At 67.2% G+C, this 46,656-nt stretch carries 43 protein-coding genes, 1 other RNA gene and 1 pseudogene (1 of these 45 running past the window's edge); 22 read left to right on the forward strand and 23 right to left on the reverse strand.

The window, feature by feature from the left end:
* Nucleotides 1-150, forward strand: the final stretch of a protein-coding gene (locus ACT54L_RS23380; RefSeq protein ID WP_476088061.1) for a DUF1236 domain-containing protein. Its footprint begins 210 nt before the window's first position; the window shows 150 of its 360 coding nt (coding positions 211-360); the start codon falls outside the window, past its left edge; the stop codon is at nt 148-150.
* 44 nt (nt 151-194) lie between these two features.
* Here the strand turns inward: ACT54L_RS23380 and pncA are convergent, their stop codons facing one another.
* The gene (gene pncA / locus ACT54L_RS23385; RefSeq protein ID WP_476088062.1) at nt 195-836 is read right to left on the reverse strand and encodes a bifunctional nicotinamidase/pyrazinamidase; all 642 of its coding nucleotides are present in this window, start codon (nt 834-836) and stop codon (nt 195-197) included.
* A gap of 173 nt (nt 837-1,009) precedes the next feature.
* On the opposite strand from pncA, the gene dnaK reads away from it, so the two are divergent.
* From dnaK to ACT54L_RS23405, 4 genes are all read left to right on the forward strand, one after another.
* Nucleotides 1,010-2,947 (forward strand): molecular chaperone DnaK, encoded by a 1,938-nt coding sequence (gene dnaK / locus ACT54L_RS23390; protein WP_476088108.1) that lies wholly within the window; start codon nt 1,010-1,012, stop codon nt 2,945-2,947.
* 199 nt (nt 2,948-3,146) lie between these two features.
* A complete protein-coding gene (dnaJ, locus tag ACT54L_RS23395) occupies nt 3,147-4,301 on the forward strand; it encodes a molecular chaperone DnaJ (RefSeq protein WP_476088063.1) in 1,155 nt (384 codons plus the stop codon).
* A 100-nt stretch (nt 4,302-4,401) separates the two neighbouring features.
* Nucleotides 4,402-5,043: a DUF1007 family protein gene (locus ACT54L_RS23400; protein ID WP_476088064.1), complete on the forward strand. Its 642-nt coding sequence runs from the start codon at nt 4,402-4,404 to the stop codon at nt 5,041-5,043.
* Nucleotides 5,040-6,047 carry a nickel/cobalt transporter gene (locus ACT54L_RS23405; protein WP_476088065.1) on the forward strand — a complete coding sequence of 336 codons (1,008 nt, stop codon included), beginning with the start codon at nt 5,040-5,042 and terminating at the stop codon, nt 6,045-6,047. The genes ACT54L_RS23400 and ACT54L_RS23405 overlap by 4 nt, the downstream gene beginning before the upstream one ends.
* A gap of 117 nt (nt 6,048-6,164) precedes the next feature.
* Here the strand turns inward: ACT54L_RS23405 and ACT54L_RS23410 are convergent, their stop codons facing one another.
* Nucleotides 6,165-6,431 carry a hypothetical protein gene (locus ACT54L_RS23410; RefSeq protein ID WP_476088066.1) on the reverse strand — a complete coding sequence of 89 codons (267 nt, stop codon included), beginning with the start codon at nt 6,429-6,431 and terminating at the stop codon, nt 6,165-6,167.
* A 239-nt stretch (nt 6,432-6,670) separates the two neighbouring features.
* On the opposite strand from ACT54L_RS23410, the gene ACT54L_RS23415 reads away from it, so the two are divergent.
* A complete protein-coding gene (locus ACT54L_RS23415; protein WP_476088067.1) occupies nt 6,671-7,591 on the forward strand; it encodes a M24 family metallopeptidase in 921 nt (306 codons plus the stop codon).
* A 166-nt stretch (nt 7,592-7,757) separates the two neighbouring features.
* Here ACT54L_RS23415 and ACT54L_RS23420 read toward each other — a convergent pair whose 3' ends face one another.
* Nucleotides 7,758-8,081 (reverse strand): hypothetical protein, encoded by a 324-nt coding sequence (locus tag ACT54L_RS23420; RefSeq protein ID WP_476088068.1) that lies wholly within the window; start codon nt 8,079-8,081, stop codon nt 7,758-7,760.
* Nucleotides 8,082-8,560: 479 nt separating this feature from the next.
* Between ACT54L_RS23420 and ACT54L_RS23425 the strand changes: the two genes are divergently transcribed.
* The gene (locus ACT54L_RS23425; RefSeq protein ID WP_476088069.1) at nt 8,561-12,043 is read left to right on the forward strand and encodes an indolepyruvate ferredoxin oxidoreductase family protein; all 3,483 of its coding nucleotides are present in this window, start codon (nt 8,561-8,563) and stop codon (nt 12,041-12,043) included.
* Nucleotides 12,044-12,136: 93 nt separating this feature from the next.
* Here the strand turns inward: ACT54L_RS23425 and ACT54L_RS23430 are convergent, their stop codons facing one another.
* The 6 genes from ACT54L_RS23430 to argB form a co-directional block, all read right to left on the reverse strand.
* Complete coding sequence (locus tag ACT54L_RS23430; RefSeq protein ID WP_476088070.1) at nt 12,137-12,559, reverse strand: DUF2852 domain-containing protein; 423 nt, start codon at nt 12,557-12,559, stop codon at nt 12,137-12,139.
* A gap of 105 nt (nt 12,560-12,664) precedes the next feature.
* Complete coding sequence (locus ACT54L_RS23435; protein ID WP_476088071.1) at nt 12,665-13,300, reverse strand: TetR/AcrR family transcriptional regulator; 636 nt, start codon at nt 13,298-13,300, stop codon at nt 12,665-12,667.
* Between the two features lie 57 nt (nt 13,301-13,357).
* Nucleotides 13,358-14,209 (reverse strand): GNAT family N-acetyltransferase, encoded by an 852-nt coding sequence (locus tag ACT54L_RS23440; RefSeq protein ID WP_476088072.1) that lies wholly within the window; start codon nt 14,207-14,209, stop codon nt 13,358-13,360.
* Nucleotides 14,210-14,240: 31 nt separating this feature from the next.
* Nucleotides 14,241-15,431 (reverse strand): GGDEF domain-containing protein, encoded by a 1,191-nt coding sequence (locus ACT54L_RS23445; protein WP_476088073.1) that lies wholly within the window; start codon nt 15,429-15,431, stop codon nt 14,241-14,243.
* A 203-nt stretch (nt 15,432-15,634) separates the two neighbouring features.
* Nucleotides 15,635-16,330, reverse strand: a complete 696-nt coding sequence (locus ACT54L_RS23450; protein WP_476088074.1) for a pyrimidine 5'-nucleotidase — start codon at nt 16,328-16,330, stop codon at nt 15,635-15,637.
* Between the two features lie 158 nt (nt 16,331-16,488).
* Nucleotides 16,489-17,394, reverse strand: coding sequence for an acetylglutamate kinase (gene argB, locus ACT54L_RS23455; RefSeq protein ID WP_476088075.1), 906 nt, complete (start codon nt 17,392-17,394; stop codon nt 16,489-16,491).
* A 208-nt stretch (nt 17,395-17,602) separates the two neighbouring features.
* Between argB and ACT54L_RS23460 the strand changes: the two genes are divergently transcribed.
* From ACT54L_RS23460 to ACT54L_RS23475, 4 genes are all read left to right on the forward strand, one after another.
* Nucleotides 17,603-19,159: a hypothetical protein gene (locus tag ACT54L_RS23460; RefSeq protein ID WP_476088076.1), complete on the forward strand. Its 1,557-nt coding sequence runs from the start codon at nt 17,603-17,605 to the stop codon at nt 19,157-19,159.
* Nucleotides 19,160-19,254: 95 nt separating this feature from the next.
* On the forward strand, nt 19,255-20,388 hold the full coding sequence (locus ACT54L_RS23465; protein WP_476088077.1) for an alpha-D-ribose 1-methylphosphonate 5-triphosphate diphosphatase: 1,134 nt from the start codon (nt 19,255-19,257) through the stop codon (nt 20,386-20,388).
* Nucleotides 20,389-20,492: 104 nt separating this feature from the next.
* A complete protein-coding gene (locus ACT54L_RS23470) occupies nt 20,493-21,191 on the forward strand; it encodes a DUF1045 domain-containing protein (protein ID WP_476088078.1) in 699 nt (232 codons plus the stop codon).
* Nucleotides 21,192-21,200: 9 nt separating this feature from the next.
* Nucleotides 21,201-21,815: an LbetaH domain-containing protein gene (locus ACT54L_RS23475; protein ID WP_476088079.1), complete on the forward strand. Its 615-nt coding sequence runs from the start codon at nt 21,201-21,203 to the stop codon at nt 21,813-21,815.
* A gap of 32 nt (nt 21,816-21,847) precedes the next feature.
* Here the strand turns inward: ACT54L_RS23475 and ACT54L_RS23480 are convergent, their stop codons facing one another.
* The 5 genes from ACT54L_RS23480 to ACT54L_RS23500 form a co-directional block, all read right to left on the reverse strand.
* Complete coding sequence (locus tag ACT54L_RS23480; protein ID WP_476088080.1) at nt 21,848-22,663, reverse strand: FkbM family methyltransferase; 816 nt, start codon at nt 22,661-22,663, stop codon at nt 21,848-21,850.
* Nucleotides 22,664-22,774: 111 nt separating this feature from the next.
* Nucleotides 22,775-23,674 (reverse strand): methyltransferase domain-containing protein, encoded by a 900-nt coding sequence (locus tag ACT54L_RS23485; RefSeq protein ID WP_476088081.1) that lies wholly within the window; start codon nt 23,672-23,674, stop codon nt 22,775-22,777.
* 97 nt (nt 23,675-23,771) lie between these two features.
* Nucleotides 23,772-24,779, reverse strand: coding sequence for a Bug family tripartite tricarboxylate transporter substrate binding protein (locus ACT54L_RS23490; protein ID WP_476088082.1), 1,008 nt, complete (start codon nt 24,777-24,779; stop codon nt 23,772-23,774).
* Between the two features lie 17 nt (nt 24,780-24,796).
* Entirely contained in the window at nt 24,797-25,186 is a 390-nt protein-coding gene (locus ACT54L_RS23495) for an AtuA-related protein (RefSeq protein WP_476088083.1), read from the reverse strand.
* A complete protein-coding gene (locus tag ACT54L_RS23500) occupies nt 25,183-26,556 on the reverse strand; it encodes an acyclic terpene utilization AtuA family protein (protein ID WP_476088084.1) in 1,374 nt (457 codons plus the stop codon). The genes ACT54L_RS23495 and ACT54L_RS23500 overlap by 4 nt, the downstream gene beginning before the upstream one ends.
* Before the next feature lie 136 nt (nt 26,557-26,692).
* Between ACT54L_RS23500 and ACT54L_RS23505 the strand changes: the two genes are divergently transcribed.
* The 3 genes from ACT54L_RS23505 to ACT54L_RS23515 all read left to right on the forward strand — a co-directional run bounded on the left by ACT54L_RS23505 (nt 26,693) and on the right by ACT54L_RS23515 (nt 29,960).
* Nucleotides 26,693-27,601 carry a LysR substrate-binding domain-containing protein gene (locus tag ACT54L_RS23505; protein ID WP_476088085.1) on the forward strand — a complete coding sequence of 303 codons (909 nt, stop codon included), beginning with the start codon at nt 26,693-26,695 and terminating at the stop codon, nt 27,599-27,601.
* Nucleotides 27,602-27,752: 151 nt separating this feature from the next.
* Nucleotides 27,753-29,030 (forward strand): glycerate kinase type-2 family protein, encoded by a 1,278-nt coding sequence (locus ACT54L_RS23510; protein ID WP_476088086.1) that lies wholly within the window; start codon nt 27,753-27,755, stop codon nt 29,028-29,030.
* 324 nt (nt 29,031-29,354) lie between these two features.
* A complete protein-coding gene (locus tag ACT54L_RS23515; protein ID WP_476088087.1) occupies nt 29,355-29,960 on the forward strand; it encodes a GNAT family N-acetyltransferase in 606 nt (201 codons plus the stop codon).
* Between the two features lie 103 nt (nt 29,961-30,063).
* On the opposite strand, the gene ACT54L_RS23520 is transcribed toward ACT54L_RS23515, so the two are convergent.
* Nucleotides 30,064-32,298: a tetratricopeptide repeat protein gene (locus ACT54L_RS23520; RefSeq protein ID WP_476088088.1), complete on the reverse strand. Its 2,235-nt coding sequence runs from the start codon at nt 32,296-32,298 to the stop codon at nt 30,064-30,066.
* 354 nt (nt 32,299-32,652) lie between these two features.
* Here ACT54L_RS23520 and ACT54L_RS23525 point away from each other — a divergent pair, with 354 nt between their 5' ends.
* Entirely contained in the window at nt 32,653-33,081 is a 429-nt protein-coding gene (locus ACT54L_RS23525) for a MerR family transcriptional regulator (RefSeq protein ID WP_476088089.1), read from the forward strand.
* 201 nt (nt 33,082-33,282) lie between these two features.
* On the opposite strand, the gene ACT54L_RS23530 is transcribed toward ACT54L_RS23525, so the two are convergent.
* The 6 genes from ACT54L_RS23530 to ACT54L_RS23555 all read right to left on the reverse strand — a co-directional run bounded on the left by ACT54L_RS23530 (nt 33,283) and on the right by ACT54L_RS23555 (nt 36,639).
* A complete protein-coding gene (locus ACT54L_RS23530) occupies nt 33,283-34,029 on the reverse strand; it encodes a YebC/PmpR family DNA-binding transcriptional regulator (protein WP_476088090.1) in 747 nt (248 codons plus the stop codon).
* 213 nt (nt 34,030-34,242) lie between these two features.
* The gene (locus tag ACT54L_RS23535; protein WP_476088091.1) at nt 34,243-35,067 is read right to left on the reverse strand and encodes a TIGR00282 family metallophosphoesterase; all 825 of its coding nucleotides are present in this window, start codon (nt 35,065-35,067) and stop codon (nt 34,243-34,245) included.
* A 1-nt stretch (nt 35,068) separates the two neighbouring features.
* A complete protein-coding gene (locus tag ACT54L_RS23540) occupies nt 35,069-35,665 on the reverse strand; it encodes a 5-formyltetrahydrofolate cyclo-ligase (RefSeq protein ID WP_476088092.1) in 597 nt (198 codons plus the stop codon).
* Between the two features lie 43 nt (nt 35,666-35,708).
* Nucleotides 35,709-35,864: non-coding RNA, 6S RNA (gene ssrS, locus ACT54L_RS23545), on the reverse strand.
* Nucleotides 35,865-35,950: 86 nt separating this feature from the next.
* Nucleotides 35,951-36,334: a cell division protein ZapA gene (locus ACT54L_RS23550; protein WP_476088093.1), complete on the reverse strand. Its 384-nt coding sequence runs from the start codon at nt 36,332-36,334 to the stop codon at nt 35,951-35,953.
* A gap of 2 nt (nt 36,335-36,336) precedes the next feature.
* Nucleotides 36,337-36,639 (reverse strand): DUF4164 family protein, encoded by a 303-nt coding sequence (locus ACT54L_RS23555; RefSeq protein ID WP_476088094.1) that lies wholly within the window; start codon nt 36,637-36,639, stop codon nt 36,337-36,339.
* Between the two features lie 265 nt (nt 36,640-36,904).
* Here ACT54L_RS23555 and ACT54L_RS23560 point away from each other — a divergent pair, with 265 nt between their 5' ends.
* The 7 genes from ACT54L_RS23560 to ACT54L_RS23590 all read left to right on the forward strand — a co-directional run bounded on the left by ACT54L_RS23560 (nt 36,905) and on the right by ACT54L_RS23590 (nt 45,019).
* Nucleotides 36,905-37,357: a YqhG/Tai3 family protein gene (locus ACT54L_RS23560; RefSeq protein WP_476088095.1), complete on the forward strand. Its 453-nt coding sequence runs from the start codon at nt 36,905-36,907 to the stop codon at nt 37,355-37,357.
* A 207-nt stretch (nt 37,358-37,564) separates the two neighbouring features.
* Nucleotides 37,565-39,556 carry a transketolase gene (gene tkt / locus ACT54L_RS23565; RefSeq protein WP_476088096.1) on the forward strand — a complete coding sequence of 664 codons (1,992 nt, stop codon included), beginning with the start codon at nt 37,565-37,567 and terminating at the stop codon, nt 39,554-39,556.
* A 124-nt stretch (nt 39,557-39,680) separates the two neighbouring features.
* Complete coding sequence (gap, locus tag ACT54L_RS23570) at nt 39,681-40,688, forward strand: type I glyceraldehyde-3-phosphate dehydrogenase (RefSeq protein ID WP_476088097.1); 1,008 nt, start codon at nt 39,681-39,683, stop codon at nt 40,686-40,688.
* Nucleotides 40,689-40,709: 21 nt separating this feature from the next.
* On the forward strand, nt 40,710-41,900 hold the full coding sequence (locus tag ACT54L_RS23575) for a phosphoglycerate kinase (RefSeq protein WP_476088098.1): 1,191 nt from the start codon (nt 40,710-40,712) through the stop codon (nt 41,898-41,900).
* Between the two features lie 75 nt (nt 41,901-41,975).
* Complete coding sequence (locus ACT54L_RS23580) at nt 41,976-43,001, forward strand: class I fructose-bisphosphate aldolase (RefSeq protein WP_476088099.1); 1,026 nt, start codon at nt 41,976-41,978, stop codon at nt 42,999-43,001.
* A 252-nt stretch (nt 43,002-43,253) separates the two neighbouring features.
* Nucleotides 43,254-43,892, forward strand: a complete 639-nt coding sequence (locus ACT54L_RS23585) for a thiamine phosphate synthase (protein WP_476088100.1) — start codon at nt 43,254-43,256, stop codon at nt 43,890-43,892.
* A complete protein-coding gene (locus tag ACT54L_RS23590; protein WP_476088101.1) occupies nt 43,889-45,019 on the forward strand; it encodes a tetratricopeptide repeat protein in 1,131 nt (376 codons plus the stop codon). Before ACT54L_RS23585 ends, ACT54L_RS23590 begins: the two co-directional genes overlap by 4 nt.
* A 117-nt stretch (nt 45,020-45,136) precedes the next feature.
* Here the strand turns inward: ACT54L_RS23590 and ACT54L_RS23595 are convergent, their stop codons facing one another.
* The gene (locus tag ACT54L_RS23595; RefSeq protein ID WP_476088102.1) at nt 45,137-45,730 is read right to left on the reverse strand and encodes a nucleoside 2-deoxyribosyltransferase; all 594 of its coding nucleotides are present in this window, start codon (nt 45,728-45,730) and stop codon (nt 45,137-45,139) included.
* Nucleotides 45,731-45,854: 124 nt separating this feature from the next.
* Nucleotides 45,855-46,351 (reverse strand): annotated as a pseudogene (locus ACT54L_RS23600) (peptide deformylase).
* Between the last annotated feature and the right edge of the window lie 305 nt (nt 46,352-46,656).

Genomic DNA, 46,656 nt, shown 5'->3' on the forward strand with positions numbered 1-46,656 from the left:
CTGCCGGAAACCGTGCAACTGCAGACGTTTGACACCACCCATGACTATGGCGGCTTCAATGCCTCCGCCTATCGCTATGTGGTGCTGCAGGATCAGGGGACCGTGCTGGTGGAGCCGGAGACCCGGCGGATCATCCAGGTGATCCGCTAGCAGGTGATCCGCTAATCCTCTTCAAGCACCGCGCGTCCGGCCGGTCACAGGCCGGCGACGCCGACCATCTTCACCCCAGCGGCCGCCATGTCGGCCAGTGACCGGGAGAGCGAGCCGTCCGCATCGATCGCCCGGCAGCCCTCCAGGATCACATGGGTGGCAAAGCCGTGCCGGACGGCATCCAAGGCCGACCAGGCGACGCAGAAGTCCGTCGCCAAGCCCATCAGATACACGCGATCAATCCCGCGATCCCTCAGCGCCCCGGTCAAGCCGGTGGGGGTCGTGCGGTCCGCCTCGTAGAAGGTGGAATAGCTGTCGATGCCTGGGTGCACACCTTTTCGGACGATCATCTGGGCGTGGGGGACGTGGAGGCCCGGGGCGAAGGCCGCCCCGGGGTTGTCCTGCACGCAATGGTCGGGCCACAGCACCTGCGGCCCGGAGGGCAAGGTGATGACCTCGAACGGGACCCGCCCGGCATGCGACGAGGCGAAGGACACGTGACCGGCCGGGTGCCAGTCCTGAGTCAGGATGACGTTACGGAAAGTTGAGGCAATGCGGTTGGCGAGGGGCACAACTTCGTCGCCGCCGGCGACCGCAAGGCTTCCCCCCGGCAGAAAGTCCACCTGGAGGTCCACGAGCAGCAAAGCGGCACGCGGATTCTCGCCGATGGAAGACGGGCCGGGCATGAGCAACCTCGCGGATTCTTGAAAAAGCTAAGGCGCGCCATCTTGCACGCCTTGCGGCCGTCCGGCACCCCTCCTATATCGGCCTCGAACGCCACGGAAACGTGACGTACCCCAATTCAACGGGGACCGGCGGACAGCCGCGGGAGGGGCCCGCGGGCATCCTTTTGTGGGCGCTGCATAGGCCCGGCCGGTCTGCCGACAAGGAGAAGTACATGTCCAAGATTATCGGCATCGACCTCGGAACGACCAATTCCTGCGTGGCGGTGATGGAGGGGGCCTCCCCGAAGGTCATCGAGAACGCCGAAGGCGCGCGCACCACGCCGTCTATCGTCGCCTTCACTGAGGATGGCGAGCGCCTGGTTGGCCAGCCCGCCAAGCGGCAGGGCGTCACCAATCCCGAGCGCACCTTTTTCGCCGTGAAGCGCCTCATCGGTCGTCGCTTTGACGATCCGACGGTGGCCAAGGACAAGGGCCTCGTTCCCTATAAGATCGTGCGCGCCGACAATGGCGACGCCTGGGTCGAGTCCGACGGCACCAAATATTCGCCCTCGCAGATCTCCGCCTTCATTCTCCAGAAGATGAAGGAGACGGCCGAGTCGTTCCTGGGCGAGAAGGTCGAGAAGGCGGTCATCACCGTCCCGGCCTACTTCAACGACGCCCAGCGCCAGGCCACCAAGGACGCCGGCAAGATCGCCGGTCTTGAGGTGCTGCGCATCATCAACGAGCCGACCGCGGCCGCGCTCGCCTATGGCCTCGACAAGAAGTCGGCCGGCACCATCGCGGTCTATGACCTCGGCGGCGGCACGTTCGACGTGTCGATCCTGGAGATCGGCGACGGCGTGTTCGAGGTGAAGTCCACGAATGGCGACACGTTCCTGGGCGGCGAAGACTTCGACATGCGGCTCGTCAACTATCTGGCTGACGAGTTCAAGAAGGAGCAGGGCATCGACCTGCGCAGCGACAAGCTTGCCCTCCAGCGGCTGAAGGAAGCCGCCGAGAAGGCCAAGATCGAACTGTCGTCGGCGACCCAGACCGAGATCAACCTGCCCTTCATCACGGCCGATGCGTCTGGTCCCAAGCACCTGACCATGAAGCTGACCCGCGCCAAGTTCGAGGCGCTGGTGGAAGACCTCATCCAGCGCACGGTCGAGCCCTGCCGGCTCGCCCTCAAGGATGCGGGCCTCACCGCCGGCCAGATCGACGAAGTGGTGCTGGTGGGCGGCATGACCCGCATGCCCAAGGTCCAGGAAGTGGTGAAGCAGTTCTTCGGCAAGGAGCCCCACAAGGGCGTCAACCCGGATGAGGTGGTCGCCATCGGCGCCGCCATCCAGGCGGGCGTGCTCCAGGGCGACGTGAAGGACGTGCTGCTGCTCGACGTGACCCCGCTCTCGCTGGGCATTGAGACGCTCGGCGGCGTGTTCACCCGCCTGATCGACCGCAACACCACCATCCCCACCAAGAAGAGCCAGGTGTTCTCCACGGCTGAGGATGGCCAGACGGCGGTGACCATCCGGGTGTTCCAGGGCGAGCGCGAAATGGCGGCGGACAACAAGATCCTCGGCCAGTTCGACCTGGTGGGCATCCCGCCGGCGCCGCGCGGCGTGCCGCAGGTGGAAGTGACCTTCGACATCGACGCCAACGGCATCGTGCAGGTGTCCGCCAAGGACAAGGGCACCGGCAAGGAGCAGCAGATCCGCATCCAGGCGTCCGGCGGCCTCAGCGACAACGACATCGACAAGATGGTCAAGGACGCCGAGGCGCATGCCGCCGAGGACAAGAAGCGCAAGGCCTTGGCTGAAGCCAAGAACCATGCCGAGGCCCTGATCCACTCCACGGAAAAGGCCATGTCCGAGCACGGTGACAAGGTGGGCGCCTCAGAGAAGGCGGCCATCGAGCAGGCCATCACGGATCTCAAGGGCGTGGTGACCGGCGAGGACGCCGACGCCATCCAGGCCAAGACCCAGGTCCTGGCCCAGGCCTCCCTCAAGCTGGGCGAGGCCATGTATGCGGCCCAGCAGGGCGGCGGCGCCGAGGCCGGTGCGGCCAAGAAGGATGACGTGGTGGACGCCGAGTTCACCGAGGTGGACGACGACAAGAAGAAGTCGGCCTGATCCTTGCTTCCTTATCCCGCAAGGGATGGGAGCCTGAAATACCGATCCCCCGGGGCTTGCCCCGGGGGTCTTGTATCGGGGCACCTGCTGCCCGCCCCTCGGACCATCTGCTCGCGGCTCGCCGGGGCGAAAGGGGCGTGGTGCCGCATATGACGCTTCAGGGCCCCCTACCGGACCGGGGCGGCGGATGTAACGAGCCATGTCGAAGCGCGATTATTACGAAGTTCTGGGATGTGACCGCGGCGCCGACGAAACGGTGCTGAAGGCCTCCTACCGCAAGCTCGCCATGAAGTGGCACCCCGATCGCAACCAGGGCGACGGCGAGGCCGAGATCCGCTTCAAGGAAGTCAACGAGGCCTATGAGGTCTTGAAGGACCCGCAGAAGCGCGCGGCCTATGACCGCTTCGGCCATGCCGCCTTCGAGAATGGCATGGGCGGCGGCGGCCCGGGCGGACCAGGATTTGGCGCTGACTTCGCCTCCACCTTCGCCGATATCTTCGACGATTTGTTCGGCGGCCAGATGGCCGGCGGGCGCGGCCGGCAGGGCAATGGTGGGCGCGGGCGCGGGGCGGACCTGCGCTACAATATGGACATCACGCTGGAGGAAGCCTTCGCCGGCAAGGACGCCCAGATCAAGATCCCCACCTCCATCGTGTGCGAGTCCTGCTCGGGCTCTGGCGCCAAGGCGGGCACCCAGCCCAAGACCTGCCGCACCTGCGGCGGCGCGGGCAAGATCCGCCATGCCCAGGGCTTCTTCACCCTGGAGCGCACCTGCCCCGCCTGTCAGGGCCGCGGCAGCATGATCGAGGATCCCTGCCCCAATTGCGGCGGCGCCGGCCGGGTGACCCGCGAGCGCACGCTTACCGTGCACATTCCGGCCGGGGTCGAGGACGGCACCCGCATTCGCCTGGGCGGCGAGGGCGAGGCCGGCACGCGCGGTGGCCCGGCGGGCGATCTCTATATCTTCCTGTCCATCGAGCCCCATCCCTTCTTCCAGCGGGAGGGCGCCGACCTTTATTGCCGCGCGCCGATCTCCATGGTGACGGCAGCGCTGGGCGGCACGGTGGAGGTGCCCACCATCGGCGGCGAGAAGTCGAAGGTGAAGATCCCGGAGGGCACCCAGTCCGGCAAGCGCCTGCGCCTGTCGGGCAAGGGCATGCCGGTGATGCGCACCCGCAATCATGGCGACATGTATGTGCAGGTGGTGGTCGAGACGCCGCAGAACCTCACCAAGCGCCAGAAGGAGCTGCTGTCGGAATTCGACCGCGAGTGCTCCAACGAGACCCACCCGGAATCCAATGGCTTCTTCGCCAAGATGAAGGATTTCTTCCAGGGCGCGGCCGACCCCGATTGAGGCGAGGCGGCGCCCCAGGGGCGCGCGCCATGGGCTGGCGGCTCCGCCATCCTTCCGCCGAACTGCCAAGCGAGGAGTTCGGCGTCTGAAAGGTGTGGCCATGATTCCGCGTTCCCTTCGCCTCCTCGCCTGCGCCATGCTGGCCGTGTTCGGCTCGGTGGGGAGTGCGCTTGCCCATCCCCATGTCTGGGTGACCATGCAGACGCAGGTCATGTACGGCCCGGACGGCATGGTCACCGGGCTGAAGCAGGACTGGACCTTCGACGAGGCCTTCACCGCCTTTGCCCTCCAGGGCCTGGAGCGCAACAAGGATGGCTCCTATCCCGACAAGGTTCTGAAGCCATTGGCCGAGGTAAACGTCACCTCGCTCAAGGAATACGGTTATTTCGTCAAGGCCAAGAACGCGACGGCGAAGCTCGCCTTCAAGGATCCCGTCGACTATTATCTAACGTATGAGAATGAAATGCTGACCTTGCACTTCATCCTCCCATTGACGAAGCCGGCTCCTGCCAAGGGCATCATGAGCTTCGACATTTACGACCCCACTTATTTCGTCTCCTTCACCTTCGCCGATAAGGATCCGGTGGCCCTGGCGGGCGCGCCGGCCGGCTGCACGTCGCAGGTGGTGGTGCCCAACCAGCCCCAGACCATGCAATTGTCCGAGAGCTTCTTCACCGACTTGACGGCGTCCAGCACCTATGGCGCGCAGTTTGCCAACAAGGTCACGGTGAAGTGCCCGTGAGGGCCCCCCGCGCCATGGCCCTGCGGGGCACCCTTCTCGTCGCTTTCCTCATCGCCGTGCTTCTTGCCCTGGATGCCCATGCGGGATCCGTTGCGGCACAAGGCTTCGGCCAGGCCGGACCGAAAGCGTCCCCCTTCGGCCTCGGTGCTCCGTCGGCGGCGCCGTCCGGCTTCACCGGTTTCATCCTCGCCAAGCAGTCTGAATTCTACCGCGCCCTCATCCAGGCGGTGCGCGCGGCCAAGGCCGATGGCAATGCGGTGAAGCTGCTGGCGGGGCTGTCCTTCCTCTACGGCATCTTCCATGCCGCCGGCCCCGGCCACGGCAAGGCGGTGATTTCCTCTTATCTCCTCGCGGATGGCGGCACGCTGCGCCGAGGCATCGGCCTGGCCTTCGCGTCCGCCCTCGTCCAGGCCTGTGCGGCCATTCTGTTCGTCGGCGTGCTGGCGGTCCTGTTCGGCGCCACCGCCGTCTCCATGGCCAATGCCATGAACATGGTGGAGATCGCGGCCTATGGCGGCATCGCCGTGTTCGGCGCATGGCTGGCCATCACCAAGGGACGCAGCCTGCTGCGACTTGTGCGGGGTGATCCGGGCGACCATGTGCATGGCCCGGATTGCGGCTGCGTGGACAAGCATGCCCCCGATCCGCATCTGCTGGATGGTCGTGGGGGCTGGCGGCGCGCCGCGATCGCAGTGGTGTCGGCAGGTGCCCGGCCCTGCTCGGGGGCGATCCTCGTGCTCACCTTCGCGCTTGCCCAGAGCGTCCCGTGGAGCGGGGTGATCTCGGTCTTCGCCATGGGCATGGGCACCGCCATCACCGTCTCGGCCATCGCCGCGCTGGCGGTCTATGGCAAAAGGGCAGCGGTGGGGATTGCCAGCTTCGGCGGTCCCCGTGCGGCCATGATGACTCTGGCGGTGGAGCTTCTGGCCGCCCTCCTGGTGATGGGCTTTGGCCTGGCGCTGTTGACCGGGTACCTCGCCAGCGAACGCCTGCTGCCAGGCTAGACTGGAGGCGTTCGGCGCCTGGTGGATCGCGGGGCGAAGCAATCTTCACGGTCCGCTCGCCTCGGTTCCAAGACAGAGGGACCGATCGGGCGCTTCGGCGCACCCGATCGGTCAGGCTCACTTGCGGGACATCATCAGGTCGACGAAACCCTGATAGTTCACACCGTCGAAAATGCCGGCGCCGGGCACGCCCTCCATCTGGCCGTCGTCCAGGGGGCGGGCTCCGAGCACATCCTGCGGCGCGAAGGCATGGGCCGTGCCTTGCGACAGAGCGGACAGCCGTGCGGCGAGAGTGGTGGCAGCCTCCGCGAAGATGGCTTCCACCTGGCCGGCAAGCTCCGGTTGCGCCTTGGCGGATTCGAGAAACTGGGACACCTTGCTCATCATGTCCTCCATCAAGGCGGAGATGGGCCGGCCCGATTGGGCGAGGCCAAGCCCCCCATGGCACCACGCCTGTGGCGATCAAACCGGCCCCAATAAGCCGCGTCCCGCTGGGAAAGTCGAGGAAAAGCCACTGCTCCCGCGGACAGCTGGGGAGGAACGCCCGGTCGGCGGCAAAGCTTCATCTTTGCATAATGCGCCGCGCCCATAAGGCAGCTCCTCACTGCTGCATAGGTGCCCCGATGAGTAATGTGAACATGCGGTACGGCGTTCCGTTTATGTCGAAAGAGAAAATGGCGGATATCCAGAAGCTCTTCGATGGTCCGCAGTGGCAACAGATCAGCGAAAAGTCTTCCGAAGAAATCGAGAAGATGAAGGCGGCGGGCGCAATCGGTGCCCATGTGCTGGAGCGGATCTCGCCCCACATCATGTCCGGCGCCAGGCTGTCCGAGATCGATCGCTTGATGCACGAGTTGATTACCGAACGCTATGGCGCGGAAATCGTGCGGTTGGCGGTGAAGACAGAGGGGAGCGGGCTGGCACACACCGATCTCATCGCGGCCAGCTACGCATTGAACGACATCGTCGCCAATGCGCCCGCAGATGACCGCACACTGCAGACCGGTGATCTGTTCGGCATCGATGTCAGCGCCCGAAAAGACGGGTGGTCGTGCGACACCGCGCGCCGTTGGATCGTGGGGGACGATGCATCGCCCCTCATCACCAGCCTTTATGCCGCAAGCCTTCAGGTCATGTGGCTGGTGATCGGCATGATCCGGCCCGGCGTGGCGGTCAATGATCTGGCCGCTGCCGCCAATGCTTATGCCGAACAGCATGGTTTTCGGATCATCCACACCTTCCCCGCGGTAGGCCACAGCATCGGCCGGGAACACAATGATGGCTGGTTCATCCCGTGGAAGGTCGGCGGCCTCAATGACGGGCGCATCCTGAAGAAGGGGATGACGTTCAGCGTGGAGATCTATCTGACCTCCGGTACTGGCGAGATCGGGTTCCTGGATAATGAGGTGACCAGCCTGGTGACCCTTGATGGGGCACCGGCCGCCTATTGGGAGCACATCGTCGCGGTGACGGACGATGGATGCGAGGTTCTGGACCTGCGGCAGGGCGAGGACCTGTCCTGGATGAAGGCAACTGTGGTCTGAAAAGAGCATTCTGAAGAGAAGGGACCGGATCCGCAGATCCGGTCCCGCTCGGGCGATCTCGGAAAAGTGGGCGGTACGAGGTTATGGCCCGCCCTCGCCCGCTTCTGCCCGGCGCGAGCGTGCATCGCCCCGCGGTTTTCTTAGCGCGGTGCGCCAAAGGGTGTCGTCAGCGGAACTTGAAATTGTTGATCGCGCCGAAAATGTCGAAAGGGCCGCCCGGCGCAGTCTTGGGGCCGGAGCCTGTATATTCATAGTGATAATCGACTTTGCTGACCCCGGCCCCGCCGCTGACACCGTCCAGCTGGTCGTCCGACAGGCCGCCGTGGTTGAGAATCTCTTCCGGGCCGAAGGCAAAGGGGGTGTCCTGCGACAGTTCCGACAAGCGAGCCGCCACGGTGGCCGCGGCATCGCCATAGATGGCCTGAATTTTATTGGCCAAATCCGGCTGAGCCCTCGCAGCGGCGAGGAACGCCGTCACTTTATCGTTCATGATGTGCTCCGTCACTTGATTGGTTGGGCCAAGGAAATATCCCATGCCCGTGCCATCTTTTCAGAGTGCCGCGCGTCCAAATGTTTAATATATAGTTTCTGTTCTAATGTTGAAAAAATTGAAATTTTGGGTGAGGGGCGCCATAATAATTGTATTTTACTTTCTTTCATTGCATCGAAATTGGAGATAGATTTCGTAACGAAGCGAAGAGTGGATTTTTTTATATCATCTCTACTTCTTGGCGTCCCCTGGCCAAGGAGGGATGCTGTGCGACGTGAGCTGGCAATGCCTGCGCCTGCCGTGTTGCAATGCACCAAAGTGCGTCACGCCTTCTTTTTTGGCAATTTCATTTCACAACCCTTCCAAACAACGAAATTGCGAGGTGCGGCACTCCGTGTCAGCCTTGAGGCAGATCAAACCGGCGCGGCACCTCGCCCAAGCCGGGAGGCGCGGGCATGGCGCCGCGTCGGGAGGCCCTGATGGCATTGAAGCCTGTCTCGCTCGACGACAAATATGACCTCGCAAAAGAAGAGGTTTTCGTTTCCGGCACCCAAGCGCTGGTGCGCCTTGCCCTGATGCAGAAGGAGCGGGACCGGCGGGCGGGCCTCAACACGGCCGGCTATGTGAGCGGCTATCGGGGCTCGCCGCTGGGCGGCCTCGACCAGCAGTTCCTGCGCGCCGAAAAGGTGCTGAAAGCCAATGACATCCTGTTCCACAGCGGGCTGAACGAGGATCTGGCCGCCACCGCCTTGTGGGGCTCCCAGCAGGCGGAGTTGCGGGGCGAAGGCAAGTATGACGGCGTCTTCGGCCTCTGGTACGGCAAGGGCCCGGGCGTCGACCGCTCCGGCGATGTGTTCCGCCACGCCAACAATGCGGGCACTTCGCCCCATGGCGGCGTGCTCGCCCTCATGGGCGATGACCATACCTGCGAAAGCTCCACCACCGCCCACCAGAGCGAATTCCATTTCGTCGACGTGATGATCCCCGTCCTCAATCCGGCGGGCGTCCAAGAAATCCTCGATTACGGCCTTTACGGCTGGGCGCTCTCCCGCTTCTCCGGTGCGTGGGTCGGCCTGAAGGCGGTTAAGGACACCATCGAATCCACCGGCATTGTGGATGGGCGCCTCGATCGGGTGGCGCTCGCCGACCTCGCGGGCTTCACACTTCCTCCCGGCGGCCTGAACATCCGCCTCGGCGACACCGCGCTGGCGCAGGAGGAGCGCCTCCAGGAATACAAGCGCGACGCCATCATCCACTTCCTGCGTGCCAACCGGCTCAACCGTTTCATCACCTCCGGCGGCGCCCGCCCGCGCATCGGCATCGCCACCGTGGGCAAGAGCTACCTGGATGTGCGCTTGGCTCTTGATGAGCTGGGCATCGACGAGGTGCGCGCCAATGATCTTGGCATCCGCATCTGGAAGGTGGCCTGCCCCTGGCCGCTGGAGACGCAGGGCCTTCAGGATTTCGCCCGTGGCCTCGACCTCATCATGGTGGTGGAGGAGAAGCGCTCCCTCATCGAGGTGCAGGTGCGCGAGGAATTGTACGGCACCGCCAACCAGCCAGTCTGCATTGGCAAGAAGGACGAGCAGGGCCGCTGGCTGTTCCCGGTGAAGGGCGCGCTCGATCCCAATGACATCGCCATCGCGCTCGGCAAGCGGCTGCTCGCCTATGGCGACATTCCCGATATCGCCGCCCGCGTGGCGGAGCTGGAGGAAGCCCAGCGGGTGCTCGCCGCCACCGGCGACGTGGCCACCCGCATTCCCTATTTCTGTTCCGGCTGCCCGCACAACACTTCCACCAAGGTGCCCGAGGGCATGCGTGCCTATGCGGGCATTGGCTGCCACTACATGGTGCAGTGGATGGATCGCCAGACCACGGGCTTCACCCAGATGGGCGGGGAAGGCGCCAACTGGATTGGCGAGGCGCCCTTTTCCAAGCGCGGGCATGTGTTCCAAAACCTGGGCGATGGCACCTACAACCATTCCGGCTATCTGGCGGTGCGCGCCTCCGTGGCCGCCAAGGTGAACGTCACCTACAAGATCCTGTTCAATGATGCGGTGGCCATGACCGGCGGCCAGCGCCATGACGGCAACCTGAACGTGCCCATGATCGCCCAGCAGGTGGCGGCCGAAGGCGTGCAGAAGGTGGTGGTGGTGACGGACGAGCCGGAAAAGTATCCGGCCGGCATCAAATGGCCGGACGGGCTGACCATCCATCACCGGGATGAGCTGGACAAGGTGCAGCGGGAGCTGGCCACCGTCCCCGGCGTGACCGCCCTCATCTATGACCAGACCTGCGCCTCCGAGAAGCGCCGCCGCCGCAAGCGCGGTCAGTTTCCGGACCCAGACAAGCGCGTCATCATCAATGAGCGGGTGTGCGAGGGCTGCGGCGATTGCGGCGTGAAGTCCAATTGCGTGTCCGTGCAGCCGCTGGAGACCGAGTGGGGCCGCAAGCGCGAGATCGACCAGTCCTCCTGCAACAAGGATTTTTCGTGCGTTAACGGCTTCTGCCCGTCCTTCGTGACGGTGCACGGCGCCAAGCCCCGCAAGAGCGCGGGCGCGGCGGCGGGCGCTGGGGATTGGCCTGAGCTCCCGGAGCCCAACTTGCCCGCCATTGAAGGCACCTATGGCGTCATCGCCACAGGGGTCGGTGGCACGGGTGTGGTGACCATTGGCGCCATCCTGGGCATGGCCGCGCACCTGGAAGGCAAGGCCTGCGGCATGATCGACATGGCCGGCCTCGCCCAGAAGGGCGGAGCGGTCTACAGCCATATCCGCCTCGCCAATACGCCAGAGGAGATCACCGCCATCCGCATTCCCGCGCGGGGGGCGGACTTCATCCTGGGCGGCGACCTGGTGGTGGCGGGCACCAAGAAGGTGCTGGCGGCGGTGAAGCCCGGCAAGACCCTGGTGGTGGTGAACACCCACGAGGTGCTGCCCGGCGACTTCACCCGCAATGCCGACTATTCCCTCCCCAGCGCCCGCATCAAACGCACCATCGCGGCGGCGGCGGGCGAGGAGAACACCCATCTGATCGAGGCCAGCCGCCTCGCCACCGGCCTGTTCGGCAATTCGCTGGCGCAGAACATTTTCATGGTGGGCTATGCCTATCAGTTCGGCGGCCTGCCCGTGTCGGCCGAGGCCATCCTCAAGGCCATCGAGCTGAATGGCGAGGCGGTGGCCATGAACCAGGCCGCCTTCCTGTGGGGCCGGCGCGCCGCCCATGATTCGGCCCGCGTGGAAGCTGCCATCGGAACCTCCGCGCCCACCTCCGATGCGCGCGTGCTCTCAACCTCCCTGGAGGAGATGATCACACGTCGCGTGGCCGACCTCACGGCCTACCAGAGCGCCCGCTACGCGGCCCGCTTCAAGGCGCTGGTGGACAAGGTGCGGGCCGCCGAGGCGGCCCGCGCCCCCGGCCGGTCCGGGCTGACAGAGGCGGTGGTGCGCAATCTCTACAAGCTCATGGCCTATAAGGACGAGTATGAGGTGGCCCGGCTCTTTTCCGATGGCGCCTTCCAGCGTCAGGTGGAAGCGGCCTTCGGGGGCGACCTCTCCTACGAGTTCCACCTTGCCCCGCCGATCTTCGCCAAGCCTGATCCGGTCACCGGCGAGCCGCGCAAGATGCGGTTCGGGCCGCGCATGATGAAGGGCTTCTCCTGGCTCGCGCGCTTCAAGGCGCTGCGCGGCACGCCGCTCGACATCTTCGGGTGGAGCGAGGAGCGCCGGACGGAGCGGGCGCTGATTAAGGATTACGAGAAGCTGGTGGCGGAGCTGATGGGAGCGCTGACCCCTGACAACCACGCTTATGCCGTGGCGCTGGCCTCCATCCCCGCTAAGATCCGCGGCTACGGCCATGTAAAGGTCCGTCACTTGACCGCCGCCAAGGCGGAGGAAGCCGACCTCCTGGCCCGCTTCCGCGCCCCGCCCGCGGCCCGGCCGGAGGCGCAGGCGGCGGAGTGAGGCGCGGCCGGACGGCGCGCGAGCAAGGCTCAACCAAGAAAGAAACCGCCGGCCCCAAGGCCGGCGGTCTTTTCCGTTCAGGAGGCCGGAGCCTCAGTCCTGGGGCTGGGGTGCCTCGGGCTGGTCGCTGGCGCGGCCGGTGCGGCGGCGTTCGGCCATGAACTGGTCGAACTCGGCCTTGTCCTTGGCCATCCGCAGTCGCTCCAGGAAGTCCTTGAACTCCTTCTGCTCCTCCTCGAGGCGCCGCAGCGTCTCGGAGCGATATTCGTCAAAGGCCCGGTTGCCCGACGAGGGGGGGCTCCAGAAGCCGCCGGGGCCCGGCCCACGGCCACCTCCGCACATGCGATCCATTTTCTCCTGCCAGCGGGCCATGCGATGGCCGCAGCCGACGCGCCCCGAGAACAGGGTGAAGGCGAGGACCGCGAGACCTGCGGGCCACCAGAACACGAAGCCGAGAACCGCCAGCGCGATCCACGCCCCGGAGCCGAGGCCATCCAGTTTCGATACGAGTGTCACGGCGAACCCTTTCGGCGTGAATGTGAATAACATTTACATAAATGGTCCCAGGTCCGCGTCCTGTCAAGGGCGTCTCCCAGTGTCGGGCGTCGGCTTTTGAAAATTTCAGCGGCGGGGGTCGGCGCCGAGGCCTTGCAGATAGACGAGCACGCCAGCTTCCAAGAGGTCCTCCGCCGACATGGGCAGGCTTCGCCGCGCCTTGTCGCCGCGCCCGAACAGGTCGGCGATGCCATGGGCCAGGGACCAAATGTGCAGTGCCAGCATCATGGCCGGGGGGCGGGAGGGCAAGGTGGTGACGACCGCCTCCGCGGCGCTGCGCAGGGCGCCAAAGGCGCGATCGCCTTCCGCCCGAACTTCCGGCGTGGCGTCCGCCGGCACATTGGCCTCGAACATGGCCGCATAGAAGGCGGGCTGGGTGCGCGCGAAGGCCAGATAGGCCCGCCCCAGCCGCTCAAGCGCCGTGCGCGGATCAGGCCGTCCCCGGTCCCACGCGGCCTCCAGGGCATCGGCAAAGGCGGCAAAGCCGCGCCGGGCCACTTCGGCCATGAGATCGTCGCGATCCCGGAAATGGCGATAGGGCGCGGCGGGGCTCACCCCGGCCGCGCGGGCGGCCTCCGCGAAGGTGAAGCCGCCAGGACCCTTTTCGCCGATGAGGTCCAGCGCGGCCCGCACCAGGGCTTCCTTCAGGTTGCCGTGGTGGTAGCCGCGCGTGCCCTCTCGGTCCGATTTCGACCAGCTCATGTTCGGGTCCCGGTTATGTAAGCTGGGTTTACATAAGGTCCGGCGTCCCGTCGAGGCTCATCCGAGCTCGAAGCTGGTGATCCCGAAGATGCGCGCCAGGGGCAAGGCCGGTGCGGCGCCACGATACATGCGCGCGGTCTCGAAGACGGGCGAAAGACCGGCGTCCTCGGCCAGGGCGCAGCCGGCCGCATTGGGCTCGGGCACGTCGAGAAAGATCGGCTCAAGGGGGGCGACCGCTCCTGCATGGCTGCAGGCCGCTTCATAAAGGGCAAAGGCCGTGGCCGCGTCCGGTGCAAAGAGGGGGCCGATCTTGTGCCCGCTGACGCAGCGCCGGACGACGCAATAGCCGGAGATCTCTCCGCCGACATGGGCCACGAAGGCGCCCCCTTCGACCGGCCGGAGCCAGTGGGAGAGGAAGCAGGGTCGGTCGAACAGGAAATGGCGACGGTCAAACGCCATGAGCGCAGGAACGTGCCGCGCCTCCGCCCGCGCGATACCGGGCGCCATTGCTCCGGCCGCCAGTGGGAGGCCGCCAAAGCGAATGTTGCGGTGGGCGAGGATGAAGCCGGAGCGGGCATAATTGCCGGTCTGAGCCAGAACGCCGTCCAGCCCCGCGACGCGATCGCCCAGCCGATCCATGGCCGCATTCCAGACCGCAAGGCCCAGCCCGTGTCCGCGCAGGTCCGGGCGGCAGATGTAAAAGCCCACAAAGCCGAAGGCCGGCCCATAGGTCACAGCCGAGATGACGCTGGCGAGGACTTCGCCCTCGAACAGGCCGAGGAAGCCCTGCGGGTCCTGGGCGAGGAAAGCGCCGGCATCTCCAGCCCCGGGATTCCATCCCTCTTGCGCGGCCCAGGCAACGGCGGTTTCCACCTCGGCGGCGGTGAGGGGGCGGATGTGGTGTGTCATGAGCATGCCGGCAGAAAGGTGGGCGGGGCGGTCAGGCGGATTCGGTGCCGTCGGCGACGACCACCATGTTTCGGCCCCGCGCCTTGGCGAGATAAAGGGCCCTGTCGGCCCGCTCGATGACCGTTTCGAGGGTGGCATCGTTGGCGGTCAGGCCGGCGACGCCGAAGCTGGCGCGCACCTCAAGGGGCGAGGCGGGCGTTTCCACCGGCGAGGCGGCGATGGCACGGGCGAGGCGATGGGCTACGCGCTCCGCTCCCTCCAGGTCCGCTCCGGCGATGAGAATGGCGAATTCCTCGCCGCCGAGGCGGGCGAACACGTCATGGGGGCGCAGCTCCGCCCGGCAGCGCGACGCCACTTCCCGCAGCACGGCATCGCCGGCTGCATGGCCGTGGCGGTCATTGATCCACTTGAAGCGGTCCATGTCGAAGATCAGCACCGAAAGCGGTGTCCCCGCCAGCAAGGCGTGGTGGAAGGCCGCTTCGCTGCGCTCCATGAACATGCGGCGGTTGCCGAGGCCCGTGAGGGCGTCGGTGCCGGCGAGCCGGCGCAGCTCCTCCTCCATGCGCCGGCGCGCGGTGATGTCCCAATAGGCCATCACATAGAGTTCGTCGATGAAGCCGAACCGGAACTGGATGGTGCGGGTGGAGCCGTCACGGCAGCGCACGTCCCAATCCGCCTGGGCGAACTGGTTGGGAGGGCGGAACTGGAGGGTGCGGCTCGCACCGTCGCGGTAGCGCACATCCCAATCCGTTTGGGAGAAGGTGCTGGCCTGGAGACGGGGCGGCGAGAGGCGATGGCGCCATTCGGCAATGGCGCGGCGGCGCGCATCCTCGTCGGGAAAGGCCTGGCTCCACCAATCCTCCAGATGCAGGCGGGACCCGGGAGGCGGCGGGGCGAACATGTCGTCGGAGACGGCGTTGGAAAACACCTGATTGAAGTCGAGGTCGAAGATCTTCAGGCCCACGGGCAAGCCGGCGAGCACGTCCTGTGCCAGCTCACCCCAGCCGCGCGCATCCCCTTCCACATGCCCCGCGGCCGCTTCCAGGGTCAGAAGGTGGCCTTCTATGGGCGCGGGGAGGGGAGCATGGCGCAGCGCCAGGACGGTGGGTGCCCCCTGGCCCTCGATCGGCAGCAGGAGCCGATGTCCGGGGGCTCGCGTCTGCACATGGGCGGACAGGCGCACCACCGCCCAGGGCCCCAGGACCGTTTCGAGCGAAGGCAACGCAGTTCCGCCCGCTGGCGGTAGGTTCAGAAGGGCGCGTGCAGCACCGTTCGCAGCAAGGATGCTGCGTGCCTGTGGGTCAATGGCCAGGAGCGGGTGGTGGACCAGCTCCATCCAGGCACCGCAAGGCGCCTCCTTGGCGATCGACAGGGGCTGTCCGGTCGCGGACGCCTCAGGCGTAATGGCCAATCGAACCCCACTCCTTATGCGCCCACTTGCTCGAGGAATCCGGCAAGGTCCTCCGTGATGTAATCCACATAGGCATCCTCCCTGCCCTCGAACTCCCAGGCCTCCCGCGTCTCCAGCCGTTCTCCGGGTGGAACCACCAGGATGGTCACCATGCCCAACCGGTGGGGAACCTCCAAGTTGCGCGCCAGATCCTCGAACATGGCGGCGCGGGTGGGGTCCACCCCGTAGGCATCAAGAAACCTCCCATAGGCCTCTGGCGTGGGTTTGGGGTGGAATTCCGCCGCAACTATGTCATGCACCGCCACGAAGTGCTGATCCATGCCCAGCTTGGACAGGACATTGCGGGCGTGGCGCTCGGAGCCGTTGGTGTAGACGAGCTTCTTGCCGGGCAGGGCCTCGATGGCGGCGGCAAGCCGCGGCGAAGGATCAAGACGGGACAGGTCCACGTCGTGCACATGGTCGAGGAAGGCGTCGGGCTCGATGCCGTGCTCGATCATCAGACCTCGCAGGGACGTGCCATAGCGCCGATAATAATCCTTCTGGAGCTTGAAGGCCTCGTCGAGGCTGAGGCCCAACAGGCCGGCGATGTAATCGCGCATGCGCGCATCGATCTGGCTCCAAAGGTCATGGCGGGCCGGATAGAGCGTGTTGTCGAGGTCGAACACCCAGGTGTCGACCTCGCGAAAAGCGGCAGAAGGGGTTTCGGTCATAAGGACATCCACGCGAGGGGCGGGCGGATGTAGCATCAAAGCGTCGCAGCGTCATACCGGGCCGGGCCGGAGGTTTTGCCGCACGCGGTCAAAGAAAACGCGCCGCAGGGACTGCGGCGCGTCATGCTTTAGAGCCCACGCTAAGCGCGCAGGTCGAATCAGCGGGTGATCAGCGTCCCCGCTCCCCCGTCGGTCAGGAGCTCCAGCAGCACCGCGTGGGGCACCTTGCCGTCGAGAATGACGACGCCTTCCACACCCTGCTCCAGGGCATAGATGCAGGTTTCCACCTTCGGGATCATGCCTCCCGAAATGGTGCCGTCGGCGATCAGGCGCTCCGCCTCGGTGATGGTCAGGCTGGGAATGAGGTTCTTGTTCTTGTCGAGCACGCCCGGCACGTCGGTGAGCATGAGCAGGCGCTTGGCACCGAGGGCGCCGGCAATGGCACCGGCAAAGGTGTCGGCATTCACGTTATACGTGCCGCCATCCTCGGCCGCCGCCACCGGGGCGAGCACGGGAATGAGCTCGCGGCCCAGGATCTGGTCGAGCACGGTGGTGTCCACGCGGTCGGGCTCGCCCACGAAGCCGAGATCGACTTCCTGTTCGCTGTTGCCGTCGGGATTGGTCACCACGCGGCTGGCCTTGCGGGCCACCACCATGTTGCCGTCCTTGCCGCACAGGCCGATGGCCGTGCCGCCGGCGGCATTGATGAAGCCCACGATCTGCTTGTTGATGGAGCCGGCGAGTACCATTTCCACGATTTCCACCGTGGCCTTGTCGGTGATGCGCAGGCCGGCGGCGAATTCCGACTTGATGCCGAGCTTCGACAGCATGGCGCCGATCTGCGGGCCGCCGCCGTGCACCACCACCGGATTCACGCCGGACTGTTCCAGCAGGACGATGTCCTCGGCAAAGGTGCGGGCTCCGATCTCATTGCCCATGGCGTGGCCGCCATATTTCACCACGACGATGGAATCATCATACCGCTGCATGTACGGGAGGGCCTTGGTGAGCACTTCGGCCAGGAGCTGGCCTTGCGCTTCGCCTGCCGGGTCTTGCTCGCTCATGTCCGAGTGCGTCCTGTTGGTGCGGGGCGGCTCGCTTCTAGAGCATGAATGGTGAAAGTTGAATGGCCTTCCCTGCGTCGGCGCCTTACGGGCGTCATTTCCCCAAGGGTAGGGTGCGCAGCGCTGCCTCCGATCCACCACATTTGAGCCGCTCTAGGCTGGCTGAATCCCGCATGCGGGACCTGCTCTCCAGGTAGACCCATCGCCGATGACCACGCCGAAGCCTGTCCGCCGCGCCCTGGACCTGCGTCCCTCGCGCATCGCGCTCCTGTTCCTTCTGTGCTTCGCGATCGTCTCGATCCCGATCGTCACGCACCCCATTCCGCCGCTGTCGGATTATGTGAACCACCTTTCGCGCATGTACATCATCGCGCAGGTGAAGTCCGATCCGATCCTCGCGCGCTATTACACGCTCGAATGGTCGGTGCTGCCGAACCTGATGATGGACCTCATCGTCCCCGTGCTGGAACGGGTGACCAATGTGTTCGTAGCGGGGGAGATCTACACGCTCCTATGCTTCGCGCTCATTGCCTTCGGGACGCTCGCGCTCCATCGGGCCCTGTTCGGCCAGTGGTCGGCCATCCCGCTGCTGGCCTTTCCCTTGCTTTACAACTCGGTCTTCCTGATCGGAGTGATGAATTATGTGTTCGGCATCGGCCTCGCGCTGCTGGCGCTGACCACCTGGATCCTCCTGCGCCAGAGCCTGTGGCGCTATCCGGTGGCGGTGGGCTTCGTCATCGCCCTGTTCTTCTGCCACCTGGTGTCGGTGGGCATCTATGGCATGGGCCTACTGGCCTATGAATTGTGGGTGCTGGTGCGCGACCGGCGCGAGGCGCTGCAGCCCCGCCTCGTGCGTTTCGTGGCCGCCGGCCTGCCCTTCCTTCCGGTTGGACCCATGCTCCTGATGAGCCCCACCTGGGGCTTGTCGGGTCAGAATTACTGGGAGCCGCGCGGCAAGCTTGAAGGCATCGAGTTCGTCGTCAACGTCTATTACGACCATGTGGCCTTCGCACTCACCGCCGTGATCGTGCTGGCGGCCGCATGGGCGAGCCAGCATCGCCTGCTGCGCTTCCATCCGCTGCTGTGGCCGCTTCTGATCGTCTCCGGCATCGTCTACATGGCCATGCCGCGCACGGTGTTCGCCACCTATATGGCGGACCAGCGCCTGCCCATCGCGGTGGCTTTCATGGTGATCGCGTGCATCCAGGTGGACTTGCGCCACCGGCTGGCGCGGCGCGGCTTTGGGGTGGTGCTCATCATCCTCCTGTCCATCCGTGTCGCCGAGGTGCAGGTGGTGTGGGACCGCCTGTCCCGCTGGACCGGCGCGTTCGATGCCTCGGTGGAGAAGATCGACCGAGGCGCGCGGGTGCTGGTGGTCTATTCGGACCCGCGCGGCGGCAATGACGTGACCGACCTTGGCCTTGTCCATGCGGCCTGCCTCGCCATCATCGAGAAGTCGGCGTTGATTCCCACCGTCTTCAATGTGGCCGGCAAACAGATCCTGCGGGTGCGGCCGCCCTATCGCGATTTCGTCGACACTGAGGATGGCAACCCGCCCACCCTGGAGCAGATGCTGCTGACCGCGGACGATGTGAGCCCCGATGGGCCCCGCTATTGGGACCTGTGGCCCCAGCATTTCGATTATGTCTATCTGCTGTTCACCGAGCCGGGAGACATCAACCCCGATCCCGAGCGCCTGGAGCCCGTGTTCGAGGGCGCGCGGTTCCAGCTCTACAAGGTCGTCAAGCCGACGCCACCGGCCTGAGCAGCGTCACCTTGTCGTCATGCGGGCGTGACAAGGGAGCCGCCTGCAGGCAAAAGCGCGTCTTCGGCGCCTCCCCAAGACCCGAGAAGACCGTGATGGAAGTCATCTACACCAACGCCATCCTGGCCCTGGACGACCGGCTGGTGCCGGGAACGCTGGTGGTGCGCGACGGCGTCATCGCGGAGGTGGCCGAGGGCCTCAGCGCGCGTTCCGATGTCCGGGACTGCGCGGGCGACATCCTGGCCCCCGGCCTCATTGACCTGCATACGGACGCGCTGGAAGGCCATTTCGTGCCCCGGCCCAAGGTGATCTGGCCGGACGCCCGCGCGGCGGCGCTCGCCCATGACGGGCAGGTGGTGGCCGCCGGCGTCACCACCGTCTATGACGCCATTTCAGCGGGGGGATTCGACCAGGCCAAATCGGTCCGGCGCGAGCTGTTCTCCCTCATGCTCGATGCGGTGGAGGCCAACCGGGCGCTGTTCCGGGCCGACCACCAGATTCATTTGCGGTGCGAATTGACCGATCCCGGCGTGGTGGACTTGGTGGCCCCCCAACTTTCCCGTCCGGTGGTGACTCTGGCTTCGCTGATGGACCACACCCCCGGTGCGCGGCAATGGCGCAATCTGGAGCACCTGCGCACCTTTCTCCTGGGCATTGGCAAGACCGCCGAGGACGTGGAGATCGAGCTGCAGGAGCGCACCGAGCGCGGACGCGCGGCGGTGCGGGACAATCACAGGAAGATGGTTCAACTGCTGACCGGCACGGGCATCGTCCTTGCCAGCCATGATGATACGCTGCCCGAACATGTGCTGGACGCCAAGGCTTCCGGCTGTACCATTTCCGAGTTCCCCACCACGGTCGAGGCGGCTCGGACCGCCCATGCGGAGGGCCTCACCACCATCGGCGGGGCACCCAATGTGGTGCGGGGCGGGTCCCATTCCGGGGGCGTAGCCATGAAGGATCTCATGGCGGAGGGCCTGTTGGATGCGCTCGCCTCCGACTACGTTCCCGCAAGCCTCCTTCAGGCCGCGGCCAAGCTTGGCCGTTCACCAGGCATCGGCCTGCCGCGCGCACTTGCTCTGGTGACCAGCGCGCCCGCCAAGATGGCCGGCCTGTCCGATCGCGGCCGTCTTGCCGCCGGCCTGCGCGCCGATCTCCTGCGCTTCCGCATGGTGGAAGAAACGCCGGTGGTGCGGGAGGTCTATGTCCGGGGCGAGCGGGTGTTCTGAGTGGCGCGCTCGCACGGCGATGCGCGGGGAGCTATAGCAGTCCGGCACCGGTCGCGCCGCCCGGCCCGCCGGGCGAGAGATGACGAACCGAAGTGGAGAGGAACGTGGCCCCGCGCTATGCCGTCTATCTCGCCCCCTCGCCCGACAGCGCCCTCTGGCAATTCGGCTCCCGTGTGGTCGGCTATGATGCCGTCACCGGGGAAGATCTTCCCCCGCTGGATCTGGCGGGCTTCGACGCCCAATCCTGGCGGGAGCTGACCGCCGAGCCTCGTGTTTACGGCTTTCATGGCACACTGAAGCCGCCCTTCCGCCTGGCAGAGGGGGTGTCCGAGACGGATGTGATCGCCGCGTTTACAGAGCTTGCCGGCCGCTGCCACGCCTTCGAGCTGCCGCCGCTGGACGTGAAGGGCATCGGCAGTTTCGTTGCGCTGGTGCCTTCCGCGCCCACCCCCGTGCTCAATGACCTTGCCGCCGAGCTGGTGGTGCAGCTTGACCATCTGCGCGCACCCCTGACGGCGGGCGAGATCGCCAAGCGTCGGCCGGACCGGCTGTCCGAGCGGCAGATGCGGCTGCTGGAGGATTATGGCTACCCCTATGTCATGGAAGAGTTCCGCTTCCACATGACCTTGTCCGGCTCGCTGGAGGCGGATGCCGCCGTCCACGTGCAGAACACCCTTGCCGATGCCTTCGCCGCCTCCGGCGCACATCTGCCGCTGCGGGTGGAGGACCTCGCCTTGTTCCGGCAGGAGGCGCCGGGCGCGCGCTTTCGCCAATTGGCCCGTGCGCCCCTCCATCCACTGTGAGGCCGTCCCATGAAGAAACTCGGCGTCGCCCCCACCATTGATCCTTCGGCCCAGGTCAAGCTGAGCCAGCTCGGGCGCTATACGGAAGTGGGGGCGCGCACGAAGTTGCTGGAGGTGGAGATGGGGGACTATTCCTACATCGCAGCGGACGCCGAGGCGGCCTACAGCCAGATCGGAAAATTCTGCTCCATCGCCGCGATGACGCGGACCAATCCCGGCAATCACCCCATGTGGCGGGCGAGCCAGTCCCATTTCACCTATCGCGCTTCGGCCTATTTCGACGATGCGGAGGACGAGCTGGGCTTCTTCCAGTGGCGGCGAGAGCAGCCGGTGCGCATGGGCCATGACGTGTGGGTGGGCCATGGCGCCATCATCCTGCCCGGCCGCACCATCGGTACCGGCGCGATCGTGGCGGCGGGCGCTGTGGTCACCCGTGACGTGCCGCCTTACGCCATTGTGGGCGGGGTGCCGGCACAGGTCATCAAATGGCGGTTTCCCGAGGATGTGGCCGAGCGGCTCATGGCGCTCGCCTGGTGGGACTGGGAGCATCTCCGCCTGCGCGCGGCCCTGGAAGATTTCCGCCAGCTGACCGTTCACGCCTTTCTGGAAAAGTATGGCGGCTGACACCCCCTCCGCCCTGTGATCCCGGAACGCCGTCAGCCCGCAAAGCCGTGGGTCAGGCAGGCGCGCAAGGATACCAGCTGGGCCTCGTCATAGGCACCCACCACATTGGGAAAGCGCATGTGCAGGATGTGGTGGTACATCACCGTGTAGCGCTCGGTGTCATCATTGAGGTCCAGATAGGAGTTCCCGTCCACCGCAAGGAGGATGGGAAAGGTGGCGCGCAACTGGTCGAAGAACTCGGGGACGGACACGCGCTGAAAGGCGTTGAGGCACCAGTGGTTCAGTTCCGCCGTCACCAGGGGGCGATGCTGCGCCAGGGTGTGCGCGGCGCCGCTCAGCACTTGGCCCTCCACGCCTTCCACATCGATCTTCATCAAATCCACCGTGTGGATCCCAAGCTCCGGAAGCACCTCGTCCAAGGTGCGGATGCGGATGGTCTCGACCGTATGGCCCGCCCCCGCCTGCGTCTGGTCCGAGACAAAGCCGCCGGAACGGTTGCTGGGCGAGAAGGTCAGCGTGGTCTCCTGCGTCTCCACGCCCAAGCCGTAATTGTGGGCGTGGACATGGGAAAGGCCCGCCTCCGCCAGGTTGCGGGTCAGATAGGAGCAGGTGGTGGGGGAGGGCTCGAAGGCGTGGACGGCCGCGGCGGTTTCGCCGAACAGGATGGCGGTGCAGCCAATATTGGCGCCCACGTCCAGCACGGTGTCGCCCGGGCGCATCAGCACCTTCAGCAGGCGAACGGTGTCCGGCTCGAAGCCCCGCTCCACATAGGCCAGGTAATCATCGTCCGAGACGATGAGATAGTCTTTGTCCCCGATGCGGACCTTGGCCTGTCGTTCCTCACCCATGATGTGCCTCGTCCCGTCGGCGCTGCGGCACCGTCCAAGGGCCACTCCGCATGAAGGCTGACGTGACGTTGGGGCAAAGTGAGGACAGCGTGGCCGTGCGGGCTGCCGGCCTCAGTCGGTCTCGTCGGGCCGGGCGCCGGATTTCAGCTCCACCGTGCCCAGCGCATCGGCGAGGCGCATGCGGGCCGAACCGGGGCGGGCCGGCTTCTGCTGGCTCTCATGGGGCACCCAGGCCGAGAGCCAGACGATCTCGAACGTGGCGCGCACGCGTCCGTCGGGGTCGGCGAAACGCTCGGCATAGATCTCCGCCGCCCGCAGCAGCACCGTCCGCGGCAATGGCACGCGCCGGCGTTCCAGCAGCGCGTTGGTGGCGCCCATGCGACGCAGGTCCGCAAACAGGGTGAAAGGGCTGGAATAGCGCACCGTCAGGCGTTCGGTGTCGCTCACGGGCAAGGCGAGGCCCGCCCGCTGCAACAGCCCGCCCAGGTCCCGCACATCGGCGAAGGGGGCCACGCGTGGGGAGAGGCCACCCGTCACCTCGGTCTCGGCGGCGGCAAAGGCCTCCCGCAATTCGGTGAGGCTTGTCCCGCCCACGATGGCCGCGAGAAAGAGCCCGTCCGGCTTGAGCGCCCGGCGCACCTGCGCGAACGTGCCCGGCAGGTCGTTCACATGCTGGAGGGCGAGGGCGGACACCACCAGGTCCAGCGCCCCATCGGCGAAGGGCAGGGACTCCTCGTCCGCGACCACGGCCGGACAGGCGCTGTGAAGCCCCAGCTCCAGGGGCGCAGCGCGGAACACCTGTTCCACATTGGGCGCGCCGCTCAGCGCTCGCGCCACGGCATCGGTGGGCGTACCCAGGTCCACAGCGCGGGAGAAGGTGCGGCGCACCGCCATCACCCGGTCCGCCAGATCCTCGGCGACGCGGTCCAGCAGGAAGTCGGCGGGGCCGAGCCGCGCCGCGCGGGCGAGCCGCCGGCGCAGCAGGGGGCGATCAAACAGGAGATGGCTCATGCCGGCCATATAGGCGCGGCGGGCGCGGGAGGAAAGGCGGGAGGTGGGCCGACGGACTTTGCAAATCCCACCGGCCCATCGACACGACCCGTTGCTCTCATTCCGGCTCGATACCGGCTGCCTTTGTGATCTCCGCCCACTTCTTGGTCTCGGACGCGACGAACGCCGCAAGCTCCGCAGGAGTGGAGGAGGACGGCTCGATGCCAGCACCGATCAGCGTGTCCTGGACGGACTTTTCGCCCATGGCCTTGATGAAGGCTTTGTCGAGGGTGTCGATGATGTCCTTCGGCGTCTTGGCCGGGGCGAAGGCGGCGAACCAGGCGGTCAGCTCATAGTCCTTGAGGCCGGCCTCACGCATGGTGGGCAGGTCGGGGGCGAGCGAGGAGCGTTCAGCGCTCGAGACCGCCAGCGCCTTCAGCTTGCCGGCGCGGGCGGACGGCAAGGTGGTGGAGATGTCGGCGAACATCACCTGCACCTGACCGCCGAGCAGATCCGTCACCGCCTGGGGATTGGACTTGTAGGGCACATAGAGGATGTCGACCCCGGCCTGGCTTTTCAGCATCTCCACCGCAAGGCGGGAGGAGGCGGAGCCGGCGCCGAAGGTGAGCTTGCCGGGATTGGCCTTGGCATAGGCGATGAACTCCTGCGCGGTGGTCACCGGCACCGAGGGGTTCACCACCAGGGCGAGCGTGATGGAGCCGAGCTTCGAGATGGGCTCGAAATCCTTCACATGGTCATAGCTCAGCTTCTTGTAGAGCGCCTGGTTGGAGGCGTGGGTGGAGTTGGAGGTGATGAGGATGGTGTAGCCATCGGGCGCGGCGCGGGCCACTTGCGAGGCGGCGATCTGGCCGTTGGCGCCGGGCACGTTCTCCACCACCACCGACGCGCCAAGGCTCGCCGAGACATTCTGGGCGAGCACGCGGGCCAGCGTATCCGTTGCGCTGCCGGCGGAGAAGGGCACCAGGAACTTGATGGGCCGGGAGGGATAAGTCTCGGCGACGGCCGGCGCCGCGCCGAAGGCCAGGGCGAGGCCCAATGTGGCGGCCAGCGCCGTGCGGCGGGTGAGGGAGCGGGCGCCAGGCGGCGCGGAAAGCGGCTTGTCCATGGGGTTCCTCCGGTTTTTCAGATGGTTGTGAGCGTGTCGGCGGGCAGGAGGCGCAGCGCCTCCTGCACCTTTTGCGTCGGCGCCAGCTCCAGTTCGAGCAGGCGGAAGGAGAGCGACTTGCCGTGACCGTCGAGGCCGAGGGAGGCGTTCACGCCCCCTTCCAGCACGTCATCCAGCACGAAATTGAACGCGCAGAGGTTCGGCAGGTCGTAGCGCACCACGCGGGTGGGATGCCGGCTGGCGAAATGGGCGGCGACCGCCTCGGCGGTCACCTGCTCGGCCAAAGCGGGGAAGGCCTCGGGCAGGCGGCAGACCAAGGCGATATTCGCCCGGTTGCCCTTGTCGCCGGCGCGCGCGAAGGCGAGGCGGTGCAGAAGGAGGGGGGCGGTGGGGTGGTGCAAGGTCATGCCGCATCCTCCAGCAAAGTGGCGCGGGGCTGCGTGAAGGCGCGCTCCACCAGGCAGGAGGCGCTGGACAGGCGCGCGGTGAGATGGCGTCGCACACCCCCGCCGCCGGCCGGACCGACGCAATAGAGCGCCTCCACCTCGTCCAGCAGCAGGTTCAGCGCCTTCAGGTCGCTGGATTGGGCGGCAAAACGCAGGCGCACGTCCTGGGATCGCGTCTCGGCCAAGCGCGCGGCGAGCACGTCGCCGGCGGTGTCGTTGAAGAGGCTGGCGATGCCGATGGCATCCACCCGTACGGTCAGGCTCGGCGCCTGCTCGGCCATGCGGGTGCGGATGATCTCAGCGGCCAGCGCGGCGCGGGCGGCGGCATTGGGGCCCGCATAGGAGATTTCGGCCTCCGCCAGGTGCCCTGCCTCGAAGCAGACCGTGGTCTTCAGCGTCTCCGGCCGCGCATGGCCGCGCGCGCCGGAGATGCGCACGCGATCCGGGCCGATCTCCTCCACGCGGGTGGCGGTGATGTCGAGCACCACGTCGGGTGTGAGATAGGCGGCGGGATCATGGATTTCGTAAAGCATCTGCTCGATCACGGTGAAGCGATCGATGCGCCCGCCCGTGCCCGGCGGCTTGGAGAGGGTGAGCGTGCCGTCGCGGGCGATCTCGGCAATGGGAAAGCCCACATGGGCCAGATCCGGCACGTCCTTCACCCCGGGATCGGCGAAATAGCCGCCGGAGACCTGGGCACCGCATTCCAGGAGGTGTCCGGCCAGCGTGCCGGCGGCTAGAAGGTCCCAGTCCGCCTCGTCCCAGCGGAACACATGGCGCAGCGGCCCGAGCGCCAAGGCGGGATCGGCGATGCGCCCGGTCACCACAATGTCGGCGCCGAGATCCAGCGCCTCCATGATGGCGGTGGCGCCGATATAGGCGTCAGCCGAGACGATGGCGTCGCGCCCCTGGAGCAAGGTGCCGCCCACCTCACGCGCCGCCAGTTCGGCGACGCTCAGGCGGTCCTCAAGGCTCGCGCCTTCCACCACCGCGATGCGGGGGGCAAAGCCGGCGGCCTTGGCCAGGGCGGCGATGCGGGCTGCGGCAGCCGGGGGATTGGCGGCGCCGAAGTTGCCGATGATGCGGATGCCGGAAGACAAGCACGGCGCCAGGATGGGGCCCACAAAGCGCTCCAGCGCCGGGCTGTCGCCGCGCGTGGGATCATTGCGGCGGGCCAGCTGGCAGGCGGCGAGCGTGCGTTCCGCCAGGGTCTCGAAGATGAGGAAGCGCGGCCCAGAATGGCGGCTCAGTTCCGCCACCACCGGGATTGCAGCGTCCACCCGGTCGCCCGCAAAGCCCGCACCGGAGCCGATGCGCACCATGTCCGTCATCCCGTCCTCCCGTGCCGGCCCGTCTGCGCGGGAACTGCGGCTGAACCGATCGATCTCCCGCCGGTTTCGGAAATCCTAGACAGGGCCAATTCATTAGGTCAAATAATGCAACTATATAATTTCATAGGGTGATACGATGAATATCACCGTGCGCCAGCTGGAGGTCTTCGCCTGCGCCGCCCGCGCCTTGAGCTTCACGGAAGCCGCGCAGGTGCTGGGCATCTCCCAGCCGGCCTTGAGTGAGAGCATTCGGCGCATGGAGGCGGAACTGGGCCTGCGCCTGTTCGATCGCACCACCCGGCGCCTCAGCCTGACCAAGGATGGGGAGGCGCTGGCGGGCCTCGCCGAGGAGGTGGTCCGCGATGTGCGCGCCGGCCTCCAGGACATTGCCGAGCGGGGCCAGCGGCGCCCCCGCGTCTGCATCGCCCTTTTGCCCTCCATAGCCGCCGCCATCCTGCCGGCCGCCACCGACGCCTTGCGCCGCGCCTTTCCCGAGGCGGAGCTGGCGGTGTGCGACGTGCTGCATGAGCGCGCCGTGGGCCTGGTGGAGGACGGGGTGGCGGATCTGGCCGTCACCATGCGGCCGGCGGGGGAGCTTCTGGCCTATGAGCCCTTGGGCGCCGACGATGTCTATGCCCTCATGCGCCGCGATCATCCCCTGGCGGGGCGGGGCGCGCTGGCCTGGGGCGCGTTGGCGGGCCATCCCTTCGTGGCGCTCGCCCGTTCCACCTCCGTGAGGCGACTGGTGGATGGCGGTCTGGCGGCGGCAGACGTGGCGCTGGCGCCCCGCTTCGAGGTGGAGCAGATCCCCTCCGCTGTCGCCTTGGTGGCGGCCGGCCTCGGGGTGACCGCCCTGCCGGCGCTCACCTTCGCCATGTTTCCCCGCCAGGGGCTGGTCATGCGGCGGCTCGAAAAGCCCGTTGTGCGACGGGCGCTGGGGCTCATCACCCCCACGCGGCGGGCGCTCTCCCCGGCGGCGGCGGCGCTGGCAGAAGGATTGCGCGTGGTATTCCGGGAGAAGGTGGGGCTGGCGCCAGAGGGATGAGCGGGGCGACTGAGAGGGAGCAACTTGCCGTTGCCTCACCGGCAAAGGGTCCTTGAGGCCATTGATCGCGGGCGGCCGCGGGGTTACCACTTCCTGAAATAATGAATCCCAGACGCCCTCAGGGTTCGGGACGCCGCGAGGGAGATGGGCCATGTCCACGCCAGCCGCCGAATTCGAGACCCTGACCGACGAACAGATCCTGCGCAGCCTCTATGACGCGGCGCTGTCGGCCGCCTTGCCTCAGGGCAAGTTCGAGGGCCTGCTGCCGGATCCCCCCGGCCCTGGCGGGCGCACCCTGGTGATTGGCGCCGGCAAGGCCTCGGCTCTGATGGCGCAGGCGTTCGAGGACGCCTGGCCCCATCCCTGCGAGGGGCTCATCGTTACCCGCTACGGCCATGCCTGCCCCACCCGCTCCATCGAGGTGGTGGAGGCGGCCCATCCTGTGCCGGATGAGGCGGGCCTTGCCGCGGCGCGGCGCATCCTGGACCTCGCCCGTTCGGCGGGGCCGCAGGATCTGGTGATCTGCCTGATGTCGGGTGGCGCCTCCTCGCTCCTGACCCTGCCGGCGGAAGGGCTGACGCTGGCCGACAAGCAGGCGCTGAACAAGGCGCTTTTGAAGTCGGGCGCGCCCATCGGCGTCATGAACAAGGTGCGCAAGGCGGTCTCCGCCATCAAGGGCGGCCGGCTGGCCGCCGCCATCGCTCCGGCGCGGGCGGTGACCTATCTCATCTCCGACGTGCCGGGGGACGATCCCGCCGCCATCGGCTCGGGCCCCACCATTCCCGAGGCCTCCGACCCGGAGGAGGTGCTCAGCCTCATGCGCACCTGGCGCGTGGACGTGACACCGGCCCTGGAAGCAGTGATCCGCTCCAACACCGTCTCCGGGGAAACCCAGCCGCACCAGGTGGTGCATATGATCGCGACCCCGCTCATGGCGCTGAAGGCGGCAGAGGCGCGGGCCCGGGAGCTGGGCCTTGCGGCCCTCATTCTCGGCGATGCCATCGAGGGCGAGGCGCGGGAGGCGGCGCATGTCTTCGCCGGCATCGCCCGCTGCGCCAGTGCCCATGGCGTGCCCTTGCAGGCGCCCGGCGTGCTGCTCTCCGGTGGCGAGACCACGGTGACCGTGCGCGGCCACGGACGCGGCGGGCGGAATGTGGAATTCCTTCTGGCCCTGGCTTTGTCCCTCAAGGGGGCGAAGGGGATCTCGGCCATCGCCTGCGACACGGATGGCATTGACGGCACCGAGGATTCCGCTGGCGCCTGGTTCGACGAAGCCATCCTGACCCAGGCAGAGGCGGCGGGGGTGAGCGCGGCGCAGATGCTGCTCAACAATGACGGCTACTCCTTCTTCGCCGCCCTTGACCGGCTTGTCGTCACTGGCCCCACGCTGACCAATGTGAACGACTTCCGCGCCATCCTCATCCGGTAAGGGGCCGCATCCTGTTGTCATGTTGCAGCGCAGCAGGCATGCAACAGGTGCATGACGGCTGGAATGTCTTTGTATGCAATCTGTTGCGGCCGTCTGACGCATGTTCGTACCGAAATGGTTCGGATTTGAAAGGTCAGTCGCCTTGACCTTTTGTGCAGCGCACCTCATTTGCGCCGTCCCGGGTCTCCACGCTGAGACCCACCCGAGCCAATGCCCGCGGGCAATCGGCCAAGAAGGTGGAATGGACAGGTTCGGCGCCGGTCCCAACCCCTCAAGACCACACAAGGGAGGAGAGTTCGTCACGTCGCCGAACGGAGTTGAGCCATGAGCGAAGCCGTGGCACCGGGTATCATTCGCAAACTCTGGCCCGGAGAGCAGCATATGCTGCGCGATCATCTCCTGAGGCTCGATCCTGAAAGCCGCCGCAGCCGCTTCTGCTCGGCGGTCTCGGACGAGTTCATCGACCACTATGCCGCCCGCGTGTTCCGATCCGGGTCCCTTATCCATGGGGCCTATGTGGACGGCGTGCTCCGCGCCGCAGCCGAGCTCTACCCGGATTCCGAAATCATGGCCGAGGGCGCCGAAATGGCGTTCAGCGTGGAGAGCGCCTTCCAGAATCTCGGCCTTGGCACGCAATTGCTGGAGCGGTCCATCCTGGCGGCCCGCAACCGGGGCATCCGCCGCCTGCATCTGAGCTGCCTTGCCCATAACCGCCGCATGCAGCAGATCGTCCGCAAGTTCGACGCCGAATTGTCCTTCGAGCATGACGAGGTCCAGGCGGAATTGACCGCGCCCTATCCCACGGCGGTCTCGCTGGCCCAGGAAGCCACCGCCGACGTGCGCGGCATGGCGGGGGCCATGTTCCAGGCCCAGCGCCGGGCCACCGGCGTGATGCTGGACCTGCTCCTGCCCACGTCCTCGGCGGCCTGAGGCAAGCCGGCCTTTTGAACGGCAGACGGCCCCGATGGACGGGGCCGTCTCCTTGTCCTCCAGGCGGAGGGCGGCGTCCTGACGGACGTCCTTTGTTGGAAGATCAGCTGGCGGCCGAGGGGCGGGTGTCCTCCGTCCCGTCCCATTCCGGGCGCGGAACCACTGAATTGGCCTGCCGGTTGGGCGCAGCCGGCACAAAGGTGGCGGCGGCTGCCTTGGCCTTGGCGGCGATGGTGGGGTCGAGACGGGCGCCGGCCTCGTCCCGCTTGCGGGCGCTGTCCGTGTCGCCCTGGCCGGCCGCTACCGTGAACCACTTGTAGGCTTCTGGCAGATCGGTCTGGCCGGCGAAGCCCCGGGCGTAGATGACCCCCAGATTGTGCTGGCTGTCGCGATAGCCAAGCTCGGCCGCCTTGCGGAACCAGGTGACCGCCTCGCTCCAGTCCGCCTTGCCCTCAACGCCGCCTGAGGCCAGAACTCCAAGGGCGTGCATGGCGGCCACGTTGCCCTTGCCGGCCGCCCACTCATAGAGCTTCTTGGCGTCCTGGAGATTGCGCAGGCTGTTCTCCTGGATCAGCGCCAGCCGATAGGCCGCCGGCACCGAGCCCTTGGCGGTGGCGAAGGTGAGCCATTTTACTGCCGATTGCTGATTGGCGGCGACACCCTTGCCCTCTGCATAGCGCAGACCCACCTCATAGGCGGCATCCGCGTCTCCTGCTTCGGCTGCGGTGCGCAGCGGGGTCGGGCCGACGGCAGCCGGCAGGCGAGAGAGGTCGGTCGCGGCCACGGGAGGGACCGCGTCGGCGGCATTGACCGCCACCTTGCCCCGGCTCGCCATCCCCGCCTGGAGCGGATTGGCGCCGAGGATCTGGAGCACCGTAACGCCACCCACGGCCAGCACCGCCACCACCATGGCCGCACGGCTGAACAGGCTGAAGCGGGTGAACCGGCGCTTTCTGGCCTTCTGGCGGGTTTCCATCTCCTCCGCGCGGGCGGCAGCCGCCACCCAATCAATGGACGGGGCCTCCTGCGCCTCGGCAATGGGATCGCCCAACGCCACCTCGAACACGCGCCGGTCAAGGTTGAATGACGGGGCACGCTCAGCGCGCACCGGCGCCGGCGTCCGCATCTCCGGGGGAAGCACCTCGGGCGCCACCTGGATGGGCCAGGAGCGCGACGGGGAGGGGTTCGAGGGGGCGTCCGGTTGCGGGGCGGGAGCGATGGGACCCGCGGCCCCGCTGGTGGCAGCATCGTCCCCGTGCACCACCTGAACGTCCACCAATTCCTTCAGGCCCAGTTCCAGCTCGCGGACCAGGAGATCTTCGGTGCGGGTCTCGAAATCCCGTTGCCGGGCCTCCAGCGCTGCGAGGCTGCGCTTCAGGCCGATCAGGGCGGGGGCATCGTCACGGGCGGAGAGGCGCAGGGCCACCGCCTGCACCGCCTCGGTGGAAATCTGAGCGGAGGCATAACGCAGATAGGCCATCTCCTCGCCCAGCCGCTCCAGTGCGTCCTCGATATGGTCGAGACGAGACAGCCGCTGGTGGGTGTCCACCACCCGTTCGGTGAGGGCGACCATGTGGTGCTCGATGACCTCCACCAAAGGTGCGAGCGCGTCGGTGTCCACCAGGGCGCCCGCATCGAGCCGCTCCACCAGAAGGCCCACCTGCGCCCCCAGCTGACCGATGGCTCCGTCCTCCGACAAGGTTGAAAGATGGTCGGCCAGGGCATGAAGGCGGTCATGCAGTTCGGTGGTGTCGCGTTCAGGCTGGTGGCGAGCCACCTCCTCACGGGCGGCAACGCGCGCGGCTTCCACCGCGGCGGCCTGCAGGGCTTCGGCGGCGATGGGCTGCGCGGCGGCGCGCGCCACGGCGTCGGAGACGGCGACTTTCAATTCGCCGGTCTGGCGCTCCAGCCGGGCGAGGGCCACGGGGTCCATGGCCTTGGCATTGATGAGGTCGATCTTGCGGCCCAGGGCCTCGATGGCGCCGGCCAGTGCGTCCGAGCGATCGGAGGCCCGCAGCAAAGCCAGGTCCGCGCGCACGGCGTCCAATTCCACCGTCAGGCGCTCGGCGACAGCCCAGGGCTGTGTCTGCGGTTCTTCGCCCAATGTGTGGGCGGGGCCTTCAGCCACCACCTCCGGCACGCCCGCGGCAGGGCGCGGCGGCAGCATGGCCGCAGCGCGGGCGGCGGCATCCTCGCGCATGCGCTGACGCATCTGGAACACATCCTGCCGCAGCCGGTCGAGGGCGCCGCGGGCGAAGGGCAAGGGTTCGGCCGCGCCCTCCGAGGCGGGGTCGACGAGCCGGTTGTCGTCCTGCGGGGCCGTGCGTGCGAGCTCCATGGCCGCCTCCTCACCCGGAACATGGCGGACCATCGCCGCCGAGAATCGATGCCAGGGAGTTTTGGCTGGTTTGGTAAACGGCGCGTTAACCGTGCGGTCGCGCGGCGCGTTTTCCAGAATCTGCAACGCTTTTCGTGCCCATTTGGCCCGTCGGGTAACCGTTACTTTCCCTAAGGGAGCCTGCAACCTTCTCCCGCAAAGCCAACAATGTGCCTAACTCCTGTCGGTGCGTCAGGCGGCGTTTGCGTCGGTTGGCGTGGCGAGTGGCAGCGATACCTCCCGGGTCGTGAAAATCCCTCGTGTTTGACAATCCCCCGGCGGGCGCAGCCCGCCAGCCCTCTCAGGAGAGTGCGGATGGAATTGAACGCTTTCCCGGTGCGCGACCGGTCGATCCGGGCCGAGAGCCACGAACGTGGTCCGCTTGGCGAGGAGGTCTACACCATCGGTGACCTCGCCCGTGATTTCGGGGTCACCCTGCGCGCGCTGCGCTTCTATGAGGACAAGGGCCTCCTCTCCCCCCGCCGGGAAGGCCTTGCCCGCCTCTATTCCGCAGGCGACCGCGACCGGCTCACCGTGATCCTGAAGGGCAAGCGCCTCGGCTTCACCCTCGCAGAGATCCGCTCCCTGGTGGCTGCCCATGAGAAGACCGCTGGTGGCCGGGGGCTCGCCCTCACCCGCGAGCGTTGCCTCTCCCAGCTCACCCAGCTCCAGCGCCAGCGCCAGGAAATCGACGCGGCCATCGCCGAGCTGCAGGAAACCGCCGAGCGCCTCGCTGCGGCCTGATCGGCCGGCCGGGCAGGACCCGGCCCGTCCGCAACGGGGATGGGGCGAGGGGACGACGGATCGTGCGTCGGCTCTCGGCCGTGACCATCCATAGGGGGCGGCGTCCTGTGGGACATGACACCGCAAAAAGAAATGGCCGCCGGGTGACCGGCGGCCATTTCTTTTGGTTCGCGTCCTGAGCGCGCGGCGAGAGAACGGCGCTCAGTCGCTCATCTTGGCCAGCATGGCCTCGGACATCTCGAAATTGGCGGTCACGTTCTGCACGTCGTCATTGTCTTCGAGGCTCTCGATCAGCCGCAGCAGCTTCTCGGCCGTCTCGTCGTCCACTGCGATGGTATTTTGCGGCTTCCAGACCAGGCGAGCCTTGCTGGGTTCGCCGAACTTGGCTTCCAGCGCCCGCTGCACCTCGGCGAGGGCATCGGCGGCGCAGACCACCTCATGGCCGTCTTCGGAGGAGGAGACATCCTCGGCGCCCGCCTCGATGGCCGCCTCCATGATGGCGTCCTCGCTGGCCTTGTTGGGCGCATATTCAATCAGGCCCACCCGATCGAACATGAAGGACACCGCGCCCGTCTCGGCCAAATTGCCGCCGGACTTGGTGAAATAGGAGCGCACTTCGCCCGCCGTGCGGTTGCGGTTGTCGGTCAGGGCTTCCACGATGACGGCGACGCCGCCCGGGCCGTAGCCCTCATAGCGGATCTCTTCGTAGTTTTCGGTGTCGGCGCCGGAGGCCTTCTTGATGGCGCGCTCGATATTGTCCTTAGGCATATTTTCGGCGCGGGCCGCGAGAATGGCGGCGCGCAGGCGCGCGTTCATGTTCGGGTCCGGCAGGCCCATCTTGGCCGAGACGGTGATTTCGCGCGCCAGCTTGGAGAACAGCTTGGAGCGCATGGCATCCTGCCGTCCCTTGCGGTGCATGATGTTCTTAAATTGGGAATGTCCGGCCATGGCCGCCTCCGGGTTTTTGGGGCGGCCCCGCGCACCGCCTCATGCGGCGCCGCCCGGGCCGGCCTGTTGGTGTCGATTGCTCGTTCGGGGCCAAGGGGGTGAGTGGGGCATGGCCCGCTCGGCCCGGTCAGCGTCCGTGGCGCCTTATAGGGCGGCGGGCGGGGAAAGGGCAAGGAAGGGCTTCAACCGCTGTGATCGATGACGGGGAGGCGCTTACCCCTCCCAGAAATCCGGCCGCGCCGGGCTCAGCGCGCCGCCGATGCGCACCGGTGCCACCTTCACCGCAAGGCCGGTGGCATCGTCCGTTTCCACCGCAACGCCCGAAAGGGTCGCGGGGCCGGTAGCCGGCTCGAAGCGCCCGGCGCCGATCTTGCGGGTGAAGCGGCGCAGCGGCTCTTCCTTGTCCATGCCGATGACGCCGTCATAGGCTCCGCACATGCCCACATCGGTGAGATAGGCCGTGCCGCCGGGCAGGATGCGATGGTCGGCGGTGGGCACATGGGTATGGGTGCCCACCACCAGGCTGGCGCGCCCATCGCAATGGAGGCCGAAGGCCTGTTTCTCGGAGGTGGTCTCGGCGTGGAAATCCACCAGCACCGCGTCCACCATGTGCCTCAGTTCCGCTCCCTCCAGCAGCCGGTCCACGGCGGCAAAGGGATCGTCGAGGGGATCCATGAAGGTGCGGCCCATCACATTGGCCACCAGCACCCGGGCGCCGTTCCTGGCCTCCACCAGGGCGGCGCCGCGGCCCGGCGTGCCGGCGGGATAATTGGCGGGGCGCACCAGGCGGTCGGCGCGCTCGATGAAGACGAGGGCCTCCCGCTGGTCGAAGGCGTGGTTGCCCAGCGTCACGGCGTCCGCTCCCGCCGCGCGCAGATCTTCATAGATCGCCTCGGTGATGCCGAAGCCGCCGGCGGCATTCTCGCCATTGACCACCACGAGATCGAGCTTCCAGCCGGTCACAAGGCCGGGCAGGTGGTCGGTGACGACTTCGCGGCCGGGGCGCCCGACCACGTCGCCAAGGAAGAGAATGCGCATGCTACTCGCCGCAGGTGAAAGTTCCCTCTTCCGTTATCATCCCCTCCACCCTTTCGTCATGGGGTTCGGCGGGCACGTGCTCCACTTCCTGACAGGCAAAGGCAAAGCCGAAGGCGCGCACCGGACCCTTTGCCCGCAGCACGGCCAGCGTCCTGTCGTAATGGCCCGCGCCATAGCCGATGCGATAGCCGCGCCGGTCGAAGGCGGCCAGCGGCACGATCAGGTCCTGCGGCACCAGCTCCGGCTGGAGGGGTGAGGGGGTGGGGATGCGATAGGCGCCCACCGGCTCCAGCATGTCGCCGGGCCGCCAACGGCGGAACAGGAGGGGCGAGGCGCGGTCAACCACCACCGGCAGGGCGACTTCCGCTCCGGCCTGCCACAAGGCGGCGGCCAATGGCGCGGTGTCGATCTCATCTCGGAACGGGGCGAACAGGGAGACGATGCGCCCCGCCACCGCACCCAGGAGCGCGGGTGCGTTGCCGGCGGCGAGGACGGAAGCGGTCGCGCGGGCATCCGGCCCCATGGCGGCCCGCCGCTTCAGCACCTCGGTGCGCAGGCGCGCCTTCTCGGCGGCGTCGGAGGGCGGCAGCGGAGTCATCTAGCGCACGGGAAACGGGAAGGAAGGGAAACGGAAGGAAAGGGGCGGAGCCGCAAAAGCCGTCGGAGGTCGATCCCGGGAAACCTACAACGTAGGTGGGCGCCGTTTGTCCAAGCCCAGGGGCGAGGTCAGGAACAGCTCCCTTAAGGATCGATAAGGCCCCGGGGAAAAGTCTCCAAAACGAACCCCACAGCCCCGCCTTGAGACCAATGTAGGGGCGAATGGCCCGACGCGCCAGGGGCGAGGTGATCACGTCCCCGCAATTTGCTTGCCGGCTCGCCGACCCTACCCCATGCCGATGGTGGTGACAGGCGCCGGTGCGACGTCCCGGGCAAGGCGCTCCAGGCGCTCGGCCACTTCGTCGATGGTGCGGGCCACGGCCTCTTCTCCCGCTTCAAGCCGCGCGAGAGCAGAGGCGCGCGCATCGCGCTGGCCTTCCAGGTCACTCTCCAAGGCGCGGATGCGGGCGCGGGCTTCATGGAGCTCGTCGGCGATGGTCACCGCCGCCATCACCGTGAGCCGCTGGTCGCCAATCTCGCCGAAGGCGGTGCGCAGCTGGCCGATGCGGCTGTCGATGTCCTTGGCGAGGCGCATCAGGTGTTCTTCCTGACCCTCGTCGCACGCCATCCGGTAATGACGTCCCGCGATGTTGACGCTCACCTGGGCCATGGTCATCCGCCGTGGGTGGCGAGCACGTCGCGGATGGTGCCCATGGCGGTGTCGATCCGCCGGCCCACTTCCTGGCCCACTTCGCCGAGGGCTTGGGACTGTTCGCGGGCGGCATCCAGCTCGGCGGCGAGCCGGGCGCGGTCATTGCTCATGGCGTGGAGCTGGGCCAGGAGCGCTTCCTGGTGGCGGTCCATTTCCTTGCGCCGGTCCAGCGCCGCCGTCAGCGCGTCCAGCGCGGCGTGCAGCCGCTGGGTGGCAGCTTCGATCGGACCAGGATCCGGTGCGCGGTGCTTCAGAGCATACATGGCGTGAAGTGTATCCGAGTCGGAGCCGAAGCGACCAGATGTTCATACTTGTCAACGCATAAATGATCCTTAAACCGTGCGTGGCAGCATTGCGGCCTGTGCATGGGGCGCGGCCAAGCGGGGAGGCGCGGGAGAAAGCCGCGCGCCGCCAAGCCGTTAAAACGGGGGGATGGACGTGGAGCGGTGCGAAGCGCAGGCGTGGTGTGCGGGTGTGGACGGCTGGGGACGGTGGGCGCGCGGCGCTTTACGGGCGATGGCGTGGCTGATGGCTGCGCTGTGGCCGTTGGCTGCCGCCGTTTCCGCGCCGGCAGCCAACGGCCCGCCGGAGACGGTGGTTCGCGATATCTACAAGCACTATCTGGAAACCGAGCCCGAGCGGCTTATCCCTTTCGACTTTACCGCGCCAGGCACCACCAAGGCCTATTTCGATCCGGCGCTGGCCAGGCTGATGGTCGCGGACGGCAAGCGGGCGGAGCCCCGGCTCAACTTCGACCCCTTCGTGGACGGGCAGGATTTCGAGATCGACAAGGTGTCGCTGGCCACCACCACCCTGTCGCCGAAGGAGGCCACGGTCACCGCCCGTTTCATGAATTTCGACGAGCCCAAGCTCGTGACCTATAAATTGGTCATGACAGCCGATGGGTGGCGCATAGCAGACGTGCAATGGGGCGGGGCACGGGAGACGCTGCGCGCCTTGCTCGGCACCGCAAGCCGTTGAGGGTAGGCTGAAATGCCACGCTGCGCCGCAACCGGGACCCCCGCGGCGCGGCATCGGGCGAAAAGATGGGCTTGACGTTCAGCTCATGCTGCGTTTGACACCCCGCGCGGCGCTGCTATCACTGCCGCCGCTGGGGCATGGCCGGACCGGCCGCGCCCCGTCTCGTGGTTGAAGACAGCGCGCGTGCGCGCCGGAGAAACGTCCCGAATGGCCAGCCGAACTCAGCATGACCGCATGGCGAACGCCATCCGGTTCCTTGCCATGGATGCGGTCGAGGCCGCCAATTCCGGCCATCCGGGCCTGCCCATGGGGGCGGCCGACATCGCCACCGTCCTGTTCTCGAAGGTCCTGAAGTTCGATCCCTCCGCCCCCAAATGGGCGGACCGCGATCGCTTCATCCTGTCCGCCGGCCACGGCTCCATGCTGCTTTATGCGCTGTTGCACCTGACCGGCTTCAAGGACGTGACCATCGAGGAGCTCAAGCGATTCCGCCAGCTCGGCTCGCTCACCCCCGGCCATCCTGAGAATTTCGTCACCACCGGCATCGAGACCACCACCGGTCCGCTCGGCCAGGGCATCGCCACCGCGGTGGGATTTGCCATGGGCGAGCGCCTGATGGCCGCCCGCTTCGGGGCCGAGGTGGTGGATCACCACACTTTCGTGCTCGCCTCCGACGGCGACCTGATGGAAGGCATCAGCCAGGAAGCGGTGGAACTTGCCGGCCATCTGAAGCTCGGCAAGCTCATCGTCCTGTGGGACGACAACCGCATCTCCATCGACGGCGCCACTTCGCTGTCCGGCTCCACCGACCAGCTGGCGCGCTTTGCCGCCTCGGGCTGGGACGTGACCCGCGTGGACGGCCATGATCCCGACGCCATCTTCGCGGCCATCGTCGCCGCCAAGGCCACCGGCACGCCGAGCCTGATCGCCTGCCGCACCACCATCGGCTTCGGCTCGCCTGCCAAGGCCGGCTCCGAGAAATCCCACGGTTCGCCGCTGGGCGCCGCCGAGATCGAGGCCACCCGCAAGGCGCTCAATTGGGAAGCCGGCGCGTTCGAGATTCCCGCCGACGTGGCGCAGGCCTGGGCCGAGGCGACCGCCCGCGCCGCCGCGCCCCGCGCGCAGTGGGAAGGCCGCGTGGAGGCCCTGCCCGCCGACAAGAAGGCCGAGTTCCTGCGCCGCATCGCCGGCGAGCTGCCGGCGCAGGCCCTCGCGGCCGCCATCCGTGCGGTGAAGGAGAAGGCCGCGGCCGACGGTGGCGCGGTCGCCACCCGCAAGTCCTCTGAGATCACGCTGGACGCCATCACCGTGGCGGTGCCCGAGATGCTCGGCGGCTCGGCGGACCTGACCGGCTCCAACAACACCCGCGCCAAGGGTCAGACCTCCGTCACGCCCGATGACTTCTCCGGCACCTTCGTGCATTGGGGCGTGCGCGAGCACGGCATGGCCGCCGCCATGAACGGCCTCGCCCTCCACGGCGGTATCATCCCCTATTCCGGCACCTTCCTGGTGTTCTCCGATTATTCCCGCCCCGCCATCCGTCTCGCGGCGCTCATGGGCGAGCGGGTGATCCATGTGCTCACACACGATTCCATCGGCTTGGGCGAAGACGGCCCCACCCATCAGCCGGTGGAGCACCTGGCCGCGCTGCGCGCCATTCCCGGCCTCCTGGTGCTGCGCCCCTGCGACACGGTGGAGACCGCCGAGTGCTGGGAAATCGCGCTGAACGCCAAGGACCGGCCGAGCGCGCTCATCCTGTCCCGCCAGAACCTGCCCATCCTGCGGCAGGCGGATGCGGCCAACCGCGTCGCCGAAGGGGCCTATGAGATAGTGGCCGCCTCCGGTGAGGCGCAGGTGTCTCTGTTCGCCAGCGGCTCCGAGGTGTCGCTGGCCGTGGCTGCCCGCAAGCTGCTGGAAGACAAGGGCGTGCCCACCCGCGTGGTGTCGGTGCCCTCGTTCGAGCTGTTCCTCGCCCGCCCCGCTGCCGAGCGCGCCGCCGTGATCGGCACCGCGCCCGCCAAGGTGGGCGTCGAGGCTGCCATCCGCATGGGCTGGGACGCCATCATCGGCTCGGACGCCGCCTTCATCGGCATGTCCAGCTTCGGGGCCAGCGCCCCGGCCAAGGAACTTTTCAAGCATTTCGGCATTACGCCGGAGGCGGTTGCCGATGCTGCGCTGGCGCAGCTGAAGCAGGACTGAGGTTCAAGAGGCGGCCGGACCTTCGGGCTCCGGCCGCTTTCGCATGTGCGACGGGCGCGCCAGATGCGCCTGCGGGATCGATAATCGGACGGCCCGCCTTGAGGGCGGGCGCATGGAGGATGACATGACGGTGAAGGTGGCCATCAACGGGTTCGGTCGCATCGGGCGCAACGTGCTGCGCGCCATCATCGAATCGGGGCGCACCGACATCCAGGTGGTGGCCATCAACGACCTCGCCCCGGTCGAGACCAACGCCCACCTCCTGCGCTTCGACAGCGTGCACGGCCGCTTCCCCGCCACCGTGACGGTGGATGGCGACACGCTCGTGATCGGCGAGAACCGCATCAAGGTGACCGCCGTGCGCGATCCCGCCCAGCTGCCCCACAAGGATCTCGGCGTCGACATCGCGCTGGAATGCACGGGCATCTTCACCTCCAAGGACAAGGCCTCGGCCCACCTGACCGCCGGCGCCCGCCGCGTGCTCGTCTCGGCGCCTGCCGATGGGGCTGACATCACGGTCGTCTATGGCGTGAACCACCAGAAGCTCACCGCCGACCATGTGGTGGTGTCCAACGCCTCCTGCACCACCAACTGCCTCGCCCCCGTGGCCAAGGTGCTGAATGACGCGGTCGGCATCGAGCGCGGCTTCATGACCACCGTGCACTCCTACACCAATGACCAGCCCTCGCTGGACCAGGTGCACAAGGACCTCTACCGCGCCCGCGCGGCGGCCCTGTCCATGATCCCCACCTCCACCGGCGCCGCCAAGGCGGTGGGCCTCGTCCTGCCCGAGCTGAACGGCAAGCTGGACGGCGTGTCCATCCGCGTGCCCACCCCGAACGTCTCGGTCATCGACCTGAAGTTCGTAGCCAAGCGCCCGACCACGGTCGCCGAGATCAATGCGGCCATCAAGGCGGCGGCCGAGGGCGAGCTGAAGGGCGTGCTGGGCTACACGGAGCAGCCCAACGTCTCCATCGACTTCAACCACGACCCCCACTCGTCCACCTTCCACATGGACCAGACCAAGGTCATGGACGGCACGCTGGTGCGCGTCATGTCCTGGTATGACAATGAGTGGGGCTTCTCGAACCGCATGTCCGACACCGCGGTTGCCCTCGGCAAGCTCGGTTGATCGGACGGGGAGGGCGCCATCATGACCGCTTTCCGCACCCTCGATGATGCCGATCTCGCCGGCAAGCGCGTCCTGGTCCGGGTGGACCTGAACGTGCCCATGGATGGCGGGCGCGTCACCGACGACACCCGGATCCAGGCGATCCTCCCCACCTTGCGCACCATTTCCGAAAAGGGCGGGCGGGCCATCCTGCTTGCCCATTTCGGCCGGCCCAAGGGCCGCGATGCCAGCCAGTCCCTGGCCCCCGTCGTGCCGGCGCTCTCCGCGCGCCTCGGCCGGCCGGTGAACTTCTTCGACGACTGCGTGGGCCCCGACGCCCGCAAGGCGGTGGACGACCTCGCCAATGGCGATGTGCTGCTGCTGGAAAACACCCGCTTCTATGCGGGCGAGGAAAAGAACGCGCCGGACTTCGTGTCCGAGCTCGCCCAGCTGGGCGACCTCTATGTGAACGACGCCTTCTCCACCGCCCACCGTGCCCATGCCTCCACCGAGGGGCTGGCCCACAAGCTGCCGGCCTTTGCCGGCCGCTCCATGCAGTCCGAGCTTGATGCCCTGACCAAGGCGCTGGAAGCGCCCGAGCGTCCGGTGCTTGCGGTGGTGGGTGGAGCCAAGGTGTCCACCAAGCTTGAATTGCTGGGCAATCTCACCGCCAAGGTGGATGTGATCGTCATTGGCGGCGGCATGGCCAACACCTTCCTCGCGGCGCAGGGCCACGGGGTCGGCAAGTCCTTGTGCGAGCACGATCTCGCCGCCCCCGCCCGCGACATCATGGAAAAGGCGGCCGCGCGCGGCTGCGAGATCATCCTGCCGGTGGATGCGGTTGTGACCACCGAGTTCAAGGCCCATGCCCCCCATCGCGTGGTCGGCCTCGACGACGTGAAGGCGGACGAGATGATCCTCGATGCCGGCCCGGCCACGGTGGCCCGGGTGAAGGAGAAGCTTGGCCAGGTGAAGACGGTGGTCTGGAACGGCCCCTTCGGCGCCTTCGAGCTGCCGCCCTTCGATGCCGCTACGGTTGCGGTGGCCCGCGCGGTGGCGGAAGCCACCAAGGCCGGCCGCCTGCTCTCGGTGGCCGGCGGCGGCGACACGGTGGCGGCGCTCAACCATGCGGGCGCGGCGGGGGATTTCTCCTATGTGTCCACGGCGGGTGGCGCGTTCCTGGAGTGGCTTGAGGGCAAGGCCCTGCCGGGGGTGGAGGCGCTGCGGCGCTGAAGGGCCACGTGGTCTTGAATAAGATTGAAATCGAGCGGGCTGCGGCCCGGTTTCCCAACAGAGGGGTGAAGACAGATGAGCGCTGCTGAGCTCGACGCGATTGCGCAGAAGATGGTGGCTGACGGCAAGGGCATCCTGGCCGCCGACGAGAGCACCGGCACCATCCAGAAGCGCTTCGACGCCATCGGTGTGGAGAACACCGAGGACAATCGCCGCGACTATCGCGAGCTGATGTTCCGTACCTCGCAGGCCATGCGGGAGTACATCTCCGGCGTGATCCTGTTCGACGAGACCATCCGTCAGAAGGCCAAGGACGGCACCCCGCTGGTGGACCTCATCACCGCCGCCGGCTCCATCCCCGGCATCAAGGTGGATGCGGGTGCCAAGCCCATGGCTTTCTGCCCCGGCGAGACCATCACCGAGGGCCTCGACGGTCTCGGCGGCCGTCTGAAGGAATATTACAAGCTGGGCGCGCGCTTCGCGAAGTGGCGCGGCGTCATCGACATCACCGCCCATATCCCCAGCTACACCGCCATCCGCGCCAATGCCCATGCGCTGGCCCGCTATGCGGCGCTCTGCCAGGAAAACAACATTGTCCCGATCGTGGAGCCGGAAGTGCTCATGGACGGCGACCATGACATCGATCGCTGCTACCACGTCACCGAGTGGACGCTGAAGACCGTGTTCGAGGAGCTGTACTATCAGCGCGTCCGCCTCGAGGGCATGGTGCTGAAGCCCAACATGATCGTGCCCGGCAAGAAGTCCGCCAAGAAGGCGTCGGTGGAGGAAGTGGCCGAGAAGACCGTCCGCGTGCTGAAGGCCTGCGTGCCCTCCGCCGTTCCCGGCATCGCCTTCCTGTCCGGCGGCCAGTCCGACGAGGAGGCCACCGCCCACCTCGACGCCATGGTGAAGCTGGGCGGCCTGCCCTGGAAGCTCACCTATTCCTATGGCCGCGCCCTTCAGGCCGCGCCGCAGAAGGCGTGGTCCGGCAAGGCCGAGAACGTGGCCGCCGCCCAGGCTGCCTTCACCCATCGCGCGCGCATGAACTCGCTGGCCGCTCTCGGCCAGTGGTCCGCGTCCGAGGAAAAGAAGGCGGCGTGAGGACAGGCGCGCCGGTCGCTCCGGCGCACCGAGGTTTCGAGCCTTTTCAAATGTCCCGCTGCGCCTTCCGGCGCGGCGGGTTTCTTTTATCCGCAGGACGGCCCACCGGCCGACAGACCCGCGCCGCGTTTTTGCCGGCTTCCTGTCGCCCGATGACAGGGACGGCTGGAGCCTCTTGGATCGAGGCTCTATAGGAACACGCAACAGTGCCCCTTCCGGCACCGGCATCAGGACGCGGACCGCGCAAGACCCATGACGAGCACATCGCCCGACGACCGGCCCCGGCTGATGCTGATCCTGCCCGCCACCTTGGCGGCGTCCGCCGTCGCGCCCCTGGTGCAGGCGGGCGATGTCGCGGCGGTGGTGGCGCAGTCCGACACCCAACCCGGCTCAAATCCCCCGCCCGACGAGGCGGGTCGCCTCGCGGCGCTCGCGGCTCAGGTTCAGGACGCGGGTGCCGCCTTACTCGTGGAAGGATTGCCCGATCTTGTCGCCACGCTCGGCGCCGACGGCGCCCATCTGCGTGGCCAGCCCGCCTTTCAGGCGGCGGTCAAGCGCCTGAAGCCCGATTTCATAGCCGGAGCCGGGGGGCTCACCACCCGCCATGCCGCCATGGAGGCGGGGGAGGGCGGGGCCGATTACGTGCTGTTCGGCGATGCCGGACTGCCCTTTGAGCAGACGCTGGAGTTCGTCGCCTGGTGGGCCGAGTTGTTCGAGGTGCCGTGCGTGGGTGTGGCCGAGAGCGAGGCAGAGGCGGTGGCGCTGGCCCAGGCGGGCGCGGACTTCGTCGCCCTGTCCGGTCCCTGGCTGGCAGAGGCAGAAGCTGCGGCCATCATCGGCGGCATCGATCGGGCCGTGGCTGCCGCAAGCGCGGTGCAGGCTGTGTCATGATCGGCTGCCGGGTCCTGCGCGCACGTACGCGCCTGTTTGCACCTACGCGCCTGTTTGTGGCGGCGGGGCTTCTCCTGTCCGCCGCGCCTGCCCTGGTTCAGGCGGAGGGCACCGGCACGCCAGTGCAAAGCCAGCCCATCCCGCCGCCGCCCTCGCCCTATCCGACTTTGCCGCAGGTGCCGGGCGTGCCCAGCCTGCAGGCGCCGCCGGCGGCGCCGCCCATCCTGCCCAATCTGGCGACCCTGTCGCCCTCCAACGGGCCGGCCAAAGGCGACGTGGCATTTGGCGCCTATCAATCGGGCCATTACATCACTGCGGCGCAAGAGGCGGTCAACCGCCTGAAGGCCGGCAATGATCCCGCGGCGCTTACGCTGCTGGGCGAGCTCTATTCTCGTGGATTCGGCGTCCCCTATGACCCGGTGAAGGCCGTCGACTTCTATCGCCAAGCCGCTGCGGGAGGCGACACCAACGCCATGTTCGCCATGGGCATGGCCAGCCTGACCGGGCAGGGAGTGCCGCAGAGCGACATCGAGGCGGCCAGCTGGTTCGAGAAGGCGGCCCGAAAGGGCCACGCTGCCGCCGCCTATAATCTGGGCCTGCTGTATCTGCAGGGGCGCGGGGTGCCGCCGGAAGTGGGCACCGCCGCCATCTGGTTCAAGCAAGCCTCCGATGCGGGGGTGTCGGACGCCCAATACGCCCTGTCCGTGCTGTTGCGGGAAGGCAATGGCGTGCCACCCAACAAGCCGGAAGGCATCCGCCTCCTGGCCGCCGCCGCCTTGCAGGATCATGTGACGGCCCAGGTAGAGCTGGCCATCGCCCTGTTCAATGGCGATGGGGTGCCGAAGGATGAGCAGGCGGCCGCGCTGCTGTTCCGCAAGGCCGCGCTCGCGGGCAATGCCATAGCCCAGAACCGCTATGCCCGCCTCTTGTCCGTCGGACGGGGCGTGCCGCAGGACAGGCGCGCGGCCGCAAGCTGGCATCTGCTGGCCAAGAGCCGTGGACTGGGCGATGTCTATCTGGACGGCATCGTCTCCGCCCTCACCCCGGAAGAGCGCAAGACGGCGGAGACCATCGCCCGCAAATGGGCGGTGACCACCCCGGGCGCGAGCACGCTCCAGACGCCATAAATCCCTTCAACGTCGCACACCGAAGCGATCCAACGCGTTGCTTTGCGGCATTTCCTTCCCGCGAACCGGGTCCCGTTTCGCTCGGAGATGCGCTTGCTGCATCCGCGGGCGCCGGCCCTACCAGCCGATGAGCCGGGGCACCAGGAAACTGACCGCCGCCGCGATCAGGATGGCGACGGCGACCTTGAAGGCAAGCTCGATCCGCGTGACCGCCCCCACGGCGGCGGGATGGACAAGCTGGTCCGCCGCCGCGGCAATGGCCGCTTCCGGGCTGTCATGCACGATGGCATCGGGGCCGCAGATCATGAGATTTTCGGTCTGGCCGAAATCCTCCACCAGATGCCCGTCCTCATCGCGCCATCCGTCCCCGGCGCGGCTTGCGGCAACGCGCTCGCGCATGGACCGCGTGTCGCCGGACCACAGATACACCGGCTTTCCCCGCGCCTGCGCATAGCCGATTTCCCAGGCGGTGCCCGGGTCCATATGGGCGCCCCGAAAGGGAGAGATGTTGGCGATCACGGCGTGCGCCCGCTCGATGCCGGCGATGCACCGGGCGCGGATGGCCTGGGCGTTTTCCCCCTCCGGCGGCGCGCCGTCGAGCGGATAGAGGCCGGAAAGCCCGGCCTGTGCGCACAAGCCCTTCAGGCGTTCGCCCTCCGCCAGGGCATCCGGCCGGAACACCTCCGGCCCGGCAAGATAGATCACAGCCATATCCGCTTCTCGCATGGCCGACGGGCCGCCGCAAAGGTCGGGCCCGGGGAAGAGGTCAGCAAAGGGAGCGTCCCTAGCTTCCGGCCGGCCGTTTTCTCGCCCTATGGTAAATGAAATGGTGCCTTTACCCCGCCCGGCCCTTGTTAAATCGATTGATGGCCCGCTCGCGCTTCAACCGTGACAGGCGCTGGAGCCAGAAGAGGCCGTCCAACTGGTCAATCTCATGCTGGAGACAGACCCCGAGGAGGCCCTCCGCAGCCACTTCCTGCTCCCGCCCCTCAAGATCCTGATAGGCAACCCGCACATGGCGGGGCGCTCTACCTCCTCGGTGATGCCCGGCATGGAGATGGAGCCCTCCACATGGCGCACCAGCTCGGCGGACAGCGAGAGGATGCGGGGATTGACAAGGATCCGTACCGCGTCACCAGATCCCAGATCCAGCACCACCAGCCGGGAGAGGACGCCCACATGGGGGGCGGTGATGCCGATGCCGGGGGCCGCCCGCAGCGTGTCCAGGAGGTCCTCCGCGAGCTCGTGCAAGGCCGCATCAAAGGCAGCAACGGGAGCCGCTGGCAGGCGCAGCCGCGGATCGGGGAAAAAGACAAGCGGACGCACGGTCATCCGGTGCCACCAGTAAGAGCGAGAGGAGGGGGCGGCCCACCTTGCCGGAGCACGACGGGCTGAAGCAGGGCCGGAACCTACGATTCTGCCTCGGGGACGGTCCGTCTGGCCAGCAGCTATGGCGAAAAACATGTCACAATCCACAGAGAGAAGCCTTGGATTGCCGCGCTTTTCGGCACCCTCCGTCATGCCAGGTTCATTTTTTCCGCAACCCCGATGTTGACACCCAAAATCGCCGGGCCTATAACCCGGCCATCAACGACGGGCTGCGGCCGCGAGTTCAGCGGCTGGTTCGTCGTCTTTAG

The organism is Aquabacter sp. DMC10, assembly GCF_056314145.1.

Excerpts from the sequence above, each read along its gene's own strand:
- pncA (WP_476088062.1), bottom strand. The coding sequence starts at position 836 with ATGCCCGGCCCGTCTTCCATCGGCGAGAATCCGCGTGCCGCTTTGCTG.
- dnaJ (WP_476088063.1), top strand. The coding sequence starts at position 3,147 with ATGTCGAAGCGCGATTATTACGAAGTTCTGGGATGTGACCGCGGCGCC.
- ACT54L_RS23400 (WP_476088064.1), top strand. The coding sequence starts at position 4,402 with ATGATTCCGCGTTCCCTTCGCCTCCTCGCCTGCGCCATGCTGGCCGTG.
- ACT54L_RS23410 (WP_476088066.1), bottom strand. The coding sequence starts at position 6,431 with ATGAGCAAGGTGTCCCAGTTTCTCGAATCCGCCAAGGCGCAACCGGAG.
- ACT54L_RS23415 (WP_476088067.1), top strand. The coding sequence starts at position 6,671 with ATGAGTAATGTGAACATGCGGTACGGCGTTCCGTTTATGTCGAAAGAG.
- ACT54L_RS23420 (WP_476088068.1), bottom strand. The coding sequence starts at position 8,081 with ATGAACGATAAAGTGACGGCGTTCCTCGCCGCTGCGAGGGCTCAGCCG.
- ACT54L_RS23425 (WP_476088069.1), top strand. The coding sequence starts at position 8,561 with ATGGCATTGAAGCCTGTCTCGCTCGACGACAAATATGACCTCGCAAAA.
- ACT54L_RS23435 (WP_476088071.1), bottom strand. The coding sequence starts at position 13,300 with ATGAGCTGGTCGAAATCGGACCGAGAGGGCACGCGCGGCTACCACCAC.
- ACT54L_RS23440 (WP_476088072.1), bottom strand. The coding sequence starts at position 14,209 with ATGACACACCACATCCGCCCCCTCACCGCCGCCGAGGTGGAAACCGCC.
- ACT54L_RS23450 (WP_476088074.1), bottom strand. The coding sequence starts at position 16,330 with ATGACCGAAACCCCTTCTGCCGCTTTTCGCGAGGTCGACACCTGGGTG.
- argB (WP_476088075.1), bottom strand. The coding sequence starts at position 17,394 with ATGAGCGAGCAAGACCCGGCAGGCGAAGCGCAAGGCCAGCTCCTGGCC.
- ACT54L_RS23460 (WP_476088076.1), top strand. The coding sequence starts at position 17,603 with ATGACCACGCCGAAGCCTGTCCGCCGCGCCCTGGACCTGCGTCCCTCG.
- ACT54L_RS23465 (WP_476088077.1), top strand. The coding sequence starts at position 19,255 with ATGGAAGTCATCTACACCAACGCCATCCTGGCCCTGGACGACCGGCTG.
- ACT54L_RS23475 (WP_476088079.1), top strand. The coding sequence starts at position 21,201 with ATGAAGAAACTCGGCGTCGCCCCCACCATTGATCCTTCGGCCCAGGTC.
- ACT54L_RS23480 (WP_476088080.1), bottom strand. The coding sequence starts at position 22,663 with ATGGGTGAGGAACGACAGGCCAAGGTCCGCATCGGGGACAAAGACTAT.
- ACT54L_RS23485 (WP_476088081.1), bottom strand. The coding sequence starts at position 23,674 with ATGAGCCATCTCCTGTTTGATCGCCCCCTGCTGCGCCGGCGGCTCGCC.
- ACT54L_RS23490 (WP_476088082.1), bottom strand. The coding sequence starts at position 24,779 with ATGGACAAGCCGCTTTCCGCGCCGCCTGGCGCCCGCTCCCTCACCCGC.
- ACT54L_RS23495 (WP_476088083.1), bottom strand. The coding sequence starts at position 25,186 with ATGACCTTGCACCACCCCACCGCCCCCCTCCTTCTGCACCGCCTCGCC.
- ACT54L_RS23500 (WP_476088084.1), bottom strand. The coding sequence starts at position 26,556 with ATGACGGACATGGTGCGCATCGGCTCCGGTGCGGGCTTTGCGGGCGAC.
- ACT54L_RS23505 (WP_476088085.1), top strand. The coding sequence starts at position 26,693 with ATGAATATCACCGTGCGCCAGCTGGAGGTCTTCGCCTGCGCCGCCCGC.
- ACT54L_RS23510 (WP_476088086.1), top strand. The coding sequence starts at position 27,753 with ATGTCCACGCCAGCCGCCGAATTCGAGACCCTGACCGACGAACAGATC.
- ACT54L_RS23515 (WP_476088087.1), top strand. The coding sequence starts at position 29,355 with ATGAGCGAAGCCGTGGCACCGGGTATCATTCGCAAACTCTGGCCCGGA.
- ACT54L_RS23520 (WP_476088088.1), bottom strand. The coding sequence starts at position 32,298 with ATGGAGCTCGCACGCACGGCCCCGCAGGACGACAACCGGCTCGTCGAC.
- ACT54L_RS23525 (WP_476088089.1), top strand. The coding sequence starts at position 32,653 with ATGGAATTGAACGCTTTCCCGGTGCGCGACCGGTCGATCCGGGCCGAG.
- ACT54L_RS23530 (WP_476088090.1), bottom strand. The coding sequence starts at position 34,029 with ATGGCCGGACATTCCCAATTTAAGAACATCATGCACCGCAAGGGACGG.
- ACT54L_RS23535 (WP_476088091.1), bottom strand. The coding sequence starts at position 35,067 with ATGCGCATTCTCTTCCTTGGCGACGTGGTCGGGCGCCCCGGCCGCGAA.
- ACT54L_RS23540 (WP_476088092.1), bottom strand. The coding sequence starts at position 35,665 with ATGACTCCGCTGCCGCCCTCCGACGCCGCCGAGAAGGCGCGCCTGCGC.
- ACT54L_RS23550 (WP_476088093.1), bottom strand. The coding sequence starts at position 36,334 with ATGGCCCAGGTGAGCGTCAACATCGCGGGACGTCATTACCGGATGGCG.
- ACT54L_RS23555 (WP_476088094.1), bottom strand. The coding sequence starts at position 36,639 with ATGTATGCTCTGAAGCACCGCGCACCGGATCCTGGTCCGATCGAAGCT.
- ACT54L_RS23560 (WP_476088095.1), top strand. The coding sequence starts at position 36,905 with ATGGCTGCGCTGTGGCCGTTGGCTGCCGCCGTTTCCGCGCCGGCAGCC.
- tkt (WP_476088096.1), top strand. The coding sequence starts at position 37,565 with ATGGCCAGCCGAACTCAGCATGACCGCATGGCGAACGCCATCCGGTTC.
- gap (WP_476088097.1), top strand. The coding sequence starts at position 39,681 with ATGACGGTGAAGGTGGCCATCAACGGGTTCGGTCGCATCGGGCGCAAC.
- ACT54L_RS23575 (WP_476088098.1), top strand. The coding sequence starts at position 40,710 with ATGACCGCTTTCCGCACCCTCGATGATGCCGATCTCGCCGGCAAGCGC.
- ACT54L_RS23580 (WP_476088099.1), top strand. The coding sequence starts at position 41,976 with ATGAGCGCTGCTGAGCTCGACGCGATTGCGCAGAAGATGGTGGCTGAC.
- ACT54L_RS23585 (WP_476088100.1), top strand. The coding sequence starts at position 43,254 with ATGACGAGCACATCGCCCGACGACCGGCCCCGGCTGATGCTGATCCTG.
- ACT54L_RS23590 (WP_476088101.1), top strand. The coding sequence starts at position 43,889 with ATGATCGGCTGCCGGGTCCTGCGCGCACGTACGCGCCTGTTTGCACCT.
- ACT54L_RS23595 (WP_476088102.1), bottom strand. The coding sequence starts at position 45,730 with ATGGCTGTGATCTATCTTGCCGGGCCGGAGGTGTTCCGGCCGGATGCC.